Origin of the sequence: Sphingobium sp. EP60837, from assembly GCF_001658005.1 — a bacterium.
In the GTDB taxonomy this organism is placed as follows: domain Bacteria; phylum Pseudomonadota; class Alphaproteobacteria; order Sphingomonadales; family Sphingomonadaceae; genus Sphingobium; species Sphingobium tyrosinilyticum.
On record NZ_CP015986.1, the window covers coordinates 627,362 to 683,787 of the forward strand.

54 protein-coding genes and 1 tRNA gene (2 of these 55 running past the window's edge) are annotated in these 56,426 nt (G+C 62.8%); 15 read left to right on the forward strand and 40 right to left on the reverse strand.

The genetic code is table 11. The annotated features are described in order from the left end of the window. Positions 1-715 carry the 5' portion of a tRNA guanosine(34) transglycosylase Tgt gene (tgt, locus tag EP837_RS02940; protein WP_066524317.1) on the reverse strand. Its footprint begins 416 nt before the window's first position, so only the first 715 of its 1,131 coding nucleotides appear in the window; it begins with the start codon at positions 713-715; its stop codon lies beyond the left edge, outside the window. A 91-nt stretch (positions 716-806) separates the two neighbouring features. Beyond that, positions 807-986, reverse strand: a complete 180-nt coding sequence (locus EP837_RS02945) for a hypothetical protein (RefSeq protein ID WP_066524319.1) — start codon at positions 984-986, stop codon at positions 807-809. A 238-nt stretch (positions 987-1,224) separates the two neighbouring features. Between EP837_RS02945 and EP837_RS02950 the strand changes: the two genes are divergently transcribed. After that, complete coding sequence (locus EP837_RS02950) at positions 1,225-2,181, forward strand: crotonase/enoyl-CoA hydratase family protein (RefSeq protein WP_066524320.1); 957 nt, start codon at positions 1,225-1,227, stop codon at positions 2,179-2,181. A 7-nt stretch (positions 2,182-2,188) separates the two neighbouring features. On the opposite strand, the gene EP837_RS02955 is transcribed toward EP837_RS02950, so the two are convergent. The 3 genes from EP837_RS02955 to groES all read right to left on the reverse strand — a co-directional run bounded on the left by EP837_RS02955 (position 2,189) and on the right by groES (position 6,459). Next, the gene (locus EP837_RS02955) at positions 2,189-4,180 is read right to left on the reverse strand and encodes a putative bifunctional diguanylate cyclase/phosphodiesterase (RefSeq protein WP_066524321.1); all 1,992 of its coding nucleotides are present in this window, start codon (positions 4,178-4,180) and stop codon (positions 2,189-2,191) included. A gap of 243 nt (positions 4,181-4,423) precedes the next feature. Next, complete coding sequence (gene groL, locus EP837_RS02960; RefSeq protein ID WP_066524326.1) at positions 4,424-6,070, reverse strand: chaperonin GroEL; 1,647 nt, start codon at positions 6,068-6,070, stop codon at positions 4,424-4,426. Positions 6,071-6,171: 101 nt separating this feature from the next. Beyond that, positions 6,172-6,459: a co-chaperone GroES gene (gene groES / locus EP837_RS02965; protein ID WP_025549259.1), complete on the reverse strand. Its 288-nt coding sequence runs from the start codon at positions 6,457-6,459 to the stop codon at positions 6,172-6,174. A 375-nt stretch (positions 6,460-6,834) separates the two neighbouring features. Here groES and yghU point away from each other — a divergent pair, with 375 nt between their 5' ends. Continuing rightward, complete coding sequence (yghU, locus tag EP837_RS02975) at positions 6,835-7,707, forward strand: glutathione-dependent disulfide-bond oxidoreductase (protein ID WP_066524328.1); 873 nt, start codon at positions 6,835-6,837, stop codon at positions 7,705-7,707. 216 nt (positions 7,708-7,923) lie between these two features. Here yghU and ligA read toward each other — a convergent pair whose 3' ends face one another. The 13 genes from ligA to rimP all read right to left on the reverse strand — a co-directional run bounded on the left by ligA (position 7,924) and on the right by rimP (position 24,053). Then, entirely contained in the window at positions 7,924-10,068 is a 2,145-nt protein-coding gene (ligA, locus tag EP837_RS02980) for an NAD-dependent DNA ligase LigA (protein WP_066528580.1), read from the reverse strand. Positions 10,069-10,100: 32 nt separating this feature from the next. Next, on the reverse strand, positions 10,101-11,762 hold the full coding sequence (recN, locus tag EP837_RS02985) for a DNA repair protein RecN (protein ID WP_066524329.1): 1,662 nt from the start codon (positions 11,760-11,762) through the stop codon (positions 10,101-10,103). 112 nt (positions 11,763-11,874) lie between these two features. Next, positions 11,875-12,660: an outer membrane protein assembly factor BamD gene (locus tag EP837_RS02990; RefSeq protein ID WP_066524330.1), complete on the reverse strand. Its 786-nt coding sequence runs from the start codon at positions 12,658-12,660 to the stop codon at positions 11,875-11,877. 67 nt (positions 12,661-12,727) lie between these two features. After that, on the reverse strand, positions 12,728-13,744 hold the full coding sequence (locus EP837_RS02995) for a sensor histidine kinase (RefSeq protein ID WP_066524332.1): 1,017 nt from the start codon (positions 13,742-13,744) through the stop codon (positions 12,728-12,730). Positions 13,745-13,883: 139 nt separating this feature from the next. Then, positions 13,884-16,217, reverse strand: coding sequence for a polyribonucleotide nucleotidyltransferase (gene pnp, locus EP837_RS03000; RefSeq protein WP_066524334.1), 2,334 nt, complete (start codon positions 16,215-16,217; stop codon positions 13,884-13,886). 177 nt (positions 16,218-16,394) lie between these two features. Beyond that, entirely contained in the window at positions 16,395-16,664 is a 270-nt protein-coding gene (gene rpsO, locus EP837_RS03005; protein WP_022681215.1) for a 30S ribosomal protein S15, read from the reverse strand. A gap of 15 nt (positions 16,665-16,679) precedes the next feature. Further along, positions 16,680-17,663 carry a tRNA pseudouridine(55) synthase TruB gene (gene truB, locus EP837_RS03010; protein WP_066524336.1) on the reverse strand — a complete coding sequence of 328 codons (984 nt, stop codon included), beginning with the start codon at positions 17,661-17,663 and terminating at the stop codon, positions 16,680-16,682. Between the two features lie 32 nt (positions 17,664-17,695). Beyond that, positions 17,696-18,094, reverse strand: a complete 399-nt coding sequence (gene rbfA / locus EP837_RS03015) for a 30S ribosome-binding factor RbfA (RefSeq protein ID WP_066524337.1) — start codon at positions 18,092-18,094, stop codon at positions 17,696-17,698. A 98-nt stretch (positions 18,095-18,192) separates the two neighbouring features. Continuing rightward, entirely contained in the window at positions 18,193-20,787 is a 2,595-nt protein-coding gene (infB, locus tag EP837_RS03020; protein ID WP_066524339.1) for a translation initiation factor IF-2, read from the reverse strand. A gap of 70 nt (positions 20,788-20,857) precedes the next feature. Next, positions 20,858-21,514: a DUF448 domain-containing protein gene (locus EP837_RS03025; protein WP_066524341.1), complete on the reverse strand. Its 657-nt coding sequence runs from the start codon at positions 21,512-21,514 to the stop codon at positions 20,858-20,860. Between the two features lie 171 nt (positions 21,515-21,685). Next, a complete protein-coding gene (locus EP837_RS03030; protein WP_066524342.1) occupies positions 21,686-21,937 on the reverse strand; it encodes a tautomerase family protein in 252 nt (83 codons plus the stop codon). A 6-nt stretch (positions 21,938-21,943) separates the two neighbouring features. Then, on the reverse strand, positions 21,944-23,515 hold the full coding sequence (gene nusA / locus EP837_RS03035; protein WP_066524344.1) for a transcription termination factor NusA: 1,572 nt from the start codon (positions 23,513-23,515) through the stop codon (positions 21,944-21,946). A gap of 13 nt (positions 23,516-23,528) precedes the next feature. Continuing rightward, the gene (gene rimP / locus EP837_RS03040; RefSeq protein WP_066524349.1) at positions 23,529-24,053 is read right to left on the reverse strand and encodes a ribosome maturation protein RimP; all 525 of its coding nucleotides are present in this window, start codon (positions 24,051-24,053) and stop codon (positions 23,529-23,531) included. 244 nt (positions 24,054-24,297) lie between these two features. Here rimP and EP837_RS03045 point away from each other — a divergent pair, with 244 nt between their 5' ends. Beyond that, entirely contained in the window at positions 24,298-25,440 is a 1,143-nt protein-coding gene (locus tag EP837_RS03045) for a PQQ-dependent sugar dehydrogenase (RefSeq protein WP_066524351.1), read from the forward strand. A gap of 186 nt (positions 25,441-25,626) precedes the next feature. Here the strand turns inward: EP837_RS03045 and EP837_RS03050 are convergent, their stop codons facing one another. The 3 genes from EP837_RS03050 to tpiA all read right to left on the reverse strand — a co-directional run bounded on the left by EP837_RS03050 (position 25,627) and on the right by tpiA (position 28,668). Continuing rightward, the gene (locus tag EP837_RS03050) at positions 25,627-27,258 is read right to left on the reverse strand and encodes a CTP synthase (protein ID WP_066524353.1); all 1,632 of its coding nucleotides are present in this window, start codon (positions 27,256-27,258) and stop codon (positions 25,627-25,629) included. 90 nt (positions 27,259-27,348) lie between these two features. Continuing rightward, a complete protein-coding gene (secG, locus tag EP837_RS03055) occupies positions 27,349-27,729 on the reverse strand; it encodes a preprotein translocase subunit SecG (protein WP_066524355.1) in 381 nt (126 codons plus the stop codon). A gap of 195 nt (positions 27,730-27,924) precedes the next feature. Next, positions 27,925-28,668, reverse strand: a complete 744-nt coding sequence (tpiA, locus tag EP837_RS03060; protein WP_066524357.1) for a triose-phosphate isomerase — start codon at positions 28,666-28,668, stop codon at positions 27,925-27,927. Between the two features lie 169 nt (positions 28,669-28,837). Between tpiA and EP837_RS03065 the strand changes: the two genes are divergently transcribed. Then, on the forward strand, positions 28,838-30,790 hold the full coding sequence (locus EP837_RS03065; RefSeq protein ID WP_066524361.1) for a peptidylprolyl isomerase: 1,953 nt from the start codon (positions 28,838-28,840) through the stop codon (positions 30,788-30,790). Further along, the gene (gene trpE, locus EP837_RS03070; protein ID WP_225870570.1) at positions 30,774-32,321 is read left to right on the forward strand and encodes an anthranilate synthase component I; all 1,548 of its coding nucleotides are present in this window, start codon (positions 30,774-30,776) and stop codon (positions 32,319-32,321) included. The genes EP837_RS03065 and trpE overlap by 17 nt, the downstream gene beginning before the upstream one ends. Here trpE and EP837_RS03075 read toward each other — a convergent pair whose 3' ends face one another. From EP837_RS03075 to EP837_RS03090, 4 genes are all read right to left on the reverse strand, one after another. After that, on the reverse strand, positions 32,322-32,594 hold the full coding sequence (locus EP837_RS03075) for a DUF4242 domain-containing protein (protein ID WP_066528589.1): 273 nt from the start codon (positions 32,592-32,594) through the stop codon (positions 32,322-32,324). A 63-nt stretch (positions 32,595-32,657) separates the two neighbouring features. Next, entirely contained in the window at positions 32,658-33,383 is a 726-nt protein-coding gene (locus tag EP837_RS03080; RefSeq protein ID WP_066524364.1) for an extensin-like domain-containing protein, read from the reverse strand. Positions 33,384-33,386: 3 nt separating this feature from the next. Further along, on the reverse strand, positions 33,387-34,208 hold the full coding sequence (locus tag EP837_RS03085) for an NUDIX hydrolase (RefSeq protein ID WP_156518374.1): 822 nt from the start codon (positions 34,206-34,208) through the stop codon (positions 33,387-33,389). A 17-nt stretch (positions 34,209-34,225) separates the two neighbouring features. Further along, a tRNA-Ala gene (locus EP837_RS03090) sits at positions 34,226-34,301 on the reverse strand. A 209-nt stretch (positions 34,302-34,510) separates the two neighbouring features. On the opposite strand from EP837_RS03090, the gene EP837_RS03095 reads away from it, so the two are divergent. Beyond that, the gene (locus EP837_RS03095; RefSeq protein ID WP_066524365.1) at positions 34,511-35,443 is read left to right on the forward strand and encodes a DUF2171 domain-containing protein; all 933 of its coding nucleotides are present in this window, start codon (positions 34,511-34,513) and stop codon (positions 35,441-35,443) included. Between the two features lie 54 nt (positions 35,444-35,497). Here EP837_RS03095 and EP837_RS03100 read toward each other — a convergent pair whose 3' ends face one another. Together EP837_RS03100 and EP837_RS03105 are read right to left on the reverse strand one after the other, a co-directional pair. Continuing rightward, positions 35,498-37,378, reverse strand: a complete 1,881-nt coding sequence (locus tag EP837_RS03100; RefSeq protein ID WP_066524366.1) for an acetyl/propionyl/methylcrotonyl-CoA carboxylase subunit alpha — start codon at positions 37,376-37,378, stop codon at positions 35,498-35,500. Beyond that, entirely contained in the window at positions 37,375-38,976 is a 1,602-nt protein-coding gene (locus EP837_RS03105; RefSeq protein WP_066528593.1) for a carboxyl transferase domain-containing protein, read from the reverse strand. Before EP837_RS03105 ends, EP837_RS03100 begins: the two co-directional genes overlap by 4 nt. Before the next feature lie 63 nt (positions 38,977-39,039). Here EP837_RS03105 and EP837_RS03110 point away from each other — a divergent pair, with 63 nt between their 5' ends. Beyond that, positions 39,040-39,378 (forward strand): DMT family protein, encoded by a 339-nt coding sequence (locus EP837_RS03110; protein WP_066524367.1) that lies wholly within the window; start codon positions 39,040-39,042, stop codon positions 39,376-39,378. Position 39,379: 1 nt separating this feature from the next. On the opposite strand, the gene EP837_RS03115 is transcribed toward EP837_RS03110, so the two are convergent. Next, positions 39,380-40,525 carry an isovaleryl-CoA dehydrogenase gene (locus EP837_RS03115; protein ID WP_066528594.1) on the reverse strand — a complete coding sequence of 382 codons (1,146 nt, stop codon included), beginning with the start codon at positions 40,523-40,525 and terminating at the stop codon, positions 39,380-39,382. A gap of 84 nt (positions 40,526-40,609) precedes the next feature. Between EP837_RS03115 and EP837_RS03120 the strand changes: the two genes are divergently transcribed. Further along, positions 40,610-41,500, forward strand: a complete 891-nt coding sequence (locus EP837_RS03120; RefSeq protein WP_066524369.1) for a LysR family transcriptional regulator — start codon at positions 40,610-40,612, stop codon at positions 41,498-41,500. Here the strand turns inward: EP837_RS03120 and queA are convergent. From queA to EP837_RS03145, 5 genes are all read right to left on the reverse strand, one after another. Continuing rightward, the gene (queA, locus tag EP837_RS03125) at positions 41,470-42,498 is read right to left on the reverse strand and encodes a tRNA preQ1(34) S-adenosylmethionine ribosyltransferase-isomerase QueA (protein WP_066524371.1); all 1,029 of its coding nucleotides are present in this window, start codon (positions 42,496-42,498) and stop codon (positions 41,470-41,472) included. The two genes, EP837_RS03120 and queA, sit on opposite strands and share 31 nt — an antisense overlap. 40 nt (positions 42,499-42,538) lie before the next feature. After that, positions 42,539-43,291 (reverse strand): peptidylprolyl isomerase, encoded by a 753-nt coding sequence (locus tag EP837_RS03130; protein WP_066524372.1) that lies wholly within the window; start codon positions 43,289-43,291, stop codon positions 42,539-42,541. Between the two features lie 96 nt (positions 43,292-43,387). Continuing rightward, the gene (gene coaD / locus EP837_RS03135; protein ID WP_066524374.1) at positions 43,388-43,897 is read right to left on the reverse strand and encodes a pantetheine-phosphate adenylyltransferase; all 510 of its coding nucleotides are present in this window, start codon (positions 43,895-43,897) and stop codon (positions 43,388-43,390) included. Between the two features lie 3 nt (positions 43,898-43,900). Then, positions 43,901-44,809, reverse strand: a complete 909-nt coding sequence (locus EP837_RS03140) for a polyprenyl synthetase family protein (RefSeq protein ID WP_066524376.1) — start codon at positions 44,807-44,809, stop codon at positions 43,901-43,903. 11 nt (positions 44,810-44,820) lie between these two features. Beyond that, a complete protein-coding gene (locus EP837_RS03145) occupies positions 44,821-45,081 on the reverse strand; it encodes an exodeoxyribonuclease VII small subunit (protein WP_066524378.1) in 261 nt (86 codons plus the stop codon). A 170-nt stretch (positions 45,082-45,251) separates the two neighbouring features. Here EP837_RS03145 and EP837_RS03150 point away from each other — a divergent pair, with 170 nt between their 5' ends. Next, positions 45,252-45,635 carry a hypothetical protein gene (locus EP837_RS03150; protein ID WP_066524381.1) on the forward strand — a complete coding sequence of 128 codons (384 nt, stop codon included), beginning with the start codon at positions 45,252-45,254 and terminating at the stop codon, positions 45,633-45,635. Between the two features lie 64 nt (positions 45,636-45,699). Here the strand turns inward: EP837_RS03150 and EP837_RS03155 are convergent, their stop codons facing one another. Next, a complete protein-coding gene (locus EP837_RS03155) occupies positions 45,700-46,134 on the reverse strand; it encodes a DUF805 domain-containing protein (protein ID WP_066524383.1) in 435 nt (144 codons plus the stop codon). A gap of 108 nt (positions 46,135-46,242) precedes the next feature. Here EP837_RS03155 and purL point away from each other — a divergent pair, with 108 nt between their 5' ends. Next, positions 46,243-48,420 (forward strand): phosphoribosylformylglycinamidine synthase subunit PurL, encoded by a 2,178-nt coding sequence (gene purL / locus EP837_RS03160; RefSeq protein WP_066524385.1) that lies wholly within the window; start codon positions 46,243-46,245, stop codon positions 48,418-48,420. A gap of 51 nt (positions 48,421-48,471) precedes the next feature. Here purL and EP837_RS03165 read toward each other — a convergent pair whose 3' ends face one another. Then, positions 48,472-49,242 (reverse strand): methyltransferase domain-containing protein, encoded by a 771-nt coding sequence (locus EP837_RS03165; RefSeq protein ID WP_066524387.1) that lies wholly within the window; start codon positions 49,240-49,242, stop codon positions 48,472-48,474. 60 nt (positions 49,243-49,302) lie between these two features. On the opposite strand from EP837_RS03165, the gene EP837_RS03170 reads away from it, so the two are divergent. From EP837_RS03170 to bfr, 3 genes are all read left to right on the forward strand, one after another. Further along, positions 49,303-50,547 (forward strand): DUF418 domain-containing protein, encoded by a 1,245-nt coding sequence (locus EP837_RS03170; protein WP_066524389.1) that lies wholly within the window; start codon positions 49,303-49,305, stop codon positions 50,545-50,547. 56 nt (positions 50,548-50,603) lie between these two features. Further along, a complete protein-coding gene (locus tag EP837_RS03175; protein ID WP_066524390.1) occupies positions 50,604-50,774 on the forward strand; it encodes a (2Fe-2S)-binding protein in 171 nt (56 codons plus the stop codon). 159 nt (positions 50,775-50,933) lie between these two features. Beyond that, positions 50,934-51,413, forward strand: coding sequence for a bacterioferritin (gene bfr / locus EP837_RS03180; protein WP_066524391.1), 480 nt, complete (start codon positions 50,934-50,936; stop codon positions 51,411-51,413). A 45-nt stretch (positions 51,414-51,458) separates the two neighbouring features. Here bfr and EP837_RS03185 read toward each other — a convergent pair whose 3' ends face one another. After that, a complete protein-coding gene (locus tag EP837_RS03185) occupies positions 51,459-51,866 on the reverse strand; it encodes a (deoxy)nucleoside triphosphate pyrophosphohydrolase (RefSeq protein WP_066524393.1) in 408 nt (135 codons plus the stop codon). A gap of 79 nt (positions 51,867-51,945) precedes the next feature. Between EP837_RS03185 and EP837_RS03190 the strand changes: the two genes are divergently transcribed. Both EP837_RS03190 and EP837_RS03195 read left to right on the forward strand, forming a co-directional pair. Further along, positions 51,946-52,131 carry a Flp family type IVb pilin gene (locus tag EP837_RS03190; protein WP_066524397.1) on the forward strand — a complete coding sequence of 62 codons (186 nt, stop codon included), beginning with the start codon at positions 51,946-51,948 and terminating at the stop codon, positions 52,129-52,131. Positions 52,132-52,264: 133 nt separating this feature from the next. Then, positions 52,265-52,426 carry a Flp family type IVb pilin gene (locus EP837_RS03195; RefSeq protein WP_066524400.1) on the forward strand — a complete coding sequence of 54 codons (162 nt, stop codon included), beginning with the start codon at positions 52,265-52,267 and terminating at the stop codon, positions 52,424-52,426. Positions 52,427-52,516: 90 nt separating this feature from the next. Here the strand turns inward: EP837_RS03195 and EP837_RS03200 are convergent, their stop codons facing one another. The 4 genes from EP837_RS03200 to EP837_RS03215 form a co-directional block, all read right to left on the reverse strand. Further along, complete coding sequence (locus EP837_RS03200; RefSeq protein ID WP_156518514.1) at positions 52,517-53,953, reverse strand: M48 family metalloprotease; 1,437 nt, start codon at positions 53,951-53,953, stop codon at positions 52,517-52,519. Between the two features lie 115 nt (positions 53,954-54,068). Further along, positions 54,069-55,013 carry an acetyl-CoA carboxylase carboxyltransferase subunit alpha gene (locus EP837_RS03205; protein ID WP_066524403.1) on the reverse strand — a complete coding sequence of 315 codons (945 nt, stop codon included), beginning with the start codon at positions 55,011-55,013 and terminating at the stop codon, positions 54,069-54,071. 11 nt (positions 55,014-55,024) lie between these two features. After that, the gene (locus EP837_RS03210) at positions 55,025-55,942 is read right to left on the reverse strand and encodes a tyrosine recombinase (protein WP_066524405.1); all 918 of its coding nucleotides are present in this window, start codon (positions 55,940-55,942) and stop codon (positions 55,025-55,027) included. Positions 55,943-55,947: 5 nt separating this feature from the next. After that, positions 55,948-56,426, reverse strand: partial view of a hypothetical protein gene (locus tag EP837_RS03215; protein ID WP_066524407.1) — the final stretch only. It continues 1,330 nt past the right edge of the window; 479 of the gene's 1,809 nt are visible here — the last part of the coding sequence; the start codon falls outside the window, past its right edge; its stop codon occupies positions 55,948-55,950.

Sequence of the window (56,426 nt, forward strand, 5' to 3'; positions counted from 1 at the left end):
CATAGTCCAGGCAAGCGAACATCGCCTCTTGCCCCTCGCCCACTGCCAAGCCCCCCACCGCGTAGCCGTCGAAGCCAACTTCGATCAGCTTCTGAGCCGAGACGCGCCGCAGATTTTGGTCGAGTGACCCCTGCTGGATGCCGAACAGTGCCGCCCGCTCTGCATGCTCGCCGCCCGCATCAAAGCCATCACGGGACCGCTTCGCCCAGCGCATGGACCGCTCCATGCTGTGCGCCGCTTCATCATGGGTGCAGCCGTTCTTCGTACATTCGTCGAACGCCATGACGATGTCGCTGTCCAGCAACCGCTGGATTTCCATCGATCGTTCCGGCGTCAGCATATGCCGCGATCCGTCGATATGGCTGGCGAAAGCGACGCCCTCTTCGCTCATCTTCGTGAGGGCTGACAGACTCATCACCTGATAGCCGCCGCTGTCCGTCAGTATAGGCCGTTCCCACCCCATGAAGCCGTGCAGCCCGCCTAAGCGCGCAACCCGCTCCGCGCCAGGGCGCAGCATCAGATGATAGGTGTTACCCAAGATGATGTCGGCGCCCGTCGCGCGCACCTCTGCGGGGCGCATCGCCTTGACAGTAGCGGCGGTACCGACCGGCATAAAAGCCGGGGTGCGGATCTCGCCGCGGCGCATCTGGATGGCGCCGGTACGGGCTTTGCCGTCGGTGGCGGCGATGGCGAAGGAAAAACGGGGTCGAGTCACGCTGCGCGCTCTAGAGCATCACACGGATGAGTGAGAACCGCTTTTTTCCAAACAGCCCGCCTTGCTGCGAATGGTCGCCAGAATGGGCTGCTCAGCCAGCCTTTCGCACGCCATCGAAGGCAACCACGGCATCGATGTCAAAGCCCTTCACCCGGCGATAATTGCCGATGAAGCACAAGCAGTCCGCCGCTAGGTGCAGGCGCCAGCTTTCCCCCTCTTCATTATGAAGCAGGAGCGTCACAATCTGTGAGTCGGTGCGATGTCTGTCCATGCACCTCCTCATAATTAATGAAAGTTAACAAAGCCCTGCACCGCCTGCTGCTGTTATGGACGCTAACCGTCTTTGTTGCATTAATGCAACGTTAACCGCAAGAGTCAGGCATTTACGGCGACTTACGAGCAACAGTGCCATACAAAAAGGGTTAACGCGGCACAGTTCGGCTGCGCGGCAGTTGCATCGGGACGCCAATCTTGTTTTCCTCAGCTTGTATCGAAATGCGGGGGCACAGATGATTGATTCCGGACGGTTTAATCCGGCGCGTGATGAGGTGGAGGACGCTTCGCCAATGCATCTGCCTGTCGAAGACATTCACAGTTTTCCCGTTACGGAAAGCACGCCTCAAGCGCGCGACAGCAGCCATTCGATGTTGTTCGATCTGGGGCAGATCGATGTCAGCTGGGACGAACCGATAGACACTTTGTGGGCCTTCATGACCCCCGCGAATCGGCCCAACTACAATTTGCCCATGCTGCGCGACATTCGGCTGTGGCAGACCGAATCCAAACGGCTTTTCGATGAGGGCGCATTGCCGCTCAAATATATGGTGCTTGGTTCCCGCTTCCCGGGCGTCTTCAACCTGGGCGGCGACCTGGAACTGTTCGCTGGTTGCATCGAGCGCGGCGACTTACCGGGCCTCGTCAAATATGGCCATGCCTGTATCGACGTCGTGCACCGCGCGTGGCGCAATGCTGATATGCCGCTCATTTCGATCGCGCTGGCGCAGGGGGATGCGCTGGGCGGCGGATTTGAAGCACTTCTTTGCTTCGATGTGGTGGTGGCGGAGCGCAGCGCCCGCTTCGGCCTGCCCGAAATGCTCTTCGGCCTCTTTCCGGGCATGGGTGCCTATTCCATCCTCGCTCGTAAGCTTGGCCGCCGCATGGCGGAGCGCATGATCCTGTCTGGCAAGGTCTATACGGCCGAGGAAATGTACGACATGGGCGTCGTCTCCATATTGGCCGAAGATGGCGAAGGTGAGCAGGCGGTACGGGATTATATCAGCGGCAACCGCCCCCATCATGCCGGTCATGTCGGCGTGTTCGAGGCCGGCCGGCGGGTCGATCCACTCGACTACACTGAACTTAAGGACATCGTTGAAAACTGGGCGGCGACGGCGCTCAAGCTTGATCCCAAGGACCTGCGCATGATGCGGCGGCTCGCTTCGGCTCAGACGCGGCTCACAAAATAAACCTAGCTCAGGCGCGGCGTCGGTCATGCATGAGCGTGACGACGTTGCTCCTGTCCCGCTTCATCTGGGCCATCATCGCCAGCAAATCGTCAAGGGGTATCGGCTTGCTCAGCACGAAGCCCTGCACATTGGTGAAGCCCATCTCGCGCGCGTAGCGGAGCTGCTCTTCGGTTTCGATGCCCTCCGCCACCGTCTCCACATCCAGTGAATGGGCCAGATAGGCGACCGACTGCGCAATGGCCCGATCGCGCCCCTTCTCACCCACGCCCCGCATGAAACTCTGATCGACCTTCAGCGTATCAAAGGCATAGTCGCGCAGATAACCGAGCGACGAATAGCCTGTCCCAAAATCATCCAACGCCAGGCGCAAGCCGATGCGCTGCAGTTCCGACAGGATCAGGCTGGTCCGCCCACTATCTTCAAGGAAGATAGACTCGGTCACCTCCAACTCTAGCCGGCGCGCCTTGAGCCCTGATCCCATCAGCGCTGCGATGACAGCACGAGGCAGCCCGTCACTCTTGATGAGCGCGGGGGAAATGTTGACAGCGACTCGGACATTATCTTCCCACCGCATGGCGTCTCGGCACGCCTGCTCCAATGCCCATGCCGTGATAGGCTCAATCAGCGAACTGCTCTCGGCAACGGGTATGAACTCGGCGGGCGATATCCGTCCCAGAACAGGGTGGTCCCAGCGCATCAACGCTTCGCAGATCGCTATCTTGCCGGTCACAGTGTCGAAGATCGGCTGATAGTGCAGCAACAGTTCGCCATTGGCCATGGCGCTGCGTAGGCCCATTTCCAGTTCATAGGTGCGGTTTTGCCGTTCCTTCATCGACCAGTTGAATTGGGCATGGCGGTTCCGCCCGGCATGCTTTGCGTGGTAAAGCGCCATATCGGCATGCTGCAGCAATTCTTCGGTGTCACGCCCGTCGTCCGGCGCGACGGCGATGCCCATCGAGGCGGTGACGGTGAGATGGTAGCCGCTGACATCGAAGTCGTGGCTGAACTCCGCCATGACATCGCCCGCAATCTGCTCGGCAATGGTGCGATCCGCCCCCGGACAGATCAGGATGAATTCGTCACCGCCAAAGCGCGCGACATGACCCCGGCCATCCAAAGCATGAGAAAGCCGAGCCGCAACCGTGCAAAGCAGCTGGTCCCCGATGATGTGGCCAAGCGAGTCGTTAATCTCCTTGAACCTGTCGAGGTCCATCCAGAACACGGCCATCGGGTCCTGATCGGACCGCCGCTTGTCGAACAGTTCGCGCAGACGCATCTGCATAGCCATGCGGTTTTCCACGCCGGTCAGGCTGTCGAACCGCGCCAGCCGCTCAAACTTTGTGGCGAGCTGCGTCTTTTCATGCTTGCCCTGCAGCGCTTCGACAACGATGCGATGGGTCGTCCGGCTGATTTCCGCCATCGCGAAGATCATCAGGAACAGCATCGTCGCCAGCACCCAGTAGCCTAGGCCGCCTGCGATGGTGAGGCCCAGCGTTGTCGGGAGAAGCGCGAAGCAGGTCTGGCCGATGGCGATATGAACCCGGCCAGCATTGCGTCCCGCGATGCCGCCCGAATAGGCGGCGACAAGACATACGCTCAGCATATGCAATGATGCGTCCCCGGTCAGCGTCAGCGTCGCAAAGGCGAGCAGGCCTAGCAGCGCGGCATAGCCCCAGGCGCCCAGTTCATAGGCGAGGCCCCAGATCGGCTGAGCCGGGCCGTCCTGATGGGCCAATTGCCGCTGGAAATAGACGGCAGATACCGATCGACTAAGCGCGACGAGGACGATCAGCGCCGCAATTGCAGTGATCTCTATACGATGCGCATTATAGGCGATGACGAAGCTGAGCGCTCCGCCCGCCAACGCGCCGATCATCAGCGAAGCAGGCGAGGCATAGAGCGATTTGACGAGACTGTCCTGGACCTCAGCGCTCTGCTGAGTATCGAGCGCAAGGCGCGCGCGCAATATTGCGCTCCAGTGGCGGAAGAGGCGTGACACGTTCTCGCCATCATTGGCGAAACATGATTTCCAATTGGTAAATTCACCCCAACAAAGATCGCCGGAATGGAGGCTCTTGGATCACCTGGCGAGGTGATTCTGTAAGCGTGATGACGCATCCCCTCACCGAGCCCTCTCTTCCTAAAAGGCAGAGGGATCAGGTCGCGACATCACTTAAACATCGACGAGAAAAGGCCGGTGGATCTCTCCACCGGCCCTTCCTCATTCGCTTGAGCGAAGGACTTAGAAGTCCATGCCGCCCATGCCACCCATGCCGCCGCCGGGCATGCCCATCGGCGCCTTGTCGTCGGCGGGCAGTTCGGCGATGGTCGCCTCGGTGGTGATCAGCAGGCCGGCGACCGAAGCCGCATCCTGCAGGGCAGCGCGAACGACCTTGGTGGGATCGATGACGCCAGCGGCGACAAGGTTCTCATAAGTGTCGGTCGCGGCGTTGAAGCCCTGGGTCTCGTCATTTTCACGCAGCAGGTTGCCGGCGACGACGGCACCGTCCACGCCCGCATTCTGGGCGATCTGGCGCAGCGGCGCTTCAATCGCCTTGCGGATGATGTCGATACCACGGGTCTGGTCGTCGTTGGCGCCCTTGAGGCCTTCGAGAGCCTTGGTCGCGTACAGCAGGGCCGTGCCGCCGCCGGGGACGATGCCTTCTTCAACGGCTGCGCGGGTTGCGTGCAGCGCGTCATCGACGCGGTCCTTGCGCTCCTTCACTTCGACTTCCGAAGCACCGCCGACCTTGATGACGGCGACGCCGCCAGCCAGCTTGGCCAGACGCTCCTGAAGCTTTTCACGATCATAGTCGGACGTCGTCGTCTCGATCTGAGCGCGGATCTGCTCGGTGCGGCCCTTGATCGCATCGCCTTCGCCGGCGCCATCGACGATGGTGGTGTTGTCCTTATCGATCGTGATGCGCTTGGCGGTGCCGAGCATGCCGAGGGTGACGTTTTCGAGCTTGATGCCGAGGTCTTCGGAGATCACTTCGCCCTTGGTCAGGACGGCGATGTCTTCCAGCATGGCCTTGCGGCGGTCGCCGAAGCCAGGCGCCTTGACCGCAGCGACCTTCAGGCCGCCACGCAGCTTATTGACGACCAGGGTCGCCAGCGCTTCGCCCTCGATATCCTCAGCGATGATCAGCAGGGGACGGCCCGACTGAACGACGGCTTCGAGGATCGGCAGGATCGACTGCAGGTTCGACAGCTTCTTTTCGTGGATCAGGATGTAAGGGTCGGCCAGTTCGACTGCCATCTTTTCCGGATTGGTCACGAAGTAAGGCGACAGGTAGCCGCGGTCGAACTGCATGCCTTCAACGACGTCCAGTTCGAATTCGAGGCCCTTGGCTTCCTCGACGGTGATCACGCCTTCCTTGCCGACGCGCTCCATCGCTTCGGCGATCTTTTCGCCCACGACGGTGTCGCCATTGGCCGAAATGATGCCGACCTGAGCGATTTCCTTGGTTCCGGAAACCGGCTTCGAACGGGACTTCAGGTTCTCGACGATCTTGGTCACGGCGAGGTCGATGCCGCGCTTCAGGTCCATCGGGTTCATGCCGGCGGCAACCGACTTCATGCCTTCGCGAACGATCGCCTGGGCGAGAACGGTCGCGGTCGTGGTGCCGTCACCGGCGATGTCGTTGGTCTTCGAAGCAACTTCGCGGACCATCTGGGCGCCCATATTCTCGAACTTGTCCTTCAGTTCGATTTCCTTGGCGACCGAAACACCGTCCTTGGTGATGCGGGGCGCGCCGAAGCTCTTGTCGATGACGACGTTACGGCCCTTCGGGCCCAGGGTCACCTTGACCGCGTCGGCCAGGATGTCGACGCCGCGCAGGATGCGCTCACGAGCGTCACGCGAAAACTTTACGTCCTTCGCTGCCATGATCTTTTACCTCTCTTGAGAATTGCAAATCTTGCGAAGTTCACACCGTTACAGGGCACGAATTCCGCCGAAAATTGGAATGCGGTATCCGGTTCGCAGCTTTACGCGACGACGCCCAGAATGTCCGATTCCTTCATGATCAGCAGGTCTTCACCATCGACCTTCACTTCGGTGCCCGACCACTTGCCGAACAGGATGCGGTCGCCAGCCTTGACGTCCAGCGGGGTCACCTTGCCATCTTCCGACTTGCTGCCGGTGCCGACGGCGACGATTTCGCCTTCCTGCGGCTTTTCCTTGGCGGTGTCGGGGATGATGATGCCGCCTGCAGTCTTCTCTTCCGCCTCTACGCGACGGACGAGAACGCGGTCATGCAACGGACGAAATGCCATGTTGAGTGCCTTTCCCTCTGTTTGGGATGGGTCTGGCGTAGGATCGCCGGGCCGTTGCCCGGAACGAATCCGCATACGCACATTCCTTCTCCCGAATGAACCATGTGCTGTTAGCACTCTCTTTTGAAGAGTGCCAGCGTGGCGGAATATGGAACGACGAATTTATCGGTCAAGGGATCAAATGCAGATTTTTTCAGCTGACCCGGCGTGACAGCCGGGAAGCCGCGCGGGTTCTGCGCCCGGAAGCTGCTCTTGTCACGCGGCCAGCGCCAGCTTGCGGGATTGTTGCGACCATCTCCATCGGCGAGGCGGTTGCGGCTCGTGCTTCCGTTGCTTACTTGCAAAGCCATCTCGCACGATGGGAGCATTCGCCGAATGACCGATAGCTACACCCCGCCCCGCGTTTGGACATGGGACAAGGATAATGGCGGCGCCTTCGCCAACATCAACCGGCCGATCGCCGGGCCTACCCATGACAAGGAATTGCCCGTCGGCAAGCATCCCCTGCAGCTTTATTCGCTAGGCACGCCCAACGGGCAGAAGGTGACGATCCTGCTCGAAGAATTGCTGGCCGCGGGACATCAGGGCGCAGAATATGACGCCTGGCTGATCAACATCGGATCGGGCGACCAGTTCGGCAGCGGCTTCGTATCGGTCAATCCGAACAGCAAGATCCCGGCGCTGATGGATCACAGCGTCTCGCCGCCGCAGCGCGTGTTCGAATCGGGCGCGATCCTCCTCTACCTTGCCGAGAAATTCGGCGCTTTCCTGCCAAAGGACCCGGCGAAGCGCGCCGCTACGCTGTCCTGGCTGTTCTGGCAGATGGGCAGCGCGCCGCTTCTGGGTGGGGGCTTTGGCCATTTCTTCGCCTATGCGCCAGAAAAGATCGAATATGCGATCAACCGCTACGCGATGGAGGTGAAGCGGCAGTTCGACGTGCTCGACCGCCAGTTGGCCGAGAATGAATTTGTGGCGGGCGATGAATATACGATCGCCGATATCGCGATCTGGCCCTGGTATGGCGGGCTGGCGTTGGATCGCACCTATACCGGCGCGGGAGAATTTCTGGACGTTGGGAGCTATGTGAATGTCCAGCGCTGGGCGAAGCAGATCGACGCCCGCCCGGCCGTGAAGCGCGGCCGCATCGTCAACCGCGCCAACGGACCGCTGGAAGAGCAACTGCACGAGCGGCATGACGCCAGCGATTTCGAGACGGGGACGCAGGATAAGTTGGAAGGCGCGACTTGATGCTGGGGTAATCTTCCTCGCGTCATCCCGAACCTGTCGGCAAGCTCAGGACGGGCTTGGTTGCGCCCGCTTTTCGTCCGTCATTAGCCACTTCAAGGAGCGGGACCCCGGGTCAAGCCCGGGGTGACGGGGGTGATATCGCCACTTGGCAGAGCGGCGTGCGTCCATATGTCGTCACCCCAGCGAAAGCTGGAATGACGGATAGGTTGTGGCCACCTACCCCGCTGCTTTCACAATCTCCGCCCAAGCCGCTTCGTCGATCACCTCGATCCCCAAAGCCGCAGCCTGCTTCAGCTTCGATCCCGCGCCCGGACCGGCCACCACCAGGTCGGTCTTGGCGCTGACCGATCCAGCCGCTTTCGCTCCCAGCCGTTCCGCCTGCGCCTTGGCCTCGTCGCGGCTCATGGTTTCCAGCTTGCCGGTGAACACCACGGTCTTGCCGGTGACCGCGCTCACGGTAGTTTCGACCACATAATCGGGCGGCGACACTTCGGACAGCAGGTCGTCCCATGCTTCCCGGTTATGCGGTTCATGGAAGAAGTCGGCCAAGGCATGGCCTACCGCAGACCCCACATTTTCAACGCCGATCATCTCGGCAATCGCCTTGTCGAGCCGATTGCGAAAGCGCGCCTCTTCTTCACCGGAGAGACGGGGCGTCGCGTCACGCAGGACGATGATCTCCTCCGCCAGGACGCGGACGCCCGCGAGGCTGGTGTAGCGCTTCAACAAGTCCCGCGCGGTCACCGCGCCGATATGGCGGATGCCGAGACCGAACAGCAGCCGCGCGGCGTCAGGCTGCCGCTTTGCTTCGATCGCGGCGAGCAGATTATCGACCGACTTTTCCTTCCACCCCTCGCGCCCCAGCAGCGCAGCGCGATGGGCCTTCAGCCGGAAAATGTCGGCAGGCTCGGTGATCCAGCCAAGGTCGAGAAATTCCTGAATCGTCTTCTCGCCCAGCCCTTCAATATCCAGCGCACCACGGCTGACGAAGTGACGCAGCCGTTCGAACCGTTGCGCGCCGCAGATGAGGCCGCCGGTGCAGCGGATATCGACTTCCCCCTCTTCACGCACGGCCTCCGATCCGCAGACCGGGCAGTGATGGGGAAAGTCGAAGGCGGCCCGCGCCTCATCCCGCGTCAGATTGTCCACCACTTGCGGGATGACGTCTCCGGCGCGCTGCACCACAATGCGGTCGCCAGGCCGCAGGCCGAGCCGCGCTATCTCGTCGGCATTATGGAGCGTGACGTTGGATACGACCACGCCCCCAACGGTGACGGGGGTCAGGCGGCCGACCGGGGTCAGCTTGCCCGTGCGCCCGACCTGGATATCGATCGCTTCCAGCGTCGTCTGCGCCCGTTCTGCCGGAAATTTATGCGCGATCGCCCAGCGGGGCGCTTTGGCGACAAAGCCCAGCCGCTGCTGCCAATCGAGCCGGTCGACCTTATAGACGACGCCGTCAATGTCGAAGGGCAGGTCGGCGCGCGCCGCCTCTATGCCGCGATAATGGGCGATCAGGGCGGGCAGCGTATCGACGCAGGTCAGCCGGTCCGACACGGGCAAACCCCATGCGGCGATCGCCTGCATGACGCCAAGCTGCGTTTCCGCAGGCAGCGCGCTGACCTCGCCCCAGCCATGGGCCAGAAAGCGCAGCGGCCGACTGGCGGTTACGGACGGGTCCTTCTGCCGCAGCGATCCCGCCGCCGCATTGCGGGGATTGGCGAACTGGCGCGCCTTTTCCGGGTCATCAGCTTCGGCGAGAAGCCGCGCGTTCAGCGCCACGAAGTCGGCCTTCGCCATATAGACTTCGCCCCGCACCTCGAACAGGTCGGGGATATTGCAGCCGGTGAGACGATCGGGAATGTCGCCGATCGTGCGGACATTGGCGGTCACATCCTCGCCAGTGGTCCCATCCCCGCGCGTCGCGGCCAGTCGCAGCTCGCCCTTTTCGTAACGGAGCGAGCAGGAGAGGCCGTCGATCTTCGGCTCTGCGGTGAGTGCGACCGGCGCATCGTCCGGCAGCGCGAGGAAACGTCGAACGCGGGCGACGAATTCGGCGATGTCGTCGTCCGAAAAGCCATTATCTAGGCTCATCATGCGCACGGCATGCTGGACCTTCTTCAGCCCCGACGTGGGGACTGCGCCGACCTGGGCGTTGGGCGAATCCGCTCGCACCAGATGCGGGAAAGCGGCCTCCAGCGCGCTATTCTCGCGGATCAGCGCGTCATAGGCCGCGTCCGTGATTTCCGGCTGATCCTGGTCATGATAAAGCCGGTTGTGCCGGGCGATCTCCCTGGCGAGGCGCATCAAGCGGTTAGCTGCTTCGGCTTCGGTCATTTGGGCGGGGTTGGTCGAATCATCCATATCCTGCTCCATCCCCGAACGGATGTTGGCCGTCAAACCCCCAGCAAGCGCTCCGCCTGCGCCCGCGCTTCCACCGTGATCTCGGCGCCCGACAGCATGCGCGCAATCTCTTCCCGCCGCTCGCCATCATTGAGCGCATGCACGCCGGTGCGTGTCACCGTGCCGTCGCTCGCCTTGGCGATCAGCATATGCCCCGCCCCGCGCGCCGCGACTTGCGGGCTGTGGGTGACCACCAATATCTGATTGCTCTGCGCCAGCCGCGCGAGCCGGTCGCCGATCGCGGAGGCCACCGCGCCGCCCACGCCCCGGTCGATCTCGTCAAAGATCAGCGTGTCGGCCCCGCCCCGCTCCGCCAGCGCGACCTTCAAGGCCAGGATGAAGCGCGACAATTCGCCGCCCGAGGCGATCTTCACCAACGACGCGAAGGGCGCGCCGGGGTTGGTGGAAATCTCGAACTCCACCCGGTCCATCCCCTGCGGGCTCCACTGTCCTTCGTCGAGCGGGGCGACCACGGTGCGGAAGCGCGCGGCGTCGAGCTTCAGCGGCGCCAGTTCGGCCGCGACGGCCGCGTCCAACCGGGCGGCGGCTTCCTTGCGCTGATCGGACAGCGATTGCGCCGCCTCTCGATAGGCGAGCGCGTTGGCCGCGACCTCCGCCTCCAGCGCGGCGAGATGCTCCTCACCTCCCTCGATTGCCGCCAGCTTGCCTGCCATGTCGTCCCGCAAAGCCGCTAGTTCGTCTGCCGCGACATGATGCTTTCGCGCCAGTCCGCGCAGATCGAACAGCCGGGTTTCGATACTATCCAGCCGCGCCGAATCGAAGCTCAGCGCCTCGGCCGCGCTGGTCAGCCGGTCTTCGGCTTCGCCAGCTTCGATCACCGCCCGGTCCAGGGCCGCCAGCACCTCCGCAAGCGGTTCATATTCGCCCACGATGCGATCGAGCCGCCGCGCAGCCTGCCGCAATTGCGCGAGGCCGCCGTCCGATCCGGTCAGGCATTCGGTTACGGCGGACAGATCGTCGGCCAGCCGGGCGCCTTTCTGCATCGTGGCCCGCTCCTCAGCCAGCGCGGCCTCTTCGCCCGGTTCCGGCGCAAAACGCGACAGTTCTTCGACGGCATGGGTGAGATATTCGCGGTCGCGCGCCGCCACCTCCACCGCCGCACGGCTCTCCGCCAACCGCTCCGCCGCCGCGCGCCAAGCCATATAGGCCCGGCTCACCGCTCCATTGTCGCAGCGGCCATAGGCGTCGAGCAAGGTGCGGTGGCCGCGCGGGTTCAACAATCCGCGATCGTCATGCTGACCATGGATTTCGACCAGCGTGCCGCCAACATCGCGCAGAAGCGCCGCCGAGCAGGCCTGGTCATTGATGAAGGCGCGGCTGCCGCCATCGGCCTTCAGCGTGCGCCGGATGATCAGCGGCTCGCCCGATTCAAGGTCGATGCCATTATCGCCCAGCAATTGGGCGGCGCGATGATCGGCGCGCGGAATGTCGAAGGTCGCGGTGACGCTGGCCTGCGCTTCTCCGCTGCGCACAAGACCGCTGTCCGCCCGCGCGCCCAGCGCGAGGCCCAGCGAATCGAGCAGGATCGACTTGCCCGCCCCTGTCTCCCCGGTCAGCACGCCCAGGCCCGCGCCGAACTCCAGGTCCAGCGCTTCGATCAAGACGACATTGCGGATGGAGAGGTTGGTCAGCAAGCAGTCGGGCTCCCAAGAACGTCACCCCAGCGGAAGCTGGGGTCTCAGGCCGCTGGATCGAACCTGGCGGCACGAGATCCCAGCTTGCGCTGGGATGACGGAAAATCCGCCCTTACGCCTTCGCGCCATGTTCCCGCATGAGCTTGTAGGAGCGCTCATACCATTCGGAACCCGGATAGTTCCTGCCCAGCACCGCCGCCGCCTTTTGCGCTTCCTCGGGGATGCCGAGCGAGAGATAGCTTTCCACCAGACGTTCCAGCGCCTCGGGGGTGTGGGTCGTCGTCTGATATTTATCGACCACGGTGCGGAAGCGAAGGGTCGCGGCCAGCCACTGCCCGCGCCGCTGATAGAAGCGGCCGACTTCCATTTCCTTGCCCGCAAGGTGATCGTTGACCAGGTCCAGCTTCAGCCGCGCATCGGCGGCGTAGCGTGTGTCGGGATAGCGGCGGATCAGTTCGCCCAGCGCATCGAGCGACTGCTGCGTGATCTTCTGGTCTCGGGTGACGTCCGCGATCTGTTCATAATAGCAGAGCGCGATCAGATAATAGGCGTAGGGCGCATCCTTGTTGCCGGTATGGATCGCCAGGAAGCGCTGCGAGGCCGCGATCGATTCACTATAATCGCGGTTCATATAATAGCTGAACGCCGACATCAGCTGCGCCCGGCGCGCCCAGGGCGAATAGGGATGCTGGCGCTCGACCTCGTCGAACAGGGCCGCCGCCAGCTTATATTGGCCGCGGTCGAGCCGGTATTTGCCCGCATTGTAGAGCGTGGACACGTCGCGCGCGACATATTGGGTGTCGGTCTTATTCTTCGACGTGGCGCAGCCGGCGAGCAGGGCGGCAAGCAGAACCGGGGCGGTAGCCGCGCCAATGCGCGTCATGGTTTTCGTCAGCATGGCCGGGTCATAGCGGAGCGAATGGCACTCGCCAAGCGGCAGAATGGCGAGCAGGCGCTTCAGCCCGTCATCGCGCCTGAGCAGGGAGGTCCAGCCGGACGACCGCGCCGCCCTCCGGCCGGGGGTGCAACGCGAATTGGCCCCTAAGCTGTCCCGCCAGCGCGCTTGCGATCCGAAGGCCGAGGGAGCTGCCTTTGTCGATTTCGAAGCCGGGCGCGATGCCCTGACCGTTGTCGGCGATCTTCAACGTCAATGTGCCGCTTGAATCCTCCAGCGTCACCTCGATCGACCCGCCGCGATGCGGTAGGCCATGCTCTATCGCGTTGCTCACCGCCTCGGCGACGATCAAGGCGAGCGGCACGGCGACATGGGATTCCAGCGTCAGGTCTGGAGGTGCGGAGACTGTGACGTTGATGTCCCCCCTTCCGCTCGCTTCGACCACATCCTCGGTCAGCCGGGTCAGGAAGGCATGCAGATCCTGCCCCCCTTCCGAAGGATCATATAGCGCGCGGCTGATCCGGCCGATCAGCGACAGGCGGCTGGCCGCATCATCCAGAGCGCGGGCGGCCAGTTCATGATCCACATGACGCCGTTGCAACGACAGCATCGCGGCGACCACCTGAAGATTGTTGGACACGCGATGCTGCAATTCGTGGAACAGCAGTTCGCGATTCTCCGCGAGCGCCCGGCTGCGCTCACGCTCCACAGCCAGATTGAAGTTGGCGCGCTGCATCAAGTGGATGAGGGCGATGTCTATACCCACGACCGCAGCGTAAAAGATGAGAGCCAGGACAACGCCCCCGTCAAACCCGACGGCTGGAGACGCGGGTATGAAGAAATACCAGGACAGCAGTCCGCACAATATCGCAGCGAAAATTCCTGGGCGCATGCCGAACAGGAAGGTCGAAAGGATGACGGCCGGAAAGAAGGACACGAAGGGATAGCCGATTGGCAGGAGCCTCTGCGCGCTTAGCCGCAGCCCAAGTGCGATGCCGCAAAAAAGGGCCGACAGAAGATAAGCGTAGATGGGCCTTGGTAGCAAAAGCGGCAGGCGCTCGACGAACCGTTCGTTGGTGCGCTGCATAAGTCCCCCTGCACTCCAAGAGCGACAGTATCAGAAGATTGCGCGTCTCCAATTGATGGAGATCAAAAAAATTCCGCACCCATGAAAAAGGGGCGCCCGATGCCGGACGCCCCCTCCACTAGCATGTTGATGCGGACTGTTAGTCCTGCGTCAGGAAGTCCGGCAGACCGGCATTGGAGCCGTCATCGTCGCCGCCATTGCCCTTGTCGCTACGCGGACCACGGTCACGGCGCGGGCCGCGATCACCGCCGCGATCACCACCACGACCGCCACGGTCGCCACCGTCACGACGCGGGCCACGGCCACGGTCGCCACGGTCGCCGCGATCACCACGGGGTTCGCGCGGTTCGCGGGCAGGACGGGTGTCCTCCAGCTCTTCGCCGGTTTCCTGATCGACGACGCGCATCGACAGGCGAACCTTGCCGCGCGGGTCGATCTCGAGGACCTTGACCTTCACTTCCTGGCCTTCCGACACGACGTCGGTCGGCTTTTCGACGCGCTCATTCTTCATTTCGGACACGTGGACGAGGCCGTCCTTGCCACCCATGAAGTTCACGAACGCACCGAAGTCGACGATGTTGACGACCTTGCCGTTGTAGATCTTGCCGACTTCCGCTTCCTCGACGATGCCGAGAATCCACTTCTTGGCGGCCTCGATCTGGTCGATGTCGGACGAGCTGATCTTGATGATGCCCTCGTCGTCGATGTCGACCTTGGCGCCGGTTTCCGCAACGATCTCGCGGATAACCTTGCCGCCGGTGCCGATAACATCGCGGATCTTCGACTTGTCGATCTGGATCGTCTCGATGCGCGGGGCGTGGGCCGACAGTTCGCTGCGGGTCGAGGACAGCGCCTTGTTCATCTCACCCAGGATGTGGGCGCGGCCTTCCTTGGCCTGACGCAGCGCGACTTCGAAGATTTCCTGCGTGATGCCGGCAACCTTGATGTCCATCTGCATGGTGGTGATGCCCGCTTCCGTGCCCGCCACCTTGAAGTCCATGTCGCCGAGATGATCTTCGTCGCCCAGGATGTCGCTGAGAACAGCGAAATCCTTACCGTCCAAGATAAGGCCCATGGCGATGCCCGACACCGGACGCTTGAGCGGAACGCCCGCGTCCATCATCGAGAGCGAACCGCCGCAGACCGTCGCCATCGACGACGAGCCGTTGGACTCGGTGATGTCCGACAGGACGCGGATCGTGTAGGGGAACTCGTCCTTGGTCGGCAGCACGGGATGCAGCGCACGCCATGCGAGCTTGCCATGGCCGACTTCACGACGGCCCGGCGCGCCGAAGCGGCCGACTTCACCGACCGAATAGGGCGGGAAGTTATAGTGCAGCATGAAGTTTTCATAATAGACGCCGTTCAGGCCGTCGATCATCTGCTCGGCGTCCTTGGTGCCCAGCGTGGTGGTGCAGATCGCCTGCGTTTCACCGCGGGTGAACAGCGCCGAACCATGGGTGCGCGGCAGGAAGCCGACCATCGCCTCGATCGGACGGATCTGCGTGGTGGTGCGACCGTCGATGCGCTTGCCATCCTTGATGATGGCGGTGCGGACGATTTCCGATTCCAGCTTCTTGGTGACCTTGATGCCGGCCATCACGGACTGCGCGTCCAGACCTTCCTCGGCGAACCATGCCTTCGCCTTGTCGCGCGCGGCGTTGATCGCGTTCGAACGGGCCGACTTGTCGGTCAGCTTGTAAGCAGCGGCAATGTCCTTGCCGATCAGCTTCTTCAGCTTCTTCTTCAGATCCTCGACGTCATCGCCCTTGGCGACTTCCCACGGATCCTTTGCAGCCTTCTCGGCCAGCTGTATGATCGCATCGACAACCTTCTTGCTGGCTTCATGGGCAAACAGGACGGCGCCCAGCATGACGTCTTCCGACAGCTCCTTGGCTTCGGATTCCACCATCATCACGGCGTTGCCGGTAGCGGCCACGACTAGGTCGAGTTCGCCTTCCTTCACCTCATCCGCCGACGGGTTCAGCTGATATTCGCCATCCTTGTAACCGACGCGGGCAGCGCCGATCGGACCCATGAAGGGCACGCCCGACAGGGTCAGCGCGGCCGAAGCGGCGATCATCGCAACGATGTCAGGCTCGCTCTCGCCGTCAAAGCTCAGAACCTGAGCAATGACGTTGATTTCGTTGTAGAAACCTTCGGGGAACAGCGGGCGGATCGGACGGTCGATCAGGCGGCTGGTCAGCGTTTCCTTTTCGGTCGCTCCACGCTCACGCTTGAAGAAGCCGCCCGGAATGCGTCCGGCGGCCGAATATTTTTCCTGATAATGGACGGTGAGCGGGAAGAAGTCCTGGCCTTCCTTCACCGACTTGGCGGCGGTCACGGCGCACAGCACCACGGTCTCGCCATAGGTCGCCAGCACGGCGGCGTCGGCCTGACGCGCAATACGGCCGGTTTCGAGCGTGAGGGTCTTGCCGCCCAGCTCGATTGACACTTTCTTTACATCGAACATGCTTTTTTTCCTTCGCCCGCGCGGCCCTATTGCCGGGCGGGGCCTGTGTGCGGACTAAACCGGCCCGCAGCGGTTTCGGAGCATCATCTGGCCCCTGGGACGGAACGCCTTGCCGAATTGCAAGAGTCCCGGAATCGGAAACGGCCCCGCTGGGGGGCCGTCCCTTCTTTAGCAGACTTACTTGCGCAGGCCCAGCTTGGCGATGAGGTCGGTATAACGCGCCCCATCCTTCTTCTTCAGATAGTCCAGCAGCGAACGGCGCTTGTTGACCAGCATGAGCAGGCCGCGACGGCTGTGGTTATCCTTGTGGTGACCCTTGAAATGCTCGGTCAGGTTCGAAATGCGCTCCGAGAGGATCGCAACCTGAACTTCCGGCGAACCGGTGTCGCCTTCGGCGCGGGCATGTTCCTTGATCAGCGCTTCCTTGCGCTCAGCAGTAATCGACATCGGCTTCCTTTCATTTTAGAGATTAAAGCCGCGCACCACCCGGATCTCCGGGCCACTGGCTTCGACCAGCGCGACGGGCGTTTGCCCCTCCATCGCCAGCATCAGGCCGGTATGCGGTTTCCCCACAAGCACCTTCCCCTGTCGGAGAGCCAATGCGTCGTCGGGAGAGACTGCGAGAGCCGGGATGTCGTCCAGCCCCGCCGTCAACGGCAGCATAAGCTGCGCGATGCCGCCGCCCCTAGCAGCTTCGTCCAATTTGTCCAGCGAAATCGCGGTTTCCAGGGCGAACGGCCCCGCCTTCACCCGGCGGAGCATGGTGACATGGCCGACCGTGCCGAGCGCCAGCGCGAAGTCGCGCGCGAGGGAGCGGATATAGGTGCCCTTGGAGACATGGGCGGTGAGGGTGACACCCGCCAATCTATCGTCACCCTGAATTTGTTTAGTTTCGCTGGCCTGTCGGCTCAGGGTCCATTCCTCCTCACACGCATCCGCTCCCGAAGGCGCGATGGATGCTGAAACAAGTTCAGCATGACGGACCGTGAGGGAGTGGATCGTCACCGACCGCAGCTTCATCTCGACCTCCTGCCCCTGACGGGCAAGGTCATAGGCACGCGAGCCGTCGATCAGGATCGCGGAAAAGGCAGGAGGCGCCTGCTCGATCGCCCCGGTGAAGCGCGGCAATACCGCCTCGACCTCCGCCAGCGTCGGCCGGTGGTCGCTCGTCGCGATCACCTTTCCTTCCAGGTCCAGCGTGTCCGTCTGCGCGCCGAACGCAATCGTGAAGTCGTAAATCTTGTCGCTGTCGAGCATCCGCCCCGCGAGCTTCGTCGCCTCGCCCACCGCCACCGGTAACACGCCGGTCGCTAGCGGATCGAGGGTTCCGCCATGACCGACCTTCACCTTGCCCGCGCCACTCTGCCGCAGCGCGCGTTTGACGGCGCTCACCGCCTGGGTGGAGCCAAGGCCATGGGGTTTGTCGAGGATGATCCAGCCGTGCATGGCCGGGCCCCTACCGGGGGACGGCGCTGCTGTCAGCCCTCTTCGTCCGGTTCGGCCAGGTCGCGCGCCACTTTGGGATCGCGCAGCAGTCGGTCGATATGACTGCCTTCGTCGAAACTCTCGTCCGCCAGGAATTTGAGCTTGGCCGCATATTTGAGGCGGATGCGATGCGCGACCTCGCGCTGGAGATAGGCGGTATTGGTCCGGAGCGCCTTCAGCACAGCTTCCTCATCCTGCCCCAGCAGCGACTTCACGAACACGGTGGCGTGGCGCAGGTCGGGCGACATGCGCACTTCAGTGACGCTGACCACATGCTTCGCCAGCACATCATCATGCACGTCGCCGCGCTGAAGGATGTCGGACAGGACATGGCGCACTTGCTCCCCAACGCGGAGGAGGCGGACAGAGGGACCTTCGGGTTGATTGGACATGATCAATCCTCGTCATCCCAGCGAAAGCTGGGATCTCAAGCGGCTATGAACGACCAAGAGGCACGAGACCCCAGCTTTCGCTGGGGTGACGCACTTTCTTAAAGCGTCCGGGCGCGCTCTTCGACCTCGAACAGTTCCAGCGTATCGCCGACCTTGATGTCGTTCGTGTCCTGCAGCACCGCGCCACACTCCATGCCCGCACGCACTTCGGACACATCGTCCTTGAAGCGGCGGAGCGAAGCGATGTGCGTGCGCGAGACGATGACATCGTCGCGGGTAAGGCGTGCATTGAGCCCCTTGCGGATGATGCCGTCGAGAACGAGCAGACCCGCCGCCTTGTCCTTCTTGCCCGCCGGGAACACCTGCAGCACTTCGGCCCGGCCGACGATCGTCTCGATCCGCTCGGGAGCGAGCTGGCCCGCCATTTCGCCACGGACTTCTTCGAGCAGGTCGTAGATCACGTCATAATAGCGCAGCGAGATTTTCTCGCGCTCCGCCAACTGACGCGCCTTGGCATTGGGACGCACGTTGAAGCCGATCAGCGGCGCGCGGCTGGCGGCTGCCAGCGTGACGTCGCTTTCGGTGATCGCGCCGACACCGGAATGCAGGATGCGGACCTTGATCTCGTCGGTCGAGATGCGGTTGAGCGACGATACGATCGCTTCTACAGACCCCTGCACGTCACCCTTCACCACCACCGGATATTCGATGACCGTGGTGTTGAGCGCCGAGAACATATGTTCGAAGCTGGTCGGAGCCGCCGTGGTCCGCTTCTTGGTAGCCTGTTCCTGGCGGTAGGCCGCGACTTCGCGGGCCCGCGCTTCATTTTCAACGACGGTCATCTGGTCACCGGCGAGCGGAACGCCCGACAAGCCCAGAACCTCGACCGGGGTCGAAGGTCCTGCGACCTTCACATTTTGGCCCTTGTCGTTGATGAGCGCGCGCACCTTGCCGCTTTCGGCGCCGATGACGAAGGTGTCGCCGACCTTCAGCGTACCCTTGCGCACCAGCACGGTCGCAACCGCGCCGCGGCCCTTGTCCAGCTGCGCCTCGACCACATTGCCTTCGGCAGCGCGGTCGGGGTTGGCCTTCAGCTCGAGCAGTTCGGCCTGGAGCAGGATTTTTTCGATCAGCGTATCGAGGCCGGTCTTCTTGAGCGCGGACACTTCGACGTCCTGCGTCTCACCACCCATGTCTTCGACGATCACCTCATGCTCCAGCAGACGCTCGCGCACCTTCTGGGGATTGGCTTCGGGCTTATCGACCTTGTTGATCGCCACGATCATCGGCACGCCGGCCGCCTTGGTGTGGTTGATCGCCTCGATCGTCTGCGGCATCAGCCCGTCATCGGCCGCCACCACGAGGATGACGATATCCGTGACGTTGGCGCCGCGCGCGCGCATTTCCGAAAATGCTTCGTGGCCCGGCGTATCGAGGAAGGTGATGATGTCACCGTTCGCCGTCTTCACCTGATAGGCGCCGATATGCTGGGTGATGCCGCCGCTTTCGCCCGCGACCACATCGGTCCCGCGCAGCGCGTCGAGCAGCGAGGTCTTGCCGTGATCGACATGGCCCATGATGGTGACGACCGGCGGACGCGACTGCAGCGTTTCAGGCGAGTCAACATCGCCTTCAATGCCGATTTCGACGTCGGCATCGGACACGCGCTGGATGCGGTGGCCGAATTCTTCCACCAGCAACTCCGCCGTATCCTGATCGATCGGCTGATTGAGCGTGACGGCAGTGCCCATCTTGAACAGGGCTTTCACCAGGTCCGCGCCCTTTTCGGCCATACGGTTGGCGAGTTCCTGCACGGTGATGCTTTCGGGTACGACCACATCGCGGACCTGCTTCTCACGCTGCTGAGCGCCGCCCGAATAATGGGCGCGGCGTTCCTTCTCGCGGGCGCGCTTCAAGGCGGCCAGGCTGCGAGCGCGTGCGCTGTCATCGTCCGCCAGAGCGCGGGTGACGGTCAGCTTGCCCGACTGGCGGCGATTGTCGTCGCCGCGCTTGGCGCGTTCAGGCTTGGCAGGCTCGGGCCGCTTGATCGGGGTGACCGGCGTGAAGCGGCGCGGGGGCGGCGTGGCCGAAGTCGGCGCGGACGCCTGAGCAGCGCGCTGCTCAGGCGCTTCGGCTGTGGGCTGTTCCTCCGCCGGAGCGGGCGCAGGCTCGGCAGCCGGAGTCTCGGCGGGCGCTTGGGCTTCCTCCGTGACGCGGCGCGCGGCTTCCGCCTCCGCGGCTTCGGCGGCCAGGCGATTTTCCTCGGCCCGGCGCTTCTCTTCTTCAGTGGCGGCAAGGCGCTGCGCATCGTCGCGGCGGCGCGCTTCCTCCAGCGCGTTCATGCGCGCTTCCTCAGCCTCGCGCAGCAGCTTCGCCTGCAATTCCTGACGCGACATCAGGCTCTGCGGCGGGGCCGGGCGAGCCGGTGCGGCAGGCTGCGGCGCGCGCGCCTGGGGCTGCTGCGGCGCAGGGGGTGCGGCAACCGGCGCGGGGGTCGGATCAGGCTGCGGCGCAGGCGTGGGCGCGCCGGCTTCGCCCGGCTTCCCCAGGATGCGGCGCCGCTTCACCTCAACCACGACCGTATTCTTGCGGCCATGGCTGAACTGCTGCTGCACCTGGCCGGATTCGACGGTCCGCTTGATGCCCAGCGGCTTGCGGCCCAGAACCGGCTTGTCTTCCTTGCTGTCACTCATACGACTGAATAGTACCCTTCGCTTCATCCCGACCGGCAAGGCCCGTCGGCGCCTTATTCAAAATGCTGCCTCAGGCGCCCAGCGCATTGGCGGAGTCCTGCTCCCCATGCACCGGCGCTCCGGTAGCGCAACCCAGATAGCTTTCCAAGCGGCCTATGGCCGAACGCAGACGCGACGCCGCACGCGAGTCGGTCACTGCGATATGGACGACATTGTCCCGCCCCATTGCCATAGATAGGGCCTGTCGGTCCACAGGCAAGACGAGCCCGGCCAAATCGGTGCCTTCCGCCTCCTGCCCGACACGCAAAGCCTGGTCCAGCTTGCGATTGCCATCGGCCGCCGCATCGCTGGCGTGGAGCAGCAGCTTCACATCGCCCTTGCGGCAAGACACGTCAATTTTTTCTGAGCCCGTAAGAACCATGGAAGCCTTCGCCTCCAACCCCAGCCGATCTAGCAACGCCTTGCGCAGCCCGTCTTCGATAAGGACGGGCAGCGTGTCGGGGATCTGCAACTCGCCGGTCTTGAAGGCCCGCGCGAGCGCACCCTTGAGCTTGCCCTTGGCGAGAGCCTGCTCCAATTCAGCGCGAGCCACGCCAATCCACGCCCCTCTGCCGGGAGCCTTGGCGCGAATGTCGGGCAGCACCTTCCCCTCCGGCCCAACCGCCAGGCGGATTAGCATTTCCGGATCAGCGCGATCGCCGGACAGGATGCATTTGCGCTCGGTCATGGAACTAGCCCCTCCCTTTCAAGAGAGGGCTGGGGTGCGTGCGCATCGCGCGCCCGCAACCTCACCCAATCGCCGTTGCTGGCAATTGTTGTGCAATCGCACCCACCCCCTGCCCTTCCCTTGAAAGGAAGGGGTGAGGATGTCGCAGCGCTAAAAGTCGGCCTTAGCCTCTCATCGGGAAGTGACCGCAGCATTAGCGTCCTCCCCAGGCTTGGGCCCAGTTGCTTGAGGAGCGGGCGCGCGGTCAGCGATCAGCTGTCCGCCCGACCCGTAATTTTCCGTCGAAATTTCGGAAATCACCACCTGGACGGCAGAGGCCGGCTTGCCCAGCCGCTCGACGAGCGATTGGGTGACGTCAGCGACGATAGCCGCTTTCTGCTCACGGGTGGCGTTTCCGGCCAGACGGATATCGATAAAGGGCATGAGTGCTTAGGCTTCCTCACCCTCGAACCAGTGGGCGCGAGCGGCCATGATGATTTCATTGCCCTGCTCTTCGCTGAGGCCATATTCGGCAAGGATTCCGCCCTTGTCCTCCGTGGTCTCGCTGCGGCGGCGGCGCTGATCGACGCGCTTCTTCGCCACCAGTTCGTCGGTCGCAAGATCGGCCAGATCGTCGAGCGTCTTGATCCCTGCCTTGCCCAGCGTCACCAGCATGGCTTCGTTGAGGTGCGGCATGTCGGCCAACGCGTCCTCGACGCCCAGCGCGCGGCGCTCGTCGCGGGCAGCGGCTTCGCGGCGTTCCAGCGCTTCCTGCGCACGGCTCTGCAGCTCTGCGGCGAGATCTTCGTCGAAACCTTCGATCCCGGCCAATTCCTCGACGCCGACATAGGCGACTTCTTCCAGCTCGCCAAAGCCTTCAGCCACCAGCAGCTGCGAGAGGGTCTCGTCCACGTCCAGCTCGTTCTGGAACAGTTCGGAACGGGCGACGAATTCCTTCTGGCGCTTCTCGGACGCGTCGGCCTCGGTCATGATGTCGATCGCCTTGCCGGTCAGCTGGCTGGCGAGACGGACATTCTGGCCACGACGGCCGATGGCGAGGCTGAGCTGATCGTCGGGAACGACGACTTCGATGCGCTCTTCTTCCTCGTCAATGACGACGCGGGCGACCTGAGCAGGCTGGAGCGCGTTGACGACGAAGGTCGCGGTGTCTTCGCTCCAGGGGATGATGTCGATCTTTTCGCCCTGCATTTCCTGCACGACGGCCTGCACGCGGCTGCCCTTCATACCGACGCAGGCGCCGACAGGATCGATGCTCGAATCGCGGCTGATGACGCCGATCTTGGCGCGCGAGCCCGGATCGCGGGCCGCAGCCTTGATCTCGATCACGCCGTCATAGATTTCGGGCACTTCCTGCGCGAACAGCTTCTTCATGAATTCGGGATGCGCGCGGCTGAGGAAGATCTGCGGTCCGCGATTTTCGCGGCGCACGTTCAGGATCACCGAACGGATGCGGTCCCCGACGCGCACGACTTCGCGCGGGATCTGCTGGTCGCGGCGGATGACGCCTTCGGCGCGGCCCAGATTCACGACGACATGGCCGAACTCGACCGACTTGACGACGCCGGTGATGATCTCACCCACGCGGTCCTTGAATTCCTCATGCTGACGCTCGCGCTCAGCGTCGCGGACTTTCTGGAAGATCACCTGCTTTGCCGACTGCGCGTCGATTCGGCCAAGGTCGATCGGGGGCAGCGGATCGACGATGAAGTCGCCGACAACGGCGTCCTTCTTCAGCTTCTGCGCCTGCTTGAGATCGACCTGCTTGAAATAGTCATCGACGGCCTCGACCACCTCGACCACACGCCACAGGCGCAGGTCGCCGCTTTCGGGGTCCAGCTTCGCGCGGATGTCGTTTTCCGCACCATAGCGCGCGCGGGCGGCGCGCTGGATCGCATCTTCCATCGCCTCGATGACGATCGCCTTGTCGATCATCTTCTCGCTGGCGACGCTGTTCGCGATTGCGAGCAACTCGGCCTTGTTGGCGGAAATGGCGTTGGCCATGGCAGTCGAACCCTTATTCTTCGGTGTCAAACTCGTCCGCACCCTCGGAAGAGAGCGGCATGGTAGCAGAAATGAGCGCGTCGGTCAGCACGAGCTTGGCCTCGCCCACGGTCGCGAAGGGGATCATCACATCCCCGGCCTTATTGTCCTTGAACTGAATTTCCTCGCCTTCGACGCCGTTCAGAAGCCCGCGAAAGCTCTTGCGCCCGGCAACCGTCTCGGTCGTGGCGATCTTTGCTTCGTGCCCGGCCCATTCCATGAAATCGTGCAGCCGGGTAAGCGGCCGGTCGATCCCAGGCGAGCTGACCTCCAACCGATAGGCCTCCTCGATTGGATCAGCCTCGTCCAGCACATCCGACAGGCGGCGCGAAATGGTGGCGCAATCCTCGATGACGAGCTGCTTGGTGGCTGGATTTTCCGCCATGATCTGCAGCGTATATTCGTCACCGGACCCGAACAGCTTGATGCGCACAAGCTCGAACCCCAAGGCTTTCACCTCTGGCTCGATCAGCGCGGTCAGTTCGGCGATGTCCGCCATGCAGTCTCCAACAGAATATGTGCGCTTCCGCCGCCGCGAGCGTCCCCGCCCGCGACCCTGACATGTTTGACGATGTAAGGAAGCAAGCGCGATATAGGCAGGATGCGGGAAAGCTGCAACATTATTCGTGCGAGAGGATTGTAGGAAAAACTGTATCCCGCTTGTCCTGAGTTTGCTGAAAGGCTGTTCTTCTCTTCAAGGGGGGCCGGGCTTAGACAAGCTCAGCCCGAACGGAGAAAAAGGCATGCGTACTTCCTTTGTGGCTTTGCTTCCTCTCATCCTATTGGCCTGCTCGCCCGACAACGCCACCGGCCAGAACAGCGCAGCCTCGGCCGAAAGCGCCAAGCCCTTCAAAACCTCCATCATCGCCGATTTCGATTCGCCCTGGGCGATGACCTTCCTCCCCGACGGACGCGCTCTGATCACGGAAAAGGCGGGCGAGATGATCCTGTTCGATCCGAAGAACGGCACCAAAATCCCGATCGCTGGCATCCCGCAGGTCGATAGTGCGGGCCAAGGCGGGCTGATGGATGTTGTCTTGGCGCCAGGCTTTGCCAAGGACGGGACAGTCTATTTCAGCTTTTCCGAATCCGGCCCAGGCGGCAAGGGCGTGGCGCTCGCCACCGGCATCTTCAACCAAGCAAGCGATGGCACAACCAAGCTAGACGGCGTAAAAACCATCTTCCGCGCGACACCCTATGTGGAGGGAAACGGCCATTATTCGGGCCGCATCGCTTTTTCCCCCGATGGCAAATATCTCTTCTTCACCAATGGCGAGCGGCAGAAATTCGATCCAGCGCAGGACCCTAAATCAACATTGGGTAAAGTGCTGCGCCTCAATCTCGACGGCACGCCCGCCGCGGGCAATCCCCTCGCCGCCAAGGGTTTCCACCCCGCCATCTGGTCCTACGGCCACCGCAACCTGCTTGGCGTCGCTTTCGACAAGGATGGCCGCCTGTGGGAGCAGGAAATGGGCCCCAAGGGCGGCGACGAGGTAAACCTGATCAAGCCCGCGCTCAACTATGGTTATCCCAAGGCGTCGAACGGGGACCATTATGACGGCAAGCTGATCCCCGATCACAGCGCGCATGACGGGTTTGAAGCGCCTAAACTCTGGTGGAATCCGGTGATCTCGCCCGCGGGGCTGCTCTATTATTCAGGCGACATGTTTCCTGAATGGAAGGGTTCGCTGTTCATCGGCGGGCTGTCGAGCCAGTCGCTTGTCCGGGTGAAGCTCGATGGTGAGACTGCCGCCAAGGCCGATCAATGGGATATGGGCGCGCGGATTCGCGAGGTGGAACAAGGTCCCGACGGCGCACTCTGGCTGCTGGAGGATGGGGGACAAGGGTCTCAAGGCCGGTTGTTGAAGCTGACGCCGGCGCGTTAGTCCCTCCCCAACCTCCGTTCGTTTCGAGCGTAGTCGAGAAGGGAAAGCACACCGACATCGTTTCTCGACTACGCTCGAAACGAACGGAACTTTTTTATCGTCATCACAGCGGAGGCTGGTATCTCATGAGACATGCCGCACGCGCCCGCCGAGACCCAGCTTTCGCTGGGGTGACGGGTGCAAATGTCAAACCAACCGGCTCTGCTTCACTGCCGCTTCGATAAAGCTCGCAAACAAGGGATGCGGGTCGAACGGCTTGGACTTCAACTCCGGATGGAACTGCACGCCGACGAACCAGGGATGGTCCGGCCGCTCGACAATCTCCGGCAGCGTGCCATCGGGCGACATGCCCGAAAAGATCAGCCCGCCCTTTTCCAGCGGCTCGCGATAGCCCGCATTGACCTCATAGCGATGGCGGTGCCGCTCGCTGATCTCGGTCGCGCCATAGACGCCCGCCACGACGCTGTTGCCGTCGAGCTTTGCCGGATAGGCCCCCAGCCGCATCGTGCCGCCCAGATCAGTTTCGGCCGTGCGCTTCTGCAGCCCTTCCGTGCTCATCCATTCGGTGATGAGGCCGACCACAGGTTCGCTTGTCTCGCCAAATTCGGTGGTCGATGCTTCGGCGATTCCCGCCGTATTGCGCGCGCCTTCGATGCAGGCCATCTGCATGCCCAGGCAAATGCCGAAGAAAGGCACGTTCCGCTCACGCGCGAACTTGACGCTGGCGATCTTGCCTTCCGACCCGCGCACGCCAAAGCCGCCGGGGACGAGGATGCCGTGCATCGGTTCCAGGCTGGCGGCGACATCGTCGCCCTTCTCGAACAGCTCGGCGTCGATCCACTTGATGTTGACCTTCACCCGGTTCGCGAAGCCGCCATGATGCAGCGCTTCGTGCAGCGACTTGTAGGCATCAGGCAGGCCGACATATTTGCCGACCACGCCAATGGTGACCTCGCCTTCGGGATTTTGCTGCCGGTCCATGATGTCGAGCCAGCGGTCCATCGACGGCTTGCGCGACCCTTCGATGCCGAAGGCGCGCAGCACTTCGTCATCCAGCCCTTCGGCATGATATTGCGCAGGAACGGCATAGATGCTGCTGGCGTCGAGCGCCGGGATCACCGCTTCCTTCCGCACATTGCAGAAGAGCGCGATCTTCGCCCGCTCACTGTCGGGCAGCGGATGTTCGCAGCGGCAGAGCAATATGTCGGGCTGGATGCCGAGCGACGTCAGCTCACGCACGCTATGCTGCGTCGGCTTGGTCTTCAGTTCGCCCGCCGCTGCAATATAGGGAACCAGCGTCACATGAACGAAGATCGACTGCCCGCGATCAAGGTCGTTATGCAGCTGGCGGATCGCCTCCATGAAGGGCAGCGATTCGATGTCGCCCACCGTGCCGCCGATCTCGCACAGGACGAAATCCAGATCGTCGGTGTCGGCGGTCGCGAACGCCTTGATCTCATCGGTTACGTGCGGGATCACCTGCACCGTCGCGCCAAGATAGTCGCCGCGCCGCTCGCGCTGGATGATGGTCTGATAGACCCGGCCCTGCGTCACATTGTCCGATTGGCGCGCGGAAACGCCGGTGAAGCGCTCATAATGGCCAAGATCGAGGTCGGTTTCCGCCCCGTCGTCGGTCACATAGACTTCGCCATGCTGATACGGGCTCATCGTGCCCGGATCGACGTTGAGATAGGGATCGAACTTCCGAATGCGCACACGGAAACCTCGCGCCTGCAGCAGTGCTGCAAGCGAAGCGGCCATCAGGCCCTTGCCAAGCGAGGAGACCACGCCGCCGGTGATGAAAATATACCGCGCCATGGGAGTGGAGGCTTAGCCTTTTACAAACAAGTTGGGCAAGCGCGCGAATCCACGCGCGAGCAAAAAAGATTGGAAATCTGATCGAAAAGTTCAGTTGGCGAGCGGAACCGCGCCGTTTGCCGCCTGGCCATTGCTCGCCGCGCCCGCTGCACCAGCAAGCGGATCAGCGCTGCCGGTGGCCGGAGCCGGAGCAGCGGGCGTCGCGGGCGCCTGCTTCACCAGGGACGTGTCGATATCGCTCGGCGCATGCTGGACCGAAGCAATCACCGCCAGCACCACCGACAGCAGCACGAAGATGGTCGCCAGAACAGTCGTCGAACGGGTCAGGAAGTCCGCTGCACCACGCGCGGACATCAACCCCGCCGGGCTGCCACCGACTCCAAGGCCGCCACCTTCCGACTTCTGCATCAGAATGACGGTGACAAGCAGGGCCGCGACAATGGCCTGCACGACGAGGATGAAAGTGAACATGCGAGGAATCTGTCCCAATGGGTGCGTTGGGGAGCCCATAGCGGCGAAGGGCGGCGGGGGCAACCGGCCACCTGCCCTCCAACTTCGCACAGTGCCGTCCGTTGTGGCTCCCTCCGTTCGCTTCAAGCTTGCCGAGACGTTTTCGCGCCGCTTCTCGACTTCGCTCGAAGCAAACGGATAATGGAGAGGCTAGGTTCAGCGCGCCGCCGCGATCACCGGGGCGAATTTCGCCGCAGTCAGGCTCGCACCGCCGACCAGACCGCCATCGACATCCTCGATCGCCATCAACTCGGCCGCATTGTCGCCGTTCATCGACCCGCCATAGAGGATGCGCATCGCGCCGGCCTTGCCTTCGCCGATGCGGCCCGCAAGCGCCGAGCGCAGCGCCTTGTGCATGTCCTCGACCGCTTCCATCGTCGGGATGCGTCCGGTGCCGATCGCCCAGATTGGTTCATAGGCAATCGCCAGCCAGTCCGCCGCCGCGCCCTCGGGCAGCGAGGCCAGCAGTTGCGCCGAGACAATTGCTTCGGCATCGCCCGCATCGCGCACGTCCAGGCTTTCGCCAACGCAAAGGATGACCTTCAGACCCGCAGCCTTTGCCGCGAGCGCCTTGGCCGCCACATCGGCATCGCTTTCGCCCTGGTCCTGCCGCCGCTCGCTATGGCCGACGATGGTCCAGCTCGCGCCCGCTTCGGCCAGCATCGTCGCCGACAGGCAGCCGGTATGCGCGCCGCTATCCTTCATGTGGCAGTCCTGCGCCCCGACAAAGGCCGCGCCACTGACCGCGCTCGCCGCTGTAATCAGCGTCGCGGGCAGGCACAGGCCAACCTCCACCCCAGCATGTTCCGCGGCAACCCCGCCGATCGCCTCGACCTCACCCAGCTGGGCGCGGAGGCCGTTCATCTTCCAATTGCCGACCACCAGCTTGCGCCTGCCCATCGATCCATACCCCTTCAGTCATCAATCTGCATTGTCAGCCGTCAGGAGCCGACCCGCCGAGGCGGATGAACAAGAGCAGTCCATTTGTCCAGCCATGCCGGACTTGCCGCCGCGACGATCCGCCCCTAAAGCGGGCCACCGTAAAGTCTTCCTATTCTGGACTTCCTTCATGCTTTCCAACTTCCGCCGCTTCATCCATTCGAAATTCGGCGCGCTTTTCGCGCTCCTTTTCCTCGGCGTCATCGCGGCGGCCTTCATCATGGGCGACATCAGCAGCGGGAAGTTCGGTTCATCGCTCGGCGGCGGCGGCGAAACCGTGGCCAAGGCCGGCGGCACGCGCCTGACGCTGACGCAGTTCCAGGAACGGGTGCAGCGCGTCTTCGAAAATGCCCGCCGCGGCACCCCCGGCCTCCAGATCAGCGAGTTTCTGGCACAGGGCGCTGCTAGCCAGATCTACGATCAGTTGGTCGCTGCGATGACGCTGAAGGAATATGCCAAGGATCAGGACGTCCACATTTCCAAGCGCCTGGTCGATGCGCAGATCGCGCAAATCCCCGCCTTCCAGGACGCAGCCGGCAATTTCAGCCAGGAAAATTTCCGCCAATTGCTGCTCCGCGAACGCATCACCGAACAAGCATTGCGCGAGGATATCACGCGAGAGATTCTCGAGCGGCAGATGCTTGCGCCCTTGGGCTTGGGCGTGAAGCTCTCCGACAGCATCATCCTGCCTTACGCCTCGCTTCTGCTTGAGGCGCGTCAAGGCACGATCGCCGCCATCCCGGCCATGGCGTTCAAGGACATCAAAGATCCCAGCGACGCTCAGCTTGCTGGCTACTATCGCGAGAATGCGGCGCGTTTCACGATCCCCGAACAGCGGCGCATCCGTTACGCGGTCATCGATGGTGAACGCTTCACCCAGGCTGCTCAGCCGACCGAAGCTGAAATCGCCGCTGCCTATAATCAGAACAAGGCCAGCTATGCCGCGAAGGAAAGCCGCAGCTTCGAACAACTGATTCTGCCCACCGAAGCGGCCGCCAAGGCGATCGCTGCTGAGGTGAAGGGTGGCAAGTCGCTCGCCGCCGCCGCGCAGGGCGCAGGTCTTGAAGCATCGACGCTGACCGACCAAAGCCGCGAGAGCCTGGCCGCTTCCTCTTCGGCTGCCGTCGCCAATGCCGGTTTCGCCGCCAAGCAAGGCGAGTTGGCCGGTCCGATCCGCGGGTCGCTCGGATGGGTCATCCTGCGTGTCTCGTCGGTGAAGACCATCCCGGCGCGTGCCCTGTCAGCTGTCCGCGATGAAATCGCCGCCACGCTGCGCAGCCAGAAACAGAAGCGTCTGCTGAGCGAATTCACCGGCAAGGTCGAAGACCAAATCGCGGACGGCGGCAGCTTTGAAGAAGTGGTCAAGGATAATGGCCTGAAGTTGGAAACCACGCCCTTCCTGCTGGCGAACAGCAAGCAGGTCGAGGATCAGGCCTATCAGCCCTCCGCCGATGTGGTCCCGCTGCTGGCGCCGGTTTTCCAGATGAGCCAGGACGATGATGCCCAGCTTATTCCGATCAAGCCCGACCAGCGTTATGCACTGGCCGCACCTGCCGAAATTCGCGCGGCAGCCCCGCCGCCGCTGGAAAAGGTGAAGCCCCTTGTCGTTGCCCAATATAAGCTGACGCAGGGCAGTGCGAAGGCGAAGGCGCTGGCGGAACAGATCCGGGCGAAAGTCGCCAAGGGCATGAAGCTAGCCGACGCTGTCTCGCAAGCGGGCGTTGCCTTGCCCGCGCCGCAGACCGTTGGTGGCCGCCGCGCCGACATCATGCGCGAAGGACAGCGTCCCCCTGCCGAAGTCGCCATCCTCTTCTCCATGGCCGCGAACAGCGTGAAGACGCTGCCGATCGGACAGGATCGTGGCTATTTCGTCGTGCAGTTGAACGGCATCAAACATGGTGATGCGGGCGGGCAGACAGCGTTGCTCAATCAGGTCCGCAGCCAGCTCAGCGATGTCGTCGGCCAGGAATACGCCCAGCAGTTCGAACGCGCCGTGGAAAAGCAACTTGGCGTGACGCGCAATCCGTCAGCGGTGGCAGACGTCCAACGGGCGCTCGCCAGCACCAATGGCGGCGCGCAATAAGATGGCGATCGGCGTGGGCCCGGCAGGCAATGACGGCATAGCGGCCGCGCGCGCTGCACTGACCACTGGCAAGTCCGCCCTGGTGTGGCGGCGTCAGATTGCGGACACTGACACGCCCATCTCCGCCGCGCTCAAACTGTTCGAACCCGATCGCGGCGACTTCCTGCTGGAATCGGTGGAAGGGGGCGCGGTGCGCGGCCGCTACAGCCTGATCGGTCTCGCTCCCGATCTGGTTTTCCGCGCGCAAGGGCAGTCCGCCGAGATCAACCGCAATTGGGCAAACGATCGCGATGCGTTCGTCCCGGAAGCCGTGGGCGCGCTTGAAGCCTTGCGCGCGCTGGTCGCCGAATGCCGCGCGGAGTTTGACCCTGCGCTTCCTGCGGCGCTCGCCTGCCTTGTGGGCTATTTCGGTTATGAGACCGTGGGCCTGGTGGAAAAGCTCCCCCGCCCCGTCCCCAATCCGCTTGAACTGCCCGACATGCTGTTCGTGCGACCGACCGTCATACTGGTTTTCGATCGGCTGGCCGACGCGCTCTACCTGGTCGCGCCGGTGTGGAAGGGGAGCTTCAGCAATGCCGACGCCGCGATCGACCAGGCTCTCGACCGCATCGATGCTACGGCGGCGCGCCTTGCAGCACCCCTGCCGTCCGAGCCGCCTCCGCCGGAGATCGCTGATGTCGAGGTGACGCCCGTGCTGGAGCCGGGCCGATATAAGAGCATGGTCGAGCGAGCCAAGGACTATATCGTCGCGGGCGACATATTCCAGGTGGTGCTGGCGCAGCGTTTCACTAGCCCCTTCACCCTGCCCCCGATCGCGCTTTATCGCGCGCTGCGGCGGATCAACCCCTCGCCCTTCCTCTATTATCTGGACCTGCCCGGCTTTGCACTGATCGGATCAAGTCCGGAAATATTGGTCCGGGCGCGCGATGGCGAAGTCACAATCCGGCCGATCGCGGGCACCCGTCCGCGCGGCAAGACGGCGGTCGAGGACGCGGCCAATCGGGAAAGCCTGCTGGCCGATCCGAAGGAACGTGCCGAACATCTGATGCTGCTGGACCTTGGCCGCAACGATGTCGGCCGCGTGGCCAGCGCCGGGACGGTCACGGTCACCGACAGCTACACCGTCGAATTCTACAGCCATGTCATGCACATCGTGTCGAATGTGGTCGGCAGGCTGTCGCCGGACAAGGATGCGCTGGACGCCCTGTTTGCGGGCTTCCCTGCAGGCACCGTGTCAGGAGCGCCCAAGGTGCGCGCTTGCGAGATCATCGCCGAACTGGAGCCGGAAACGCGCGGAGCCTATGCGGGCGGCGTGGGCTATTTCGGGCCTGACGGGAATATGGACAGCTGCATCGTTCTGCGCACCGCCGTGCTGAAGGATGGCGTCATGCATGTGCAGGCCGGGGCCGGCATCGTCGCTGACTCAACGCCCGAATATGAGCAGCGCGAATGCGAGGCGAAGAGCGGCGCGCTCCTCGCTGCGGCAAGGGAAGCCGTTTATCTCGCCCGGCAGGCCCGCTTCGGCCAATAGCTACTCGGCCGTCGTCGGATCAATCGTCGCACGTATGCGCGCGATACTGTTGGCAGGGAGGCCCGCCAGTTCCGCATGCTGGCGGATCAGCTCTTCGCTTGGGGCTCGATAAACGCAGTATATCTTGTCGTCGGTGACATAGCTGTGCACCCACTGGATCTCCGGCCCAAGCTCGCGCAGGACATTGCAGGAGCCTTGCGACGCGTTTCTCAGTTCATCGCTTCGCAGCCTTCCCGCGCCGGGCATTTCCCTCTCGATCACGAATTGCGGCATAACCACCTCCATGCGTGAAGGCGCAGAATCTATGCCTCGGCGGGCCGTGAGTCCACAGCAGGATCAGCGGCATCCCCGCCAGCCGAAAGCGCCCCGTTCCGCCTGATCCAGATGAAAATGATCGCGATGCGCGGCGTTATAGTCCGGCGAGAGGACGGTTGCGAAAAATTGGCAGGCACCTTTGCGGACGCGCCGGAGGAAATCGGCATCCTTGCCCCCACCGCTCCAGTCCGCTGCAACACTGATCCGTCGGCCATCTGCGAGGGTAAAGCCGCTAATGTCGATCGCATCGGCCGTCGCATGTTCGCTGAAGTCACCCTGCGGACGGCCATATAACCGCCGGCAACTGTAGGCGCCGAAATGGTTGATGGACCTCACCGCCTGCCCGAAGGTCTGCTGCGCGGCGGGCTGCACCACATGCCATTCCCATAGTTTGAGCGCGGCGACCACCGGACAGGACGGCGCGACCACGGCGGGAGATAAGCGCGCGCTGCCTTCTTGGGACTTCAGCCGGACCGCATCGCTGTAACGGCATTGGCCGCTGCCACCGGGTTCGACCGGCGTATAGGCTATGCCCGCACGCTTCAGCAAAGCGCGGCAGCGGTCCGGCTCATGGGTCAGGGCGGCGAGCTTTCGCCCGGTGAAAAGGCCGACGGGCTGGGCCAGGTCGAGGTCGGTCCACGGAAGGTGCTGCGACCCCTGTCGCACATAACCATAGCCGATCAGCGCAAGGATCAGGAAAGCGGCAAGCAGCACAAGCCTGCGTAGGATGAGGTGGATCCGGCGCATGGCCTAACCACGCTGTACGCGGTCCATCGGTTCCGATGTTATGGGATAGCCAAGATGGTCAGGGATGCAGAGATGACACTCCCCGCCCCGCTCCTCCACCCAAGGGCAGACCTTCTCCACAGGGAAAGAGGCCGCATGCGCCGACATAGCGTCGAAGCTGTCGAACAAAGCAAGACGTTCGAGATTGCGCCGGGTCGGGAAGATGATCCGGCCGCCACCCGCATCGCACAGGTCGATCGTGTCCTGCGCGCTCTTCCAGAACAGCCGGACATTTTCGGTCGCATCGACGCTGGCATCCTGCCCTTCCGGCGCGCGGACCAGATAGAAGCGCGTGTCATAGACTCGCATAGCCATTTCCGCGCCCCCCGGATGCCAGCGGCTGAACGGCATCAACTGATCCAGCGCGAGGTCCAGCCGATGCGATTGGAGGATCGCCGAAAGGCTGACGCCCCGTAGCAGCGCGTCCCGCATCTCGTACGCCTGTGCGGGGTCAAGCGGCGTCGAGAAACCGATCGCAAGACCGCTTTCCTCCAGCGTCTCGCGGATCGCGGCGATACGCGCCGCCGTCTCCTCAAGCGGGCCCGTCCCGCTCATCGCCTCCGCCAGATCGCGGTCCGCCTGATCGATCGCGCCGCCGGGGAAGACCAACGCTCCCGCCGCGAACGCCATGGTTCCGGCGCGCTCCATCATCAGGATCTGCGCTGGTCCGTCCGCCATGTCACGAACGATGACGGCTGTTGCAGCGGAACGGCTTTCAATGCTGGGGGTCGCCATGAAGCCGCCATAAGCGGCGAGGATAGTGGCGGTAAAGTCTTTCCGGATCACTCCCATGATGGAGGGAGTGGTGGAGCCGAGGGGGATCGAACCCCTGACCTCGTCATTGCGAACGACGCGCTCTCCCAGCTGAGCTACGGCCCCGGAGGAGCGCTGCCTATAAGCGAGCGCCGATGCCCTTGCAACGGTCTTTTTGCGCGAAAATTGTCTGTCTCGGGGCCGCGTGGGCCTGTCGCCGGGCCGGTGCAAAGCACGGATGTTACCAGCACGTAACGTCCGGAACGAACACCCTCAATGCTCATTGGTGATGCAACGGCCACAGGCCGTAGCAACAGCAGTCAAGGAGACAGACGATGGGCTATCAAGGTGGACGTCGTTACGGAGACTATGACAGGATCCGGGGCGATTGGGATCGCGGGACGGATCGCTATCGCGGGCAGCGCGACTGGCGGGACGACCGCAGCTATCGCTACGGGACGCGTGGTCAATTCGGCGGGCCGGAGGCGCGGCGCGCGCCAGAAGCCTATGATCCGGAGGAACGCGGCTTCTTCGATAGAGCGGGAGATGAAATCCGCAGCTGGTTCGGTGATGAGGAAGCCGAGCGCAGGCGCGAATATGACGAATATTATAACCGTCCCTATGGCGACCCGCGCGATGAGAGCAGCCGGATCGGCTTCGCGTCGGCATCACGCAGCAACCAATATCTCCCGAACCGGGGCTATGCCCCCTTCACCGGCGAACGCAGCGGCTTTGGCAGCGAAGACCATGGCAACCGCATCCGCTCTTATGGGCCGACCCATGATTATGGGGCGCATCATGACGCCAACTATTATGCGTGGCGCCAGGAGCGGATTAATGAACTGGATCGGGACTATGCCGAATATCAACGCGAGCATCGCGATCGGTTCAACAGCGAGTTCGGCAGCTGGCGCAGTCGTCGCACCGAACAGCGCCAGGCGGTGCAGCAGGTGCACGACCATATGGAAGTCGTCGGCAGCGACGGTGAGCATATCGGAACGGTCGATCGCCTGAGCGGCGACCGCATCATCCTTACGAAAACCGACCAGGATGCTGGCGGCGTTCATCATTCCGTGCCGTCTTCGTGGATCAAATCGGTCGATGAACAGCGGGTGACGCTGGAAAAGACCGCTGACGAAGCCCATGCCGCCTGGCGGACCGAAAGCGAGCAAAATGCCTTGTTCGGCCAGGGACGCGAAAGCGGCGGATGGGGTTCCGGCAATGAGTCCGCAGCCAACAGGTCGCGGGATTATAATCGCGATCGGTGATCTGAGTTGGCAACCACATCAAAAGGGGCTCGGCACTGCCGGGCCCCTTCCTTTTCAGCCACCTCTCGGCTCTATCCGCAGCAGCAGGGCGCCCTCTGCCACCTGCTGCCCTTCCGCGGTGGCAAGTTCGGCCACGACACCGTCAAAAGGTGCGGTCAGGCCATGCTCCATTTTCATGGCCTCCACTGCGACGAGTTTCTGCCCCTTTGCGACAAGCGCGCCCTTTTCGACATTCACGACTGTGACCCGCCCGGGCATGGGCGAACGGATAACACCGTCGGAAGCAGCGCTGCCCTGAGCAGCACGGGTGTCAGCCAAAGCTAAGACATAAGTTTCGCCCTCCTGCTGGACCAGGATTCGGCCGTCGCTCAGCCGTCTGCCATGCGCAGCATGCTCATTCGGAACGCCCTCCATATCGAGATTTGCGCTGTCGGTCTGGCCATCGACAGTCAGTGCCATTCGGGTCTGATGCGGGCCATTCAGCCTGACGCCGCGCAACGCTGGAGGGACTAAATCGAGCCACGGCGCGGCAAGCATCCCGGCCAGCTCACCCAATTTTTGCAACGGGGGCTTGGCCGCAAGCCGCTCAATATGCTGGGCGATGTAGCCGGTATCTGCTGAACCACGACGGAAATCCTCATTCAGCAAGCGCGCAAGAAATCCGGCATTGGTCTTGACCGGCCATGTCTCCACCGACGCGCAAAGCGCACGCAGCCGGTTGATGGCTTCATCCCGATCGGCGGCATGGCAGATCAGCTTTGCGATCATGGGGTCGTAAAAGGGGCTGACGGCGTCGTCTTGCGCAACTGCTTGCTCAACCCGATCGCCGTCCTCAGCCTTCAGCGAGAAAATCTCGAGCTTGCCGGTACTGGGGAGGAAATTATTGGCCGGATCCTCTGCATAAAGCCGCGCCTCTATCGCATGGCCATTGATTGCAAGCTCCTCCTGCTTCCGCGGCAACGCCTCACCGCTGGCCACGCGCAACTGCCATTCGACCAGATCGACGCCGGTGATCTCTTCCGTAACCGGATGCTCGACCTGCAGCCGCGTGTTCATCTCCATGAACCAGATGCGGTCCGCACGGAGGCCCTGACTCGCATCGGCGATGAACTCGACCGTGCCCGCCCCGACATAGGCCACCGCCCGCGCAGCGCGGACGGCCGCAGCGCAGATCGCTTCGCGCGTAGCAGGATCCATGCCACGCGCTGGCGCCTCTTCGATCACTTTCTGGTGTCGGCGTTGCAGCGAACAATCGCGCTCGAACAGATGGACGATGTTGCCATGGCTATCGCCGAACAGCTGCACTTCGATATGGCGGGGCGACAGGACATATTTCTCAATCAGCACCCGGTCGTCTCCAAAGGCGGACTGCGCCTCGCGGCGGCAGGACCGCAGCGCCTCGGCGAAGTCGGCGGCCTTGTCCACACGCCGCATGCCCTTGCCGCCACCGCCCGCCACGGCCTTAATCAACACGGGATAGCCGATCGCGTCGGCTTCAGCTTTCAACCTGTCGGGATCTTGATCATCGCCGAGATAGCCGGGCGTTACCGGCACCCCGGCATCCGCCATCAGCCGCTTGGCCGCGTCCTTCATCCCCATGGCGGCGATGCTGGCAGGGTTCGGCCCGACCCATATCAGCCTCGCATCGATGACCGCCTGCGCGAACGCCGCATTTTCCGAAAGGAAGCCGTATCCCGGGTGAATTGCGTCTGCGCCCGAAGCCTGGGCGGCGGCGATGATCCGGTCGCCTACGAGGTAGGATTCCGATGGCGGCGAAGGACCGATATGAACAGCCTCATCGGCTTCGCGCACATGCAGCGCCTTGGCATCGGCGTCGGAATAGACTGCCACCGTCCTGATCCCCAGCCGCCGGGCGGTACGGATGATGCGGCAGGCGATCTCCCCGCGATTGGCGATGAGCAGCGACCCGATCACATGCGGAACAGCCCGAAGCGGGGCGCCTCCTCAACCGGCGCATTGAGAGCGGCGGCGAAGGCCAGCCCCAGCACATCGCGTGTTTGTGCCAGATCGATCACGCCGTCGTCCCATAATCGTGCGGTGGCATAATAGGGGTTGCCTTCATCCTCATATTTTCGGCGGATCGGCGCCTTGAACGCCTCGGCCTCTTCCGCCGTCCATTTCGCGGCGTCCCGGTGAACGGTCGCCAGCACGCTCGCCGCCTGCTCCCCGCCCATCACCGATATGCGGCTGTTGGGCCAGCTGAACAGGAAACGGGGGCCATAGGCGCGGCCGCACATGCCGTAATTGCCCGCTCCGAAACTGCCGCCGATCAGCAGCGTGATCTTGGGGACACTGGCGGTCGCAACGGCGGTGACCAGCTTTGCGCCATGCTTGGCGATCCCTTCCGCTTCATATTTGCCGCCGACCATGAAGCCGGAGATATTCTGCAGGAACAGCAGCGGAATGCGGCGTTGGCAGGCTAGTTCGATGAAATGAGCCCCCTTCAGTGCGCTTTCGCTGAACAGCACGCCATTATTCGCGAGGATGGCCACCGGCATGCCCCAGATATGGGCGAAGCCGCAGACCAGGGTGGCGCCATAAAGCGCCTTGAATTCATGAAATTCGCTACCATCCACGATGCGGGCAATGACTTCCCGCACATCATAGGGCGCGCGCACATCCTGCGGGATGACGCCATAGAGCTGCCCGGCATCATATTTGGGCGGCTTGGGCTCGCGCAGGTTGACGCCGCTTCCTGCGGCGGGCGCAAGCGTCGAGAGAATATCGCGTACGATGGTGAGCGCGTGCGCATCGCTTTCGGCGACATGATCCACCACGCCGGAGCGGCGGCCATGCACCTCCGCGCCGCCCAGATCCTCGGCGCTGATCACCTCCCCTGTCGCAGCTTGCACCAGCGGCGGGCCAGCGAGGAAGATCGTTCCCTGATCGCGCACGATCACGGTTTCGTCCGACATGGCCGGAACATAGGCGCCGCCTGCGGTGCAACTGCCCATGACGCAGGCGATCTGGGCGATCCCGCGCGCCGACATTTGCGCCTGGTTGTAGAAAATGCGGCCGAAATGCTCGCGGTCGGGGAAGACCTCCGCCTGATTGGGCAGGTTCGCACCGCCGCTGTCCACCAGATAGATGCAGGGCAAACGGTTTTCGAGCGCGACCTCCTGCGCCCGTAAATGCTTTTTCACGGTGAGCGGGTAATAGGTCCCGCCCTTCACGGTGGCGTCATTGCAGACGATCATCGCCTGCCTGCCGGATACGCGGCCTATGCCTGTGATCAACCCGGCGCCGGGCACTTCGTCATGATAAAGGCCATTGGCGGCCAGTTGCCCCAGTTCCAGAAACGGGCTGCCGGGGTCCAGCAGCCTTTCTACCCGATCCCTTGGCAGCAGTTTGCCGCGTGCCATGTGCCTGTCTCGCGCCGCCTGCGATCCGCCGAGCGCTGCGTGGGCGACCCGGTCGCGCAGTTCAGAAACCAGCGCGCGGTTATGCGCATCATTGGCGCGGAAGCTGTCGCTTTCGATCGATAGCTGGCTGTCGATAACGGGTGCGCTCACAGGCTTGCGCTCCATGGCCCGGCAGTGCGAGAGCGCAGGACCAGCATATCCTTGAGGCCGTTCATGCCCACCATTCTGCTCCTCGTCATTTCCAACCTGTTCATGACCGTTGCCTGGTATTGGCACCTGAAGGGCGGGATGGAAAAACCCATCCTGTTGGTCATCCTCATCAGCTGGGGCATCGCCTTCGTCGAATATTGCTTTGCCGTACCCGCCAATCGCGTCGGCTTTGCCAGCGGCTGGAGCGCAGGACAGCTGAAGATCGCGCAAGAGGCGATTGCCTTGATCGTTTTCGGAGGCTTCATGGTGACGGTGCTGGGAGAACCACTCCACTGGCGCCATCTCGCCGCCTTCCTCTGCATCATGGCCGCGGTCGGGTTCCTGTTCATCGGCCGCACCTGATTCATGCTCCGATCAACTCGCGCCCGATCAGCATCCGGCGAATCTCATTGGTTCCCGCCCCGATGTCGAGCAGCTTGGCGTCGCGCATGAAGCGTTCGACCGGCCAGTCCTTCGTATAGCCCGCGCCGCCTAGCGCCTGGACGGCCTCCAACGCCACCTTCACCGCATTTTCGCTGGCCAGCAATATCGCGCCCGCCGCGTCGAAACGGGTCGTCTTGCCCCGGTCGCAAGCGCGGGCGACGGCATAGACATAGGCGCGCGCGGAATTCAGCGCGACATACATGTCCGCAACCTTGGCCTGCATCAACTGAAAGGCGCCGATCGGCTTGCCAAACTGCTGACGCTCGCGGACATAAGGAAGCACGACGTCGAGGCATGCCTGCATGATGCCGAGTTGGATGCCGGACAGCACAGCCCGCTCATAATCGAGGCCGGACATAAGGATGGCTACGCCGCCATTGAGCGAGCCCATGATATTTTCGGCGGGCACTTCGCAGTCATCGAAGACCAGTTCCGCAGTGGGTGAACCGCGCATGCCGACCTTGTCGATCTTCTGCCCGATGGAGAAACCCTTGAACCCCTTCTCGATCAGGAAGGCCGTGACGCCGCGAGGCCCTTCGTCCGTGCGCGCATAGACGACCAGCGTGTCGGCCTCGGGCGCGTTGGTAATCCAGAATTTTGTACCATTCAGCGCATAACGATCGCCCTTGCGGTCGGCGCGCAGCTTCATGGAAAGGACGTCCGATCCTGCTCCGGCCTCGGACATGGCAAGCGCGCCCACATGCTCGCCGGAAATCAGCCGGGGCAGGTAGCGGGCCTTTTGTTCGGCGGACGCCCAACGCCGGATCTGATTGATGCAGAGGTTGGAGTGCGCGCCATAGCTAAGACCTATGGAGGCGGATGCCCGCGCCACTTCCTCCTGCGCGACCACATGTTCCAGATAGCCGAGGCCGAGACCGCCATCTTCCTGATCGACCGTGACGCCATGCAGTCCAAGAGCGCCCATTTCAGGCCAAAGGTCGCGCGGAAACCAATCCTTGGCATCAATCTCGCTGGCCAGCGGCGCGATGCGGTTGCTCGCGAAACGGGCCGTTGCTTCCCGGATCATGTCGGCATCGTCGCCCAGCGCGAAATCGAAGTCGGTCATCGCCATCCTCTCTGCCCCTATCCTATCGTCGATGAACCCTCAGGAAAAATTGAAACGGACAGGATAAGTGTATAGTTTCCATCTATGATCGAGCGCTATCTGCTTCGCTATTTTCTGGCCGTTATCGACCAGGGCAATTTCTCGCGCGCTGCCGCCCATTGCCATGTGTCGCAACCGACCTTGTCCACCGGCATTGCGAAGCTGGAGCAGATGACGGGCGCCGCCCTGTTCATGCGCAACAATCAGCGGGTGGAACTGACGGCGGCAGGCACGCGGCTGATGAACCATGCGCGGCGGATCGAGCGCGAGTTCAACCTCGCGGAACAAGCTGTAGCTAAGGAGCCGGGCGGCGCTCCGCTGCGCATCGGCGTTCTCAACAGCATAGCGGGGGATGTTATCGCGCGAGCGATGGTCCTGACGGGGCTGGATACGGGCATCATGGTCGAATTGCTGCCGGGCAATGAGCGGGAGCTGCTCGCGCGCCTCGACAGCGGACGGATTGATGTTGCGCTGACGCTGGTGCGGGGGGACAAGAGCGAAGCGATCATTGATGACGGCTATGGCGTCGCTCTGTCGGCTACGCATCGGCTGGCAGGCCGGGACGAGATCGCGGCGGAAGAACTGGCGTCGGATCCGATGATCGTGCGGAGACATTGCGAGGCGCTGTCCGCGACCAGCCGCCACTTCGTCGCATGCGGCGTACGGCCGCACTTCGCCTTCCGATCCACCAATGACGAACGAGTGATGCAGATGGTAGCGGCCGGTTTGGGCGTAACGGTGATGCCCATGTCCTATCGGTGGCCCGGCATGGCGCGCGCCAGGCTGAAGGATTTTGAGCTGCGGCGTAGCATCGGCCTTCTGTACGGGGCACGCGCCGAGAATATGAGCGGAGAGGCTGCGGCGATAATATCAGCTATCGCGCAGGCGCTGCGGGAGGCTCACGCTCAAGGGATTAGAAGCGAAGAGTCGCCATAGGAATAGAAGCGATAGCCGGTCGCGATGGCGTGGGCATAGGCCGCTTGCATCCGATCACGCCCCATCAACGCGCTCACAAGCATGAACAGGGTGGAACGCGGCAGATGGAAGTTGGTCATGAGTCCGTCGATCGCGCGGAAGCGATAGCCGGGCGTGATGAAGATACGGGTTTCGTCCGCGAAGGGCCGAATGACGCCATCCTCGCTACAGGCGCTTTCCAATAGGCGCAGGCTGGTTGTGCCCACCGCGATCAGGCGACCGCCCTTCTGCCGGGCCGCATTCAACCGTTCCGCCGCCGCCTGGTCGATGCGTCCCCACTCGGCATGCATGCGGTGATCGTCAGTATCGTCTGCCTTGACCGGCAGGAAAGTGCCCGCGCCGACGTGGAGCGTCAGTGTTTCCGAAGCGACGCCTGCCGCGTTCAGTGCAGCCATCAACTCCGGAGTGAAGTGCAGCGCCGCCGTGGGGGCCGCTACGGCCCCGTCTTCCCTGGCGAACATGGTCTGATAGTCGCTGCGGTCCCGCGCGTCCGTCGGCCGCTTGCTGGCGATATAGGGAGGCAAGGGCATGCGGCCTGCCCTTTCCAGGAGCAGTTCCACCGGCTCCTCGCCTTCGAAGCTAAGCGTGACGCCGCCATCCTCGTCACGCGGCCCGGCGAGCGCCGTAACGCCCTCGCCGAAGTCGATCTGGTCGCCGTCCCGCACACGCTTGGCGTTGCGCAAGAAGGCCTGCCACTGGCGCAAGCCGAGGCGCTTGTGGAGCGTTGCGCCAATCTTGGCCTCGCCCCGCCTGCCCTCAAGCTGGGCGGGAATGACCTTGGTATCGTTGAAGACCAGAACGTCCCCTGCGCACAGCAGAGCCGGGAGATCGCGAACGCTATGATCCTCAAACGGCGCGTCGCCCGAAACGAGCAGCAACCGGGCGGAATCGCGAGGGGATGCGGGCCGGAGCGCGATGCTCTCCGGCGGAAGATCAAAGTCAAATAGATCTACGCGCATATGGGCGCCGTCCTGCGGTGACGAGCAGTGCGGCTCGGCCTTACTTCTTCTTCCCCACCGTCTTCTTGGGCGCAGGGGCAGGCGCTACGATCGAAGGCGGAGGTGGGGGAGGCAGCGCCGTCACGGGTGCCTTGCCGTCACTTTCAATCGACGCCTGCAGGATCGTCGATGGATTGGCGGGCGGCTCACCCGGCGTGATCGCATCGACATATTGCATGCCTTCGATCACGCGGCCGAAAACCGTATATTTTTTGTCCAGCTGCATGCGGGGCAGCAAGACGATGAAGAATTGGCTGTTCGCGCTGTTTTCATCCTGAGCGCGCGCCATCGAAACAGTGCCGCGCAGATGCGGCATGGGATTGAATTCAGCCTGCAGATCAGGGAGCGTGGAACCGCCAGTGCCATCACCCTTCGGATCACCGCCCTGCGCCATGAAGCCAGGGATCACGCGATGGAATTTCAGACCGTTGTAAAAGCCCTGCCGCGTCAGTTGCTTGATGCGTTCGACATGGTTGGGCGCGATGTCCGGGCGCAACTGAATACGCACGCGGCCACCGCTCGACAGATCAAGGTCCCACACATTCTGCGGATCGACCGGCACGGTCGCAGGCGGCAGCTTAGTCGCCGGGTCCTGCCCCAATGTTTTTGCATTCTGTTCGGCGCGGGCGGCAGCCTCTTCCTTCTTCATCTCTTCGGCCTTGCCGCCACCGCCGCCCTGGGCAAGCGCCACGCCGCCGGACGCATAGAGAGCGACAGTGATCGCCACGGTCTTGAACGCCGAACTGAAGCGCATGGATAAGCTTTCCCTGATATCTAAGCCTGGTGGCGAAGCTGCCCTGATAGCGCGCTCTTCGCGATTGGCAACTGAACGAAGGCTGAGCGGCCTTAACTAGCCGCCCTTCTGGCCGATCAATGCGACCCGGGCAACCACCTCATCCCGCACGCGGGGGCTGACGAACTTGTCGATCGGCCCGCCATAAAGGGCGATTTCCTTCACCAGGCGCGAGGCGATCGGCTGCAGCGAAACGTCGGCCATCAGGAACGCGGTTTCTACCCGATGATTGATTTGCCGATTCATGCCGGTGAGCTGATATTCATATTCAAAGTCGGTGACGCCCCGGATGCCGCGGATTACGACCTTGGCGCCCTGCGATTCGGCAAAGTCCATCAGAAGCGAGTTAAAGCCGGTCACGACGATATCCGCGTCGATATCGGCACATTCGCGGCGAACCATCTCCAGCCGTTCCTCGTCAGAGAACATGGGCGACTTAGCGATGTTGGTGGTGACCCCGATCACCAGCTTATCGACCAACTTCGCGCCGCGGCGGATGATGTCCATGTGCCCCAAAGTGATCGGGTCGAACGTGCCGGGATAGACCCCCACCCTCTGCCTGCTCATGCCTTACCGGTCCCTTTCCACGATATAGTCTGCGATCGCCCGCAGCAGATCGGCCTCCCCGCCGAACCCATGAAGATGCGCCTTGGCCTGGTCGACAAGCATCCGCGCCTGCTCGCGCGCGCGTTCGATACCAAGCAGAGAGACGAAGGTTTCCTTGCCCGCCGCCGCATCCTTGCCCAGCGCCTTGCCCGCGATGTCGGCATCACCTTCCACATCGAGCAAATCGTCCGCGATCTGAAAAGCCAGGCCGATGTCGCGCGCATAGCCGTGCAGACTGACACGCGCCTCGGGCGGGATGCGCGCCATGATGGCGGCGGCATCGACGCAAAAGCCGATGAGGGCCCCAGTCTTGAGCTGTTGAAGCCGTGTGACCGTGGCAAGGTCGAAACTCGCATTTTCCGCCACCAGATCCATCATCTGCCCGCCCGCCATGCCAGCCGGGCCGCTTGACAGGGCAAGCGCCTTCACCAACTCAACCCGGACGAAGGGATCGGGGTGCGTTTCCTCGTCAGCCAGCACTTCGAAGGCGAGGTCGTGCAAACAGTCGCCAGCAAGGATGGCGGTCGCCTCGTCAAACGCCTTGTGGATCGTCGGCTTGCCACGGCGCAGATCGTCATCATCCATTGCAGGCAGATCGTCGTGCACCAGCGAATAGACATGGATGCATTCCACCGCGAGCCCAACTCGCAGCACGGATTCGCGGGAGATATTGAACAGGTCGCCAGCCGCCTGGACGAGCAACGGCCGCAGTCGTTTGCCACCGCCTATCGCGGCATGGCGCATCGCCTCATAAAGGCGCGCGCGCGGATCGGCAGGGACGGACAGCAGCAGATCGAAGGCATGATCCACATCGGCGGCAACCGCAGCCGCGCGGGCAGCTATCAGCGCCTTGCCGGAGGCGACGCCCTCCATGACCGCCGCGCTCAATCGGCGCCGAACGGCTGTGCGCCAGTCACAGCGCCGGCGGGATCGATCGTCAGCTTCTGAATGCGGGCCTCCGCCGCCTGCAGCCGTTCAAGACAGCGCTTCCGCAATTCCTCACCCTGCGCATAGAGCGAGATGGATTCATCGAGCGGAACATCGCCGCTTTCCAGCCTGCGAACGATCGACTCGAGTGCGCGCAGCGCATCCTCAAACGACAATTGGGACAAATCGCCCTGCTCAGTCTTGCTGTCCTCGGCCATGTGTCCTGCATTGGCGGGGCCTGCAAGCCTGGTCAAGTCCGCACCGTGAAACGGGCATGATTCCTTCCCCTTGCGTCACGAAAACGCCATGAAAGACGTCAAGAGGCTGGCGGAATTTCGGCAGTTTTGCGTTGACGCTTGCACCGCCAAGTGCACATAGAAGGACCGCTATGAAATATTATCTCCCCCTGATTTCCGCCATGGCTCTCAGCCTCCTTTCCGCGTGCAACAATAATGACGAACCCGAAGTCGTGGGCGGCCCCGCCGACCCGATGGCCGAAAAGCTCGCAAATGCAGCGCCGATCGAACTGCCGCCTTCGGTGAAGGAAAGCCATCAATATCGCTGCAAGGACAACAGCCTCATTTTCGTCGATTTCATGAGCGACGACAAAACGGCCAACCTGCGCACTGAAAAGAATGGATCGCCCACGAAGCTGGTCGCAGCAGAGCCGGGGAAGCCCTTCACTGCCGACGGCGGCTACTCCGTCGAGGGCGGCGGCAAGCAGATCACCGCGACCCTGCCCGGCAAGAGCGCGCTTAGCTGCAAGGCCTGAGCCCTCCGCCTTTTCCCTTCGCGGGCCGGGCCTCCCCCTGGAGCGCCCGGCCCTTTTATATGTATCAGGAGCGAGCGAATTCAGGCTCGCCAGCCTCTACCGGATCGGGCCCGAAGCGATTGGGACCGCGCGTCCCGCTCATGATGAAGAAGACCAGCAGGACCAGGCTGCCGATCAGCGGAAAGAAGATGATGAGCAGCCAGAAGCCGCTGCGATCGCTGTCGTGCAAGCGGCGCACTGCGACTGCGAGCCAGGGGATGAGAATCGCCAGGCCAAACAGCCCAGTAAGTGGCCCGCCGCGGGTGCGGTAGCCGCTGTCGAACCACCAGGGGCCATGGCGCGCCCAATGTTCGGTGGTGCTGAGGCCGAGCAGCCCTTCAACGATGGCAATCGCAATAAAGCAGAGCAGCAGGAACAGGATGAACATCCAATATTCCTTCGGCCGCGACCGTCCGGAAAAGCGGGCGTAGCGGCGCAGCGGCAACAGCATCCATTCCATCGTCTGCGTCTCCCTGCCCGGGGGCTGAACGCATATAAATAGCATGTTTTCCCGACTTGCGCTGGCCAAGGATTGTCTATCCGCCGCGCCCCGGCTAAAGGCGCGCTCATGTCGACCGCAGCCACCCAGATCACCCCGGAAATCGTCGCCGAACATGGCCTTTCGCCGGAAGAATATGACCGCGTTCTGAACGCCCTCGGCCGAGAGCCGAATCTGACGGAACTCGGCATCTTCTCGGTCATGTGGTCGGAGCATTGCTCCTATAAATCCAGCCGCATTCACCTGAAGAAGCTGCCCACCGAGGGCCCACAGGTGATTTGCGGCCCCGGCGAAAATGCAGGCGTCGTCGATATCGGCGATGGGCAGGCGGCGATCTTCAAGATGGAGAGCCACAACCACCCCAGCTACATCGAACCCTATCAGGGCGCGGCAACGGGCGTGGGCGGCATCCTGCGCGACGTCTTCACCATGGGCGCGCGTCCGGTGGCGAACATGAACGCGCTGCGTTTCGGACGGCCTGATCATCCGAAGATGAAGCATCTCATCAGCGGCGTGGTGCATGGCATCGGCGGCTACGGCAATTGCGTGGGCGTACCGACCGTGGGCGGCGAGGTAAATTTCCACCCGGCCTATGACGGCAATATTCTCGTCAACGCAATGACCGTGGGCGTCGCGGACACCCACAAGATCTTTTATTCCGCGGCGTCGGGCATCGGCAATCCGATCGTCTATGTCGGGTCGAAGACCGGCCGGGATGGCATCCATGGCGCGACCATGGCCTCCGCAGACTTCGGCGATGATGCCGATGCCAAGCGCCCGACCGTGCAGGTCGGCGATCCGTTCACCGAGAAGCTGCTGATCGAAGCCTGCCTTGAACTCATGGCATCCGACGCGATCGTCGCCATCCAGGATATGGGCGCGGCGGGCCTTACCTCCTCTTCGGTGGAGATGGCATCGAAGGGCGGCGTGGGCATCCAACTCAACATGGATGACGTGCCGCAGCGCGAAACCGGCATGACGGCCTATGAAATGATGCTGTCGGAAAGCCAGGAGCGGATGCTCATGGTGCTCAAGCCCGGCCGCGAAGCCTTTGCCGAAGCCATTTTCCATAAATGGGAACTGGACTTCGCGGTGATCGGCCATGTGACGGATACCGGCCGCATGGTGCTGATTCACAAGGGCGAGACGGTGTGCGACATCCCGCTCGCGCCGCTGGCCGACGATGCGCCGCTCTACGACCGTCCGGCGATGCCGAAGGACGAATATAAGGCGTGGTCGGGCGTCAAGCCGCTGGGCCAGATCGCCGAAAGCGCGGACATTGGCGCGGATCTCATCAAGCTGATGGGTTCGCCAGACATCGCCTCACGCCGCTGGATCTGGGAGCAATATGACCACATGGTCGGCGCAGATACGGTGCAGCGCCCCGGTGGTGACGCAGCCGTCGTTCGCGTCCATGGCACGCAAAAGGGCATTGCGATCAGCACCGACTGTACGCCCCGCTATTGCTATGCCGACCCCTATGAAGGCGGCAAGCAGGCGATCGCGGAATGCTATCGCAACATCAGCGCCGTTGGCGCGACCCCGCTCGCCGTCACCAACTGTCTGAACTTCGCCAATCCGCAGCGGCCGGAAATCATGGCGCAGTTCACCGGCTGCCTTGAAGGCATGGGCGACGCCTGCCGCGCGCTCGACTTCCCGATCGTGTCGGGCAATGTCAGCCTCTACAATGAGTCCAAGGCGACTGGCGGTGGATCGGCGATCCTGCCCACCCCCGCGATCGGTGGCATTGGCCTCCTCCAGAATATCGACGTGATGGCGACCGTGGCCTTCAAGAATGAAGGCGACGCGATCTGGGTCATTGGCGGCGAGGGTTCACATCTGGGCCAGTCGATCTGGCTGCGTGAGATCGCCGGTCGGGAAGCGGGCGACGCGCCGAAGGTCGATCTCGCGGCGGAGCGTGCCAATGCCGAAGCGGTGCGGGCCCTGATCGCAGACGGCAAGGTCAATGCGGTGCATGACATTTCGGATGGCGGTCTGCTGGTCGCCGTGACGGAAATGGCGCTGGCCGGCAGCATCGGCGCCGAACTGAGCGTGCAACTGACGACCGCGAGCGCCTTTGGCGAGGACCAGGGCCGCTATGTCGTTGCGGCAGCACAGGGCGTCGAAATCCCCGGCGCTGTGCGGATCGGTACGGCCGGCGGTGACAAGGTGGCGGGCGTGGCGCTCGATGCGTTGCGCTCTGCGCATGAGGGCTTCTTCCCGGCTCTGATGGACGCAGAACTGTAAGGGGACCAACGCCGCCGTCATGCTGGACCAGGTTCGGCATGGCGGAATTCGTCAAACGTCTGGCCGGGTGATTCTGCCGAAGAGCAGTTGGTAAATGTCGTCGCCGCCCGCTTCGTCGAAGGCCGCCATCACTTGGCGCAAGTCTTTCGGAGCGAGGGGCTGCCTTCCCTCACTCGGTACCACCGCACCAATCCCCTTAAGGTGCCGCACCAGCCCCCGCGCGCTGCTGCTGGAAAGCAGAAATTCCTCGTCAAAAGCGAAGGCATCTTCATAGCGCGCCAATATCGTGCGAAGCTTTGCCAAGTCAGGATAGACCGGCACTCCAGCCACGTGCCCGCATTCCTCATGTGCCTGCCGCCACCGCGCAAAGCTCCCTTCCCCCATGGTCGAGAAGATCAGACTTCCGCCCGGCCGCAGCAGCCGGGTCAACCGCTCCAGCGCCTCTGGCAGATTATCGAACCACTGAAAGGCGAGGTTGGAGAGGATGAGGTCGAACCACTCCCCCTCGAAGGGAGGCGCTTCGCCATCCATGGTGAAAAACGTGCCCGCAACGAAGGCGCCTTTCGCCGTTCGCGCAAGCATGTCGGGTGAAAGGTCTGTGACAACCAGTTCCGCGCCGGGCCATCGCGCCTGGATGTGCCGCGTCAACAGACCGGTGCCGCACCCGATCTCCAAAATGCGCTCCACGCCTGTGGATTTCTGCCGCTGGGCCAGGTCGGCGACCAGCGCCGCAGCCGCACGTTGCGGCCCGGCATGGTCGTCATAATGATTTGCCGCCGCGCCGAAGGCATCGCTTATCCGTTGCTTGCGGCCGCTGTTCATGGCTAGTCGCATGACAGAGCGCTGCCCGCTTTGCCAGTATCTTTGAGGAACGCCCGCTGCATGACTGCTCCTTCGTCCCGTATTGCCGCCATGGACGTGCTGCGCGGCTGCGCGGTGATGGGCATATTGTGGATGAACATCACCGCCTTCGCCCTGCCGCAAACCGCCTATTTTAACCCGGCGGCGGTAGGACCACTGTCATGGGCCGACAAGCTGTTCTGGCTGGTCAGCTTCCTCTTCTTCGACGGCAAGATGCGCGCGCTGTTTTCCATGCTTTTCGGCGCATCGATGCTGCTGCTGATCGACCGTGAGGAGATGGCGGGCCGCAGCGGCCGCCGCGCCCAGATCATACGGGCGGCCTGGTTGTTCGTCTTCGGCCTCGCTCATTATCTGCTGCTCTGGTGGGGCGACATTTTGATGACCTATGCGGTGGTCGGGCTGGCCGCGTTAATGTTCATCCGGCAGGAGCCGCTCTCGCTGCTGAAATGGGCGTTCCTGTGCTTTCTCGCTCATTTTCTGATCTGCGCCGCCTTCATCGTCAGCCTTTATGGCTGGGCCCACGCCGCTGCTGCCCCGGGTGCGGCAGAGAGCATCCGCGAAGGCTTCGCGCAATTCACCGGCCCTTTCATCAATCCCGACGATCCCGCCATCCACCAGGAAATCGCGACCTATCGCAGCGGTTTCGGGGCGATCGTCGCGCATCATCTAAATCTTTATGCCAGCGAATGGTGGTGGACATTCCTGTTCACGGCTTTTGACACATTGGGCTTCATGCTGATGGGCATGGCCATGCTGAAGGGCGGGTTCCTCGCGGGACGGTGGGATGCGGAACAATATCGGCGCACTGCCCGGCACTGTTTTCTGATCGGCTTGCCGCCGATGGCGGCGCTCGCTGCGTGGCTTATGCTGCGTGATTTTCCAGCGCTTCCCGCCCTGGGCACGGCGCTCGCATGGTCCTTTCCTTTCCGGATTCCGCTGGCCGTCGGTTGGGCTGCGCTCATCTTGTGGGTGCTGGCGCTGAATAAGGAACGGCGCGTAATGATGGCGATCGCGCGCACAGGGCGGCTGGCGCTCAGCAACTATTTGGGCACCAGCCTAATCATGTGCGCTGTCTTTTACGGGTGGGGTCTGGGGCTTTTCGCGCAACTGCGCCCTGCCGAACTGCCGCTGCTGGTGATCTGCACATGGCTGGCCATGCTGGTCTGGTCCACCGCTTGGCTATCGCGATTCGCGGTCGGGCCGGCGGAGTGGCTGTGGCGCAGCGTCGCCCGAGGAAAAACGCAAAAGATTCGCAACAGCATCTGATATTCTATTGCGACCCATTATCATCTAGGCTATTTCTCGAGTCCAGGGAGAGCCTCATGGTCGTCTGTGTCTGTAATGCCATTCGCGAAAAGGATCTGAAGGAAGCCGTGCGCGGCGGTGCCGACACGCCCTGTAGCGCCTACGCCCGGCTGGGCCGTCGCCCCAAATGCGGTCAATGCGTTCCCTTCGCCCGCACGATCATTGCCGCTGAGCGAGCTACCGCCTGACACTATTGCGGATCAGCCGCAATCATATGACCCCGCCAATCGCAAAGCCGACGCAATAGCGAGCCGCAGAAATGGCGGATTTCCGAGGCTTTCGGATTAACATAGCGACGAAATAGGCTATAGTTACGGCTTCATTCCAATAAGCCGGAGCAATGCGCCATGAAGGGCGATTCCAAGGTCATCGATTATCTGAACGAGGTCCTCAAGAATGAGCTGACCGCGATCAACCAATATTTCCTGCACTATCGCATGCTCAATCATTGGGGCATCGAGAAGTTGGCCAAGTTCGAATATGAAGAATCCATCGATGAGATGAAGCACGCCGACAAGGTGGCTGAGCGCATCCTTTTCCTGGACGGCTTGCCCAATTTCCAGCTGCTCGGCCGGCTGAAAATCGGCGAGACGGTCGAAGAGGTTCTGAAGGCAGACCTTGAGCTGGAATATGAAGCGCTGCCGGTCCTCAAGGACGCCATCGCGCATTGCGAGACGGTACGCGACTATGTGAGCCGCGACCTGTTCCAGTCGATCCTCGAAAGCGAGGAGGAGCATGTCGATACGCTGGAAACCCAGTTCGAGATGATCGAACGCATGGGCATCCAGAATTATATCCAGCTGCAGAGCAAGGCAGCCGAAGATTGATCAGCCGGGCGGGGTAGCGCATCCGGCCGCGCCCCGCCCCTTCCATCAAATCAGCGAATCGAGCAAACCGATCAGCGGCAGGTCCGCTGGCGGCATTTCCAGCGCGTACATCTGGCTGGGCCTCACCCATTTCAACTCAGTCGCGTGTCGCGCTTCGGGCAGGCCCTGCCATTTGCGACAGACGTAGAGCAACAGGAGCAAATGCCGATCGCCCAGCGCTTCGCTGGCGAAAGCCGCTGGCGCGAGGCAACTGGCGTGGGTGCGGATGCCCAGTTCTTCCTCCAGTTCCCGAATCAAAGCGGATTCCGGCGTTTCATCCGTTTCCACCTTGCCGCCGGGAAATTCCCAAAGCCCGGCCATCGCCTTTCCCGGCGGGCGTTGCTGCAGCAGCACGCGCCCATCGGCATCGACCAGGGCAGCGGCGACCACCAGCAGCGGAGAAATTATCGTCATATCGATCCAGCAAAGGGGTTTGTTAACTCTGGCTCTTTTACAAGGCCAAGCGGGGCTGTCTGCAACAAATGGTGGTGGCATGCGCGGGTTGATCGAAAGCATATCCCGGTTGGGACTGCTGCAATGTCAGCGGGGGGCTACCGCAGTTGAATATGGGCTGATCCTGGCGCTGATCTGCCTCGCCATGATCGCTGCGCTGTCGAACGTCGCGAACAAGACGATCGGCATGTGGAACAATGTCGCGACGGAAGTTCTCGCGCATTAACCATCAATATCTGACACTTTCGGTGCTCTATTAAATCTTTGTCAACCTAACCCACATAAACCGTCCATTGCTGACCTAATTCGAAGCGGGGCGGCCGGGTAGTAATCGGGAACATACGTCAAGGAGACTTCAAATGCAGTTCGTGCGTAAGATGCTGAAGAACGAAAAGGGTGCAACGGCCATCGAATACGGCCTGATCGCGGCTCTGATCGCCGTCGCCGCCATCGGCGCGATGACCAGCCTCGGCGGCAAGCTGGGCAACACCTTCAACAATGTCGGCGGCAACCTGAAGTAAGGTCCACGTCATTGCGAAAGAAAGGCGGCGGAAGCAATTCCGCCGCCTTTTCTTTTGCATCTCCTCCCAAGCGAGGGCAGCCGCCGTCCGCTAAATGATGATCTTCACCCGCTGGCCGGGGCGCAGCACGCTTTGTGCAGTCAGGGAATTGAGTGTGAGGAAGCGATCCAACTGATAATTGGGATAGGCCATGCGCTGGCTGAGTGACTGTACGGTGTCGCCGGACTTGACGGTGACGACGCTGATGCGCCGCGGCTTGATTGCGGCAGCTTCCTGCGGCGAGAGGCGCTGAACGGACTGCACCATAGAGGAAAAGGGGCCGATGCCCTGCCCTGCCGCAGTCAGCAGGAGAAAATGATAGGCCTTCCCGCCGCCGAAATCATAGGCGAACACTGTCGCATCAACTTGGCTCGACTGGGTACTCGCCCGGATCGTGCGCCAGGCTGCAGGGATGCCATTTACAGTAGTGCGCCGCACTTCCCCTTCGGGCACGCGGCTGTTGCTGCCGCCCAGCTTGGCAAAGACGGAATTGATATAGGCAGATAAATCCCCTGAATAGGAGGCGCCGCCAAACTGTGCCTGCCCGCCTGATCCCGACACGGACACAGCGTCAGCGGCATTTTCCATGCCGAAGCCGGAAGGTGCGGTGAAGGACAGGCGCAGGTCGGGATGACGGAAACGGCTTCCCTCGATGACGCCCTGTCGCGGGTCGTCGCCATAGAGCACGCCATCCAGCGCCGTCAGAAACGCTTCCTTGTTACGTGCGCCGGAAGTCCCCCTCTGCCCTGCGGCATTACGCGCGGCGCGGCCGACGCGGGACCCGGGGTCAGGGTGCGTGCTCGCCCACTCTGGCACCGAACGGGCATTGCCCGTCACGCGCGCATCTAGACTGCTTTGAGCGGCGAGGGACGCGAGCATGGTCGAAAGAGCGCGCGGGTCATAACCGCCGGCCGCAAGGTAGCGGATGCCGAGATCATCTGCCTCATATTCCTGTGAACGGGAGAATTTGAGCGTCAGCAACTGACTGCCCGTACCGATTCCCTTCTGCAGCAGCCCCGCGAAAGACGAATCGCCGAGCAAAGCGCCAGTCAGCACCTGTAGCAGCGTGCCGCCGATCGCGTTGCGCTGCGCCGCCTGCTGCCGCCGCTGTCCATGCTGGGCCGCCACATGGCCTATTTCATGACCCAGCACGCCCGCCAGTTCCGCCTCGTCATTCATCAGCGCCATGAGCTGGCGCGTCACATAGACATAGCCGCCCGGGATCGCGAAGGCGTTATTGACCGGTGAGTTCAGCAGAGTGACCGTGAAGTCGCTCTGCGCATTGGAGAGGCCGGACTGCACCGCAATGCGGCGGCCAACCGTCTCCACATATTTCGCCTGAGGCCCGGCATAAGCCCCGCCAAATTCATTGAGCAGTTGCGGATGCTGTTTCGCTCCGCTCGCCTTGTCCTGCGCGCTGATCGATGAGACTGTCCGGATCGCACGCTGCTGACCCAGCACCGCCGGCGCGGCAAGAGCGGCGGCCATGCCCGTCGCGCCGCAAATCCATGCAATTCCCTTGTTCATGCCTCCTCCCACATGCTCAGCCTGTTACCAGCACGTAACGAGATTGGCAGGCGCATGTTCCCAACGGCCGGGAAGTTCAGGCTCCGATCGCGAGGAACTTGTCGGCGCGGTCAGTCCGCAGGTCTTGGGGGCTGAGGCCGGTGAGCAAGTCCAGTTCTTCACCAATCGCCGCACCCAGATTGGCGATTGCCTGCACCGGCTCACGATGCGCGCCACCGGTGGGTTCGGGCACGATCCGATCGATGACGCCCAGCCCCTTCAGATGCTGCGCCGTCACCTGCATGGCCGTGGCGGCATCGCTCGCCTTGTCGGCCGTCCGCCAGAGAATGGATGCGCAGCCTTCGGGCGAGATGACCGAATAGACCGCATGTTCGAACATCAACACGCGGTTCGCCGCCGCCAGCGCGACCGCGCCGCCAGAACCACCTTCGCCCACCACGGCCGCGACCATTGGCACGCCCAGGGCAAGGCACTGCTCGGTTGAGCGGGCAATAGCTTCCGCCTGGCCGCGCTCCTCGGCCTGCACGCCGGGGAACGCTCCGGATGTATCGACCAAAGTCACCACCGGCAGGCCGAAACGGTCCGCCAACTGCATCAGGCGGATGGCTTTGCGATAGCCTTCGGGCTTGGCCATGCCGAAATTGTGACGGACGCGGCTGGCGGTGTCGTCGCCCTTTTCATGGCCGATCACCATGATGCGCCGTTCGCCCAGCGTCGCCAGACCACCGATGATCGCCTGGTCGTCGGAAAAGGCGCGGTCACCGGCCAGCGGCATGAAATTGTCAAACATGCCCGCCACATAGTCCTTGAAATGCGGGCGGTCGGGATGGCGCGCAACCTGCGTCTTCTGCCAAGGCGTCAGCTTGGCATAGGTGTCCACCAGCATCTTGGCGGCGCGCTGCTCGAGCTTGTCGATCTCGCCGCCGATGTCGATATCGCCAGCGCTGGCCGTCGCGCGCAATTCGATGACGCGCGCCTCAAGCTCAGCGATAGGCTTTTCAAATTCCAGAAAGCTAACCATGGGCGACGGCGTTAGGGCGCAGATGCCTCGTCGTCAACGAAACGATGGCGCATCGTTGCCAGTGGATGGCGGCTGTTGACCAGTTCGACCAGCCTGCGGCTATCGACATGGGTGTAGATTTGCGTTGTCCCGATATCGGCATGCCCCAGCATGGACTGGAGCGCGCGCAGATCCGCCCCGCCTTCCAGCAAATGGGAGGCGAAGGCGTGCCGTAACACATGGGGGCTCACCCGTTCCGGCGCGATGCCTGCCGCCGCGGCGAGTTGCTTCACCATCTGATACAGGCGGATGCGACTGACATGGCTCTTGCCCGACGGGAAAAGCCAGGGACTGTCGGCGGGCACATGGGCAAGCCAGGCGGCGACGGCCGCCCGTGCGCGATCGGAAATGGGCACCAGCCTTTCCCGCGCACCCTTGCCTTTCAGGATGAGGAACGGCCGGTCGGCGGCCAGCGCACGACGCGGCAAGGACATCAGTTCGGTGGCTCGTAGGCCCGACCCATAAAGCAGTTCGATGAGCGCAGAGAGTCGCAGGTCGAGAGGCGCGGGATGCTCCACGGCCAACTTTTGTTCGATCAGGGCGAAGAGGGAATCGACTTCCTGCGCCGACAATATCTTGGGTAGCGGCCGCCGCGTCACAGGGCGCGGCAGTGCGGAAGATGGATTGTCCGCCCTTAGTCCTTCTTCCTCCAGAAAGCCGTAAAAGGCCCGAAGCGCCGAAGCCTTCCGCGCGACCGAGGAAGCGGCGAGTTCCGCCCATGCGGCCGCCAGCCCGGCGATCGCATCCTTCGTCGCCAGGGACAGACCGTTCAGCAGGCTTCCCGCACCCTCCAGATCGGCGCGATAGGCGAGCAAGGTGTTGCGCGATGCCCCTCGCTCGGCTGCCATCATCTCCAGAAAGCGATCGATGAGAGCGGCATCTTCTCCCATGGGCGTCAGGTCCGGCTGATTGCCTCCGCCGCGATCATGCGCGCTTCGGGATCGAGCCCGACCTGGTGCAGCGCCGCGACGATATGATAAAGATGCGTCGGTGGTAGGCGCGCCCAATCGGCAGTCTGCATGCCGACCGCCGCCAGCAACGCCACGGTCGCCTTTTCCCCACGCGAAGCAGCTTGGCCAATTGCTCGCGCCCAGCGGCTGTTGGCAGCGAGATTGAGCCCATTATCTTGCGCCAGCGATGCGACCGCCTGCGCATTGAGGCGGGCTAGACCGGCTAGACCGGCGATCAGCATCTGCCCTCTCCGGCCGCCAGCTTCTTCCGTGAAGGACGATACGCGTCCCTCGCTGATATCGACGACAGCGCTCGGCGCGCCGACCGCGAGCAGCGCCCATAGATCCCCCGCACCGTCGCCTTCGGCCTGACGCGCCACTCCGCTCCAGCGGACAGCGCTACGATCATAGCCCGCCGTCAACA

Excerpts from the sequence above, each read along its gene's own strand:
- EP837_RS03140 (WP_066524376.1), bottom strand. The coding sequence starts at position 44,809 with ATGGAGGGCGTCGCCTCCGGCAAGGCGCTGATAGCTGCCCGCGCGGCT.
- EP837_RS03110 (WP_066524367.1), top strand. The coding sequence starts at position 39,040 with ATGCCCACCATTCTGCTCCTCGTCATTTCCAACCTGTTCATGACCGTT.
- truB (WP_066524336.1), bottom strand. The coding sequence starts at position 17,663 with ATGCACGGCTGGATCATCCTCGACAAACCCCATGGCCTTGGCTCCACC.
- trpE (WP_225870570.1), top strand. The coding sequence starts at position 30,774 with ATGGCGGCGCGCAATAAGATGGCGATCGGCGTGGGCCCGGCAGGCAAT.
- EP837_RS03195 (WP_066524400.1), top strand. The coding sequence starts at position 52,265 with ATGCAGTTCGTGCGTAAGATGCTGAAGAACGAAAAGGGTGCAACGGCC.
- tpiA (WP_066524357.1), bottom strand. The coding sequence starts at position 28,668 with ATGGGCAGGCGCAAGCTGGTGGTCGGCAATTGGAAGATGAACGGCCTC.
- nusA (WP_066524344.1), bottom strand. The coding sequence starts at position 23,515 with ATGGCCAACGCCATTTCCGCCAACAAGGCCGAGTTGCTCGCAATCGCG.
- EP837_RS03050 (WP_066524353.1), bottom strand. The coding sequence starts at position 27,258 with ATGGCGCGGTATATTTTCATCACCGGCGGCGTGGTCTCCTCGCTTGGC.
- EP837_RS03130 (WP_066524372.1), bottom strand. The coding sequence starts at position 43,291 with ATGCGCTTCAGTTCGGCGTTCAAGACCGTGGCGATCACTGTCGCTCTC.
- EP837_RS03210 (WP_066524405.1), bottom strand. The coding sequence starts at position 55,942 with ATGGGAGAAGATGCCGCTCTCATCGATCGCTTTCTGGAGATGATGGCA.
- EP837_RS03095 (WP_066524365.1), top strand. The coding sequence starts at position 34,511 with ATGGGCTATCAAGGTGGACGTCGTTACGGAGACTATGACAGGATCCGG.
- EP837_RS03115 (WP_066528594.1), bottom strand. The coding sequence starts at position 40,525 with ATGACCGACTTCGATTTCGCGCTGGGCGACGATGCCGACATGATCCGG.
- EP837_RS03185 (WP_066524393.1), bottom strand. The coding sequence starts at position 51,866 with ATGACGATAATTTCTCCGCTGCTGGTGGTCGCCGCTGCCCTGGTCGAT.
- bfr (WP_066524391.1), top strand. The coding sequence starts at position 50,934 with ATGAAGGGCGATTCCAAGGTCATCGATTATCTGAACGAGGTCCTCAAG.
- EP837_RS03190 (WP_066524397.1), top strand. The coding sequence starts at position 51,946 with ATGCGCGGGTTGATCGAAAGCATATCCCGGTTGGGACTGCTGCAATGT.
- EP837_RS03155 (WP_066524383.1), bottom strand. The coding sequence starts at position 46,134 with ATGGAATGGATGCTGTTGCCGCTGCGCCGCTACGCCCGCTTTTCCGGA.
- EP837_RS03045 (WP_066524351.1), top strand. The coding sequence starts at position 24,298 with ATGCGTACTTCCTTTGTGGCTTTGCTTCCTCTCATCCTATTGGCCTGC.
- pnp (WP_066524334.1), bottom strand. The coding sequence starts at position 16,217 with ATGTTCGATGTAAAGAAAGTGTCAATCGAGCTGGGCGGCAAGACCCTC.
- EP837_RS03025 (WP_066524341.1), bottom strand. The coding sequence starts at position 21,514 with ATGACCGAGCGCAAATGCATCCTGTCCGGCGATCGCGCTGATCCGGAA.
- EP837_RS03075 (WP_066528589.1), bottom strand. The coding sequence starts at position 32,594 with ATGCCGCAATTCGTGATCGAGAGGGAAATGCCCGGCGCGGGAAGGCTG.
- rbfA (WP_066524337.1), bottom strand. The coding sequence starts at position 18,094 with ATGTCCAATCAACCCGAAGGTCCCTCTGTCCGCCTCCTCCGCGTTGGG.
- EP837_RS03200 (WP_156518514.1), bottom strand. The coding sequence starts at position 53,953 with ATGGCCGCCGCTCTTGCCGCGCCGGCGGTGCTGGGTCAGCAGCGTGCG.
- EP837_RS03165 (WP_066524387.1), bottom strand. The coding sequence starts at position 49,242 with ATGAACAGCGGCCGCAAGCAACGGATAAGCGATGCCTTCGGCGCGGCG.
- purL (WP_066524385.1), top strand. The coding sequence starts at position 46,243 with ATGTCGACCGCAGCCACCCAGATCACCCCGGAAATCGTCGCCGAACAT.
- EP837_RS02950 (WP_066524320.1), top strand. The coding sequence starts at position 1,225 with ATGATTGATTCCGGACGGTTTAATCCGGCGCGTGATGAGGTGGAGGAC.
- EP837_RS03205 (WP_066524403.1), bottom strand. The coding sequence starts at position 55,013 with ATGGTTAGCTTTCTGGAATTTGAAAAGCCTATCGCTGAGCTTGAGGCG.
- EP837_RS03080 (WP_066524364.1), bottom strand. The coding sequence starts at position 33,383 with ATGCGCCGGATCCACCTCATCCTACGCAGGCTTGTGCTGCTTGCCGCT.
- coaD (WP_066524374.1), bottom strand. The coding sequence starts at position 43,897 with ATGAGCAGGCAGAGGGTGGGGGTCTATCCCGGCACGTTCGACCCGATC.
- infB (WP_066524339.1), bottom strand. The coding sequence starts at position 20,787 with ATGAGTGACAGCAAGGAAGACAAGCCGGTTCTGGGCCGCAAGCCGCTG.
- EP837_RS03170 (WP_066524389.1), top strand. The coding sequence starts at position 49,303 with ATGACTGCTCCTTCGTCCCGTATTGCCGCCATGGACGTGCTGCGCGGC.
- EP837_RS03150 (WP_066524381.1), top strand. The coding sequence starts at position 45,252 with ATGAAATATTATCTCCCCCTGATTTCCGCCATGGCTCTCAGCCTCCTT.
- EP837_RS03175 (WP_066524390.1), top strand. The coding sequence starts at position 50,604 with ATGGTCGTCTGTGTCTGTAATGCCATTCGCGAAAAGGATCTGAAGGAA.
- ligA (WP_066528580.1), bottom strand. The coding sequence starts at position 10,068 with ATGGATGATTCGACCAACCCCGCCCAAATGACCGAAGCCGAAGCAGCT.
- EP837_RS02990 (WP_066524330.1), bottom strand. The coding sequence starts at position 12,660 with ATGCTGACGAAAACCATGACGCGCATTGGCGCGGCTACCGCCCCGGTT.
- rpsO (WP_022681215.1), bottom strand. The coding sequence starts at position 16,664 with ATGTCGATTACTGCTGAGCGCAAGGAAGCGCTGATCAAGGAACATGCC.
- queA (WP_066524371.1), bottom strand. The coding sequence starts at position 42,498 with ATGCGCGTAGATCTATTTGACTTTGATCTTCCGCCGGAGAGCATCGCG.
- EP837_RS03120 (WP_066524369.1), top strand. The coding sequence starts at position 40,610 with ATGATCGAGCGCTATCTGCTTCGCTATTTTCTGGCCGTTATCGACCAG.
- EP837_RS03065 (WP_066524361.1), top strand. The coding sequence starts at position 28,838 with ATGCTTTCCAACTTCCGCCGCTTCATCCATTCGAAATTCGGCGCGCTT.
- groL (WP_066524326.1), bottom strand. The coding sequence starts at position 6,070 with ATGGCAGCGAAGGACGTAAAGTTTTCGCGTGACGCTCGTGAGCGCATC.
- EP837_RS02945 (WP_066524319.1), bottom strand. The coding sequence starts at position 986 with ATGGACAGACATCGCACCGACTCACAGATTGTGACGCTCCTGCTTCAT.
- EP837_RS03030 (WP_066524342.1), bottom strand. The coding sequence starts at position 21,937 with ATGCCCTTTATCGATATCCGTCTGGCCGGAAACGCCACCCGTGAGCAG.
- secG (WP_066524355.1), bottom strand. The coding sequence starts at position 27,729 with ATGTTCACTTTCATCCTCGTCGTGCAGGCCATTGTCGCGGCCCTGCTT.
- EP837_RS03145 (WP_066524378.1), bottom strand. The coding sequence starts at position 45,081 with ATGGCCGAGGACAGCAAGACTGAGCAGGGCGATTTGTCCCAATTGTCG.
- yghU (WP_066524328.1), top strand. The coding sequence starts at position 6,835 with ATGACCGATAGCTACACCCCGCCCCGCGTTTGGACATGGGACAAGGAT.
- groES (WP_025549259.1), bottom strand. The coding sequence starts at position 6,459 with ATGGCATTTCGTCCGTTGCATGACCGCGTTCTCGTCCGTCGCGTAGAG.
- rimP (WP_066524349.1), bottom strand. The coding sequence starts at position 24,053 with ATGGCGGACATCGCCGAACTGACCGCGCTGATCGAGCCAGAGGTGAAA.
- EP837_RS02995 (WP_066524332.1), bottom strand. The coding sequence starts at position 13,744 with ATGCAGCGCACCAACGAACGGTTCGTCGAGCGCCTGCCGCTTTTGCTA.